This is a genomic window from Nocardioides piscis, from assembly GCF_011300215.1.
GTDB lineage: Bacteria > Actinomycetota > Actinomycetes > Propionibacteriales > Nocardioidaceae > Nocardioides > Nocardioides piscis.
The window spans coordinates 2,488,966-2,545,230 of sequence record NZ_CP049866.1 but is presented as its reverse complement, the minus strand read 5'-3'; the positions used below and the strand labels follow the sequence as shown (position 1 = coordinate 2,545,230).

Genomic DNA, 56,265 nt, shown 5'->3' with positions numbered 1-56,265 from the left:
CACCTACATCGGAGAACTCATCGTGGCCCCTATTCCGTTGGCGGGTGAGGACGTACATTGACAAACTCCGGACAAGGATGTGGAGGTCCACGTGCGCTCAAGGACGAATACACGCGTCGCCGCTGTCGCCCTCGCCGGGCTCGGCCTCGCGACCCTGGTGACCGGTGCAGCGGAGGCCGGCAACGGCAAGCCGCCGTCGGGCTCGAGCACCGGGTCGGGTCAGGTCTTCTACCCCAACCCGGTTGCGTCGCTGCAGGACCAGACCCTCACCGACCAGAACGACGCGGACTACGCGGCCCTCGCACCGGCGTACCGAACCGTCACGCTGACCAACCTCGACGGCAGCGGCTACCTCGTCGGCGACTGGGCCAACGTCGTCAGCGAGACTGGCGACCGGGCCTACTCCCCGACCAACACCTTCATCTACCGGCGCAACGACGACCGGTTCGAGCAGGTGATGGCCTACTACTGGGTCACCGAGACGCAGAAGTACATCCAGAGCCTCGGCTTCGGCACCGGCACCTACGCGCCGGTCAACATGGAGTCACAGGACCTGCGCATCAACCAGTGGGGAGCCGACAACAGCTTCTCGTGGGACAAGAAGGACATGATCAAGCTCGGCAAGGGCGGCGTGGACGACGGCGAGGACGCCGAAGTGATCATCCACGAGTACGGCCACGCCGTGCACGACGCCCAGGTGGCGGGCTTCGGCACGAGCATCGAGGCCGGCGCCATCGGTGAGGCGTTCGGCGACTACCTCGCCGTCACGGTCACCAACGTGCTCGCCCCCACGGCCGACGCCCCGTGCGTCGCCGACTGGGACGCGGTGTCGTACGACCCGTCAGCCCCGCACTGCCTGCGGCGCATCGACACCAACCTGACCTACGCCGACCGGCGCGGCCAGGTGCACTTCGACGGCCAGATCTGGTCACGCGCGCTGTGGGACATCCGCAACAAGCTCGGTGCGACGAAGGCCGACACGCTGATCCTGCAGTCGCAGTTCTCGTTCGCGCCGGACACGACGTTCGCCGCGGCAGCCGATCACACGATCCGCACGGCGGAGCTCTTCCGTGATCAGGGGAAGCTGTCGCAGGCCGAGGTCAACGCGGTCCGCAACGCGTTCATCGACCGTGGCATAGCCGTCACCGAGTAGCGCTCGGTCGGTTCCGTCGAGGTGACACTTCAGGACGAGTGAGCAGGAGCCGTCACGTGAGCAAATCGGCCGGCGGCACCGTCGGCCCGGCTGGCCCCCCGGTCGCGTCCCGACCGGAGTCGATACGCAACGTCCTGGTCGTGGGGGCGGCGGGTGCGGGAAAGACCACCCTCGTCGAGCGGCTGTTGGTCCGTGCGGGGGTGCTCAACCGTGCCGGGAGCACCGAGGACGGCACCACGGTGTGCGACTTCGACGAGATCGAGCATCGTCAGCAGCGCTCCGTCGCCCTCGCGCTCGCCCCGTTGGTCCACGACGGGGTGAAGGTGAACCTGCTGGACGCCCCGGGGTGCGTCGACTTCATCGGCGAGGTGCGCGCAGGCTTGCGCGCAGCGGACTGCGCCCTGTTCGTCATCGCCGCCAACGAGGGGGTCGACGAGCAGACCGTGGCGCTGTGGCGCGAGTGCGCCGACGTAGCCATGCCCCGCGCTGTTGCCGTCACCAAGCTCGACCGCCCCCGCGCCGACTTCGATGACGTGGTGGCGCAGGCCCAAGACGCCTTCGGCGACCGGGTGCTCCCGGTCTACCTGCACGACGGCAGACGTCTCGTCGGTCTGATCACCGGTGATCACGGGCACGCCGAGCAACGAGCGGCGCTCATCGAGGGCATCATCGAGGAGTCCGAGGACGAGACCTTGATGGAGCGTTATCTCGCCGGCAAGGAGATCGACACGGCTCTTCTCGTCCGAGACCTGGAGCTCGCCGTTGCGCGGGGATCGTTGCACCCTGTCGTCCCGGTCGACTCGACCAGTGGTGTGGGGGCCACGGAGCTGCTCGACCTCATGGTGTCCGCATTTCCCTCACCGCTCGAGCACCCGATACCCACCGTGTACACCCCTGCAGGCGGCCCGGGCCCGAAGATCGAGTGCGAGCCGTCCGGTCCGCTGGTGGCCGAGGTGGTCAAGACGACAACCGATCCCTACGTGGGGCGCGTCAGTCTGGTGCGGGTGTTCTCGGGGACCGTACGGCCCGACGCAACCGTGCACGTGTCCGGGCACCGTTCGGCCTGGGCCACCGGCGTCGACCCGGCCTCGAGCCACGAGGACCACGACGAGGTGGAGCGGATCGGGACCCTCTCGGTGCCCTTGGGCAAGACCCAGCGTCCGGCCCCAGCAGTGACTGCCGGCGACATCTGCGCCATCGGGCGGCTCAGGCATGCCGAGACCAGCGACACGCTTGCCTCCGTCGACGCGCCGCTGGTGCTGCAGCCGTGGCGAATGCCGGAGCCCCAGCTGCCGCTGGCCATCCGGGTGCGGTCGAAGATCGACGAGGACAAGCTGGCCCCGGGACTCCAGCGGCTGGCCGCCGAGGACCCGACGCTGCGGGTCGAGCACAACCCGGAGACCCACCAGATCGTGCTGTGGACGATGGGAGAGGCCCACGCGGACGTCGTGCTCGACCGGCTCGCCAACCGGTACGGCGTGCCTGTCGAGGAGGTCGAGCTCCGGGTCCCTCTGCGGGAGACGTTCGCCCGGCCCGCCACCGGACACGGCCGGCACGTGAAGCAGAGCGGAGGGCACGGGCAGTACGCCGTGTGCACCATCGAGGTCGAGCCGCTCCCGGAGGGCAGCGGGTTCGAGTTCGTCGACCGCGTGGTCGGCGGAGCGGTGCCACGCCAGTTCATCCCCTCGGTCGAGAAGGGAGTCCGGTCACAGATGAGCCGCGGGGTCGAGACCGGCTACCCGATGGTCGACATCAGGGTGACCCTGACCGACGGCAAGGCCCACAGCGTCGACTCCTCCGACATGGCGTTCCAGACGGCGGGTGGGCTGGCACTGTGCGACGCCGCGACCCGCGGAGGCGTATGCCTGCTCGAGCCGGTCGACGAGGTCTCGGTGCTCATCTGTGACAACCTGGTCGGGACGGTCATGGGAGACCTTTCGGCGCGACGTGGGAAGGTCCTGGGCAGCGAGACGGCCGATGAGCCAGGCATGGTGGTGGTCAGGGCTCACGTGCCACAGATCGAGCTGAGCCGCTACTCCACCGAGCTGCGCTCCCTCACGCACGGATCGGCGTCCTTCACGCGTACGTTCGCCCACTACGAGCGGGTCCCGTGACCTCTGTCCTGGCCGCTCTGAGGGGACGGGACTTCAACGCACATCACTGTTGCGGGCGTAGTAGCGCGCCATCAGCTCCCAGTACGCCATCAGCAGCCCCATCTCCAATGCCGTGGCAGGAGCGGCCGGCACTGCGCGGCGCTTGTAGGCGGCGAACACCGCGACAAGCCCCGCGGCGGTCGCGGCAGCTACGTCGCCACACCGGCACGAGAATCAGCGGTGCGCTCGCCCACCTCGTCAACGCGCTCCAGGGATTGCTGTGCCGTGCGAACACCGCCCGCTCGACCATCCGCCAGTCCGCCATCGTCGTCTCCTTTGGCCGTGACTCCCAGCAGGTCATCGATCTCGGCGCACGACAGACGTTCCACAGACTCCGTGGCCGCGATCATGAGCGCCGTCGTCAGCTCCACCTCGCCGAGCAGGTCGGTGTCCTCGAGGTCGACGTCGAACTGGTCTCGCATGAGCGCCACGCACCTTCCGTTCCTGAGCGAACGTCCACGGTGTCCCGCCACCTGAGCGCGCATTCCTGATTGCGCCACAAATCCTGCATTTCCGGTACGCCGCGTTGCTTCTCGCACGGACACGGCCAGATGGCCGACCGACGTCGCCGCGCGAACGACGTCTCGGACCGCACCGCTGATGCCTCGCCGGCACTGCCATACGGTGTCGACATGAAGGCTTTGGTCCTGGAGAACATCCACCCGACGGCAGTGGAGGTCCTGAGGTCCCGTGGCTACGAGGTGGACGTGCACTCGGGAGCCCTGCCCGAGTCCGAGCTCATCGAGTCGCTCCATGGTGTGCAGCTGCTGGGGATCCGGTCCAACACGACGGTGAGCAAGCGGGTCCTGGAGGCAGCTCCGGACCTGGAGGCGATTGGCTGCTTCTGCATCGGCACCAACCAGGTCGACCTGGTCGCGGCCGCGGAGCGGGGCGTCGGTGTGTTCAACGCCCCGCACTCGAACACGCGGAGTGTGGTCGAGCTGGTGATCGGCGAGATCATCGCGCTGGCCCGGCGGCTGCCGGAGAAGACTCAACGGATGCACGACGGCGTGTGGGACAAGTCAGCACGAGGCAGCCACGAGGTACGCGGCCGGACGCTGGGGATCGTGGGCTACGGCAACATCGGCACCCAGCTGTCGAACGTCGCTGAGGCGATCGGGATGCGGGTCGTCTTCTACGACAAGGCCGATCGTCCCGCCCACGGGAACGCCCGTCGCATGGCGTCGCTCGCAGAGCTGCTCGAGATCGCCGACGTGGTCAGCCTGCATGTCGACGGCCGGCCCGGGAATGCAGGCCTGTTCGGTCCCGACGAGTTTGCGGCCATGAAGCCACGAGCTCTGTTCATCAACGCCTCCCGCGGCATGGTGGTGGACTACGACTCGTTGCGCAGCCATGTCGTGTCCGGCCACATCGCCGGCGCGGCGGTCGATGTGTTCCCGGTCGAGCCAAAGGCTCAGGGCGAAGAGTTCGAGTCCGTGCTGCGCGGCCTCGACAACGTCATCCTGACCCCCCACGTCGGCGGATCGACCCAGGAGGCGCAGGAGGAGATCGGCTGGTTCGTGGCCGAGAAGCTCGCCGGGTTCGCCCTTCAAGGGAGTACGGCGTTGTCGGTCAACCTTCCGCAGGTCCTCCCGCCCTCGCTGACTCCCGGGCACCGGCTCGGCTTCCTCCACCACAACGTCCCGGGTGTGCTCGCCAACCTCAACGTGGTGTTCGCCGAGGCCGGCGACAACGTGATCGGTCAGCACCTGTCGACCAGGGATCATCTCGGCTACGTGATCACCGACGCGTCAGAGCCTCTGTCCGCCGAGGCCATCGAGGATCTGCGGCGCTCGGAGCACTGCGTGTGGGTGCGCGCCTGGTGACCCCGGTCGCCGTCGCCGATCAGTCGTTGTCCTGAGACCGGCTCCGAGCGACTTCGAGGTGGTGCGCCATCGCCTCACCCACCGAGAAGACGTCGACGGCCACCGTCACGATGGTCGCGCCTTCGGCAGCATGGCGGGCAGCGTCCTCACCCGTGCTGGCGTGGACGCCGACGGGCACCCCGGCAGCGACGGCGCGCGCGATTGTCGAGGACAGGACTCCACCCAGCTCCGCCACCCGATCCGCACCATCGAGACCGAGGGACAACGACAGGTCCCCCGGGCCCACATAGATCCCGTCCAGACCCGGGACGCCCAACAGCGCGTCGAGGTCGTCGAGCGCAGTGGAGGTCTCCACCATGGCGATGACCAGCGGCTCGTCGGCTCCACCGGAGAGGCGGCCGATCGATCGTCCGCCGGCCGGGGCATAGCGGCTGGCGGCGACGACCTCCCGGGCGTGGTCGGCGTCGCGCACGTTGGGGACGATGACACCGCAGGCGCCGAGGTCAAGCGGGCGGCCGACGTCGGCGAACAACGGACTGCGGGTCCGGACCAACGGCACCGAGCCTGCGGACCTGATCGCCGCGGCCACCCCGGGGAGCTCCGCCTCCGACACGGCCCCGTGCTGGAGGTCCACGACGACGTAGTCGGGACCGGTCCGCGCAAGCACCTCCGCGGTCACCACCCCTGGCAGCAGGCTCCACAACCCGTGGCACACCCGCCCCTCGGACCACCACCGACGCAGGTCGACCTCATTGACAGCCATGCCCCCATCCTCGCCCGACCGGCGGCACGGTCGGCGGCACCCCCGCCTGGCGAGGATGAACAGCCTCACGCGGGGTACGGGTCTGGAGAGCGAACGGACGTCCCGGACGGGCAACCATGGAGGAGCTGACATGCGGATCGTGATCACGGGAGCAAGCGGAAACCTCGGCTCGGCCCTGCTGCGCAGGCTCACCCACCAGCGCGAGCACACGATCGTGGGCGTCGTACGACGATCCCCCGACCCCGTCGAGCCCTTCGACGACGTGGAGTGGGCACACGTCGACCTCTCGCGCGAGGACGGTGACCTGGCAGGCGTCCTCGCCGGCGCGGACGCAGTGGTGCACCTGGCGTGGGGCTTCCAGCCCACTCACCGTGAGGACTATCTCGAGAGCCTCGGGGTCGGCGGGACCCGGCGGGTGATCGACGCGACCATGACCGCAGGGGTGCCGCACCTGGTGCACATGTCGTCGGTCGGCGCCTACTCCCCCAAGAGCGACAACGCCCCCGTCGACGAGACGTGGCCGACCAACGGCGTCCCGAGCTCGATGTACAGCCGGCACAAGGCCGCGGCCGAACGCCTGCTCGACCGTCTGGAGGGCGAGGCGCCCGACCTGGTGGTCACGCGACTGCGGCCCGGCATCGTCGGGCAGCGGAAGGCAGGGAGCGCGTTGCTGCGCTACGGACTGCCGGCGGTGGTCCCCGCTTCGGTGCTGCGGCACGTGCCCGTCCTGCCGCTGGACCGTGGCCTCGTGATCCCGATGGTCCACGCCGACGACGTCGCCGACGCCATCGTGCGGGTGCTCGAAGCCAGGGTCCCGGGCGCGTTCAACCTCGCGGCGGAACCGGCGGTGACAGCCGAGCTCGTCGCAGCCGTGCTCGGCGCCCGACTGGTCCACGTCCCCGCTCCAGCGGTCCGCGCAGCAGTGGCGGCCAGCTGGCACGCCCGGCTCCAGCCCATCGATGCCGGTTGGGTCGACATGGCCTACGCGCTGCCCCTGCTCGACACGACCCGGGCGACCTCGGAGCTCGGCTGGAGGCCCTCGCACGACGCCGTCTCGGTGCTGCAGGAGACCGTGCAGGGCATGCGTGAGAGCGAATCGGACCGGTCCCCCGTGCTGCGTCCCCGCTCGGTCAGGGGCGCGCTGCGCGAGTTCGTCTCCCGCGGGCCGGTGAGCAGCCGCCGTACGCCGTGAAAGCGGCCTGCCCTCGACCCGATGCTTCACGGCTCCCGACGGCGGACCGTGCGCCACGCACCAGCAACGACGACCAACGCGACCAACGCGGCACCGACGGCGGTCTCGGCGTCCCGGGTGAGGATGGCAGCAGACGCCGCAGCCACCGGGATCGGGACCGGCCAGAGCCGACTACGACCCACCGCCGCCGGCCGGGCAACCACAGGCTGGCTCCTCAGTCGCCACACGCCGTATGCCAGCACGACCGAAGAGCCGACGACGGTCGAGGAGTGCTGGAACCAGCGGTGCAGCGGGAGCGGGCCGTAGTCCTCGCGCAGGAACGCGAGCTCCCGCACCAGGAACCCCCAGTCGTGGGTGGCGGAGTCCCACACCACGTGCGTCCCCGCACCCACCGCGACGGCAAGCGGAGCCAGCAGCCAGGCCCTCCTCCCGAGCCGGACCTCCGCGGGCGCCCGGCAGCGTAGGCCCGGCGTCAGGTCGACCACGGCGGCACGCAGCAGGAAGAACCACAACCACAGCAGGACCAGGCCGATCACGGTGTCGATGGGGACGCCCCACGCGCTGTGCGTGGTCTCGTAGTCCACCAGCACCGGCAGGTACACCGGTGCGTCCGGCGCCACCGAGCCGACCACCAGGGCGCTCAGCGGTAGGCCGAGCCGCTGCATCGGCAGCACGACTGCGGGGTGCGCAGGTGCCAGAGGCATCTCGCGAGAATAGGCCAACCGTGGCCAGCACGAGCCGCCGAAGGACCGCGACCGAGCTCCGCCAGGACGGCAGCCCCAGTGGACCTCAGCCCCGGAGCGTGACCTCGGCTCCCCCGTCGACATAGAGCACCTGGCCGGTCACGTGCGTGAGCTCCGGCGAGACGAGGAAGCCGATGACGCGGGCCAGGTCCTCGGGCGCGGCATAGCCGTGGAGGGGCATCGGTACGGCGTCGTCCATCACCTTCTTCATCGCGGGGTTCGCCACCAGCGCGGCCGACATCGGGGTGAGCACGACGCCGGGCGCGACGACGTTGAGCGGGATGCCTGCGTCCGCCCAGCCCGGGGCCACGCACGTCCGTCGCGCCCACTGGGCGAGTGCGGACTTCGACGAGGGATAGAGCTGGGCCGGACGCCCCTCGGAGATCGCCTGCTCGGCGATCCACACGGCGAGCGACTCGTCGTCGTCCAGCAGGGCGTCGACCAGCGCCTGGTCGACCGGGTGGGTGCCGGAGATGGACCCGATCACCACCACGCGTGGCGCCTCGGACGCGGCGAGGGCCGGCTGCAGCCCGAGCGCCAACGCCGTCGTCCCGAAGTAGTTCACCCGCACCAACGCAGGCGAGGGCACCGAGAGCCCGGCGCAGGTGACGAGGCCGTCCACCACTCCCCCGGACAGCTCCAGCACCGCAGCGACGGCATCGGCTCGGCCCTCGGGAGTGGAGAGGTCGGCGCAGACCTCCGCGTCCTTCAGGTCCACACCGACCACACGGTCCCCCCGGGAGCGCAGCAGGGAGGCAACGGCCGCGCCGATGCCTGAGGCGGCTCCGGTGACGACGACGAGACGGGACATGGTTCCTCCAGGGTGATTTGCGATCAGGCGGACGACGGGTCGCGCACCAGCGCGGCGGCGATCAGGTCGGGTTCGGGTGGGACGGAGCTGACGCGGATGCCCCAGTCGTCCAGCTCGGCGGCCAGGCTGGCCGAGAAGCCCAGGACCGCGCCCCGGGAGGCGGAGTCCGCCGAAGTGAGGGGGGCGGCGGGTCTCGGCACGACATTCACGATCACCCCACCGCGTGAGAGGTGCGCGACTGCTTCGCGGCAGAGCATCGCCAAGGCGACGACGTTGACCTCGAGCAGCAGGTGGAGGTCGTCGACCGTGAGCTTCTCGATCGAGGTGGCGCGGTGGATGACGGCTGCGTTGACGAGGGTGTCGATCCCGTCGAGCGCGGCGATCGCGTCGCCCACGGTCCGCGCGACGGCGGACTCGGACGTCACGTCGCACACGCCCACCCTGACCCGGCCCGGCCCTTCGCAGGCCCGGGTCGTGCTCGCCAGCCCTTCGGCGTCCACATCGACTGCGAACACCGAGGCGCCTTCGGCGACGAGCCGGCGGGTCATCGTGCGCCCGATCCCCGAAGCCGCCCCCGTGAGCAGCACCCGCCGACCTTCGAGCCGCGGCACCCCGATCACGAGTCCGCCAATGCACGCCCCGCGCGGCGCCCGAAGTAGGAGCCGTCGCCCAGCGACGTACCGCTGATGTAGCCGTCACCGTGCATTCCGGCGGTGGCCCGCCCGGCGGCGAACAGGCCCGGCACCGGCGCCCCGGTCAGGGACAGCACCTCCCCGTCGACGCTGGTGTGGAGCCCGCCGAGCGTGAAGCCGGCGACCCCGGTCGCGGGAGCCGCACTGTCCCGGTCCCCGGGGTGGAAGCCGGCCGCCACGTCGACGGCGGCATAGGGCGGGCGCAGCGGCCGGAGCCAGCGCGCGGCCTTGTGGAACAGCGGGTCCTCCCCCTGTTCGGCACAGCGGTTGTAGGCCGACACCGTCGCCTCCAGCGACCCCGGCGGCATGCCCAGGTCAGCCTCGAGCTCAGCCAGGGTCTCGGCGGCGTGGGTGGGTCGGACGCCCCACAGGTCCGCGGCCGGGACGTCGTCGAAGCCGGCCTCGTCGACCACCACCCACCAGGGGCCGGGCTGGTGCACGACGGCCGCGTGGCTGATCGTGCCGGGATAGGTGTCCTCGTTGATGAAGCGCTGGCCGTGCGCGTTCACCAGGATGCCGCGGGCCGCGAGGGCCGGCAGCACGGTGAGCGCGACCTCGTGCGCATGCATCCGCCGGGTCGCGGCCCCGACCACCTGGGCCATCCGGATCCCGGAGCCGTCGTCGAGACCGTCGCTGACCTTGCCGTGCCCGAGCAGTGCCGGTGCATGGGCGGCCAGCATCTCCTCGTTGTCGACGAAGCCTCCGGTCGCGAGCACGACGCCCTTGCGGGCCCGCAGTTCGCGCTCCTCGCCGTAGTGCCGGACCCGGACACCGACCACCCGACCCGACTCGACCAGGAGCGAGCTCACCCGGGTGTCCACGATCGTGCGTATGCCGACGTCCTCCGCCGCAGCGACCAGCGCATCCATCAGCAGCTTGCCGGCGAAGTGGGGCGCCGGCGGACGGTGGCCACGAGGAGCAGGTCGCGCCACGGTGTCGAAGGGCCAGCTGTTCTCACCCAGCCACATCAGGCCGTCGGTGGTCGGGGGCATCCAGGTAGGCGCGTCATAGAGGCTCGGCCGGAACTCCACCCCGTGGTCGACCAGCCAGCGGAAGTGCTCCGCGCTGTCGTTGCAATAGACGCGCAGCTTCTCCTCGTCGGCGTGCGGACCGAGGGCCGCGTTGAGGAACGCGAACATGTCGTCGGCGGTGTCGTCGAACCCGCAGGCCTGCTGCACAGGCGTGCCACCACCCAGATAGATCTCGCCCCCGGACAGGGCCGACGACCCGCCCGGTGCCCCCGCGCGCTCCACCACGAGCACGGAGGCCCCGGCCTCGGCGGCACTGATCGCCGCACACGCACCCGCGATGCCGAAACCGACGACGACGACGTCGACGTCGACGTCGACCAGCGCGTCCTGGACCTGGTCCCCCGACGCCGCAGGGCTCATGGCGTGGCGAACGCCGCGAGGGGCTCCGAGCCTGACCAGTCGTGACCCCAGTAGGAGTCTGCAGTGATCTCCTCGGCCGTGTAGTAGCTCTCGTCGACGAGCATCCCCTCGGTGCCGAGCTCGAGGTCCCAGCCGCCGGGCGCCCGCACGTAGAACGACACCATCTTGTCGTTGGTGTGACGGCCCAGCGTGGACGACAACGAGAACCCACGACGGTTGACCTCGTCGAGCGCCCGACCGACGGCGTCGAGCGAGTCGACCTCCATCATCAGGTGCACCAGACCGGGCGCCTCGCCGTGCGGGGCGGGGCAGACGGCGAGGCTGTGGTGGCGCTGGTTGACCCCCATGAACCGGACCCGTCGCACGGGGCCGTCCGTGGCCGGACCGCCGAGACGGATCGCGCCGCGGGGCAGGAAGCCGAGCACCTCGGTGTAGAACGCCACGGTCTCGTCCATGGCGGTCGTCGGCAGCACGACGTGGCCCAGGCCCTGGTCGCCGGTGACGAACCGCTGGGTCCAGCGCGTGCGAACCGGGTCGTGGTCGAGGACCGGGCCGAAGAACACCTCCACCGGCGTGCCGGCCGGGTCGTCGAAGTAGATGGCGGCCTCCACCCGGCGCTCGTGGCACTCGCTCGCGCTGAGCTGCTTGACCCCGAAGCCGGCGGCCTCGACGTCACGCCCGACCCGGGACAGGGCGAACTGGTCGCGGACCTCCCAGCCGACGGCGAGCACGCGGTCGGTGTCGCCGGGCAGGACGGCGAGTCGCGACTCGCGCTCGTCCATGCGCAGGTAGAGGCCGTCCTCGACCGGGCCGGTGGTCTCGGCCAGCCCGAGCGCCTCGACCGTCAGCTCGCGCCAGCGGGGGACGTCGGTGGTCTGGACCCGGAGGTAGCCGAGCCCGCGGATGTCGGTCATTGAGTGTTCTCCTTCAGATCATCGAGAGCATGGGGCCGGGCGGCGGGGTGACCCCGATGTCGGTCAGCGCCGACGCGTGGAAGACCGAGCCCGGGACGTGGATCGCATGCGCCAGGCCCATGTGGCCGTCGCGCCAGAACCGCTGGATCGGGTTGTCCATCCGCAGGCCGTTGCCACCCGAGCGGGCGACCACCTCGTCCATGGCGCGCACGGACCGCCAGGCCGCTGCCACCTGCGTACGGCGCGACGCCGCCCGCTCGGCGAAGGTGATCTCGCGCCCCGCCTCCGCGGCGTCGTAGAACCGGCAGACGTTGTCGAGCATGGCCGTGCGCGAGGCCTTGATCTCCTCAGCGGCGGCACCGATCGCATAGAGCACGTAGGGGTCGTCGGTGACGCGGGTGCCGGTGATCTGGACCCGCGTCCGCTGGTAGGCCAGGTGCGCGGCGAGGGCGCCCTCCGCGATGCCGATCACGGCGCTCGTGATGCCCAACGGGAAGGCCGTGGTGAAGGGGATGTGGTAGGTCGGGCTGGTCAGCCCGGCCTCGCGCGGCTGCGAGCCGTCGAGGAACTTCGAGAACGCGACAACCCGGTTCTCGGGGATGAAGGCGTCCTTGACGATGATGTCCTTGGAGCCGGTGCCGCGCAGCCCGACGACGTCCCACGAGTCCTCGACGATCTCGTAGTCCGCACGCGGCAGGATCACGTGGTAGTTCTGCGGCGGCATGACCCGCTCGCCCTCCGCGTCACCGAGGAAGGCCCCGAGGAAGATCCAGTCGCAGTGGTCGGTGCCCGAGGAGAACTGCCAGCGGCCGTTGAAGACATAGCCCCCGTCGACGGGCTTGAGGATGCCCATCGGCGCATAGGGGGACGCGATCCAGGTGTCGTTGTCCTGACCCCAAATCTCCTCCTGCACGTCCTTGTCGCACATCGCCATCTCCCACGGATGGACGCCGACGATGCCGGCCACCCAGCCGGTCGAGCCGTCGATCGAGGCGATCCGCATGACGGTCTCGGCGAAGTCGCGCGGGTGGGCCTCAGCGCCGCCGTACGCCTTGGGCTGGAGCATCCGGATCACACCGGTGTCGCGGAGCAGCTTGGCGGCCGCGTCGTCGAGCCGGCCGAGCTGCTCGTTCGACTCGGCGAGCGCGGCGATCTCCTCGGCTCGTTCTTCGACGGCTGCGAGTGCGGGATTGGTCATGACGCCTCCTGGAAGTCTCGACCGCCACGCTGTCACCGCTGCGCTGGTCGGCGCTGTCCCGTTCCCGGTCACCGGGAGGCCCCTCAGACGTCGTAGGACACCTTGACCACAGCCGAGGTGGGCCGCGCCTGGCAGGACAGGATGAGCCCCTCGGCCAGGTCGGCGGCGTCGAGGACCTCGTTGCGCTCGAGCTCGACGGTCCCCTCCTGCAGCACGCACGCGCAGGCGCTGCAGGCGCCCTCCCTGCAGGAGAAGGGTGCCGGGCGGCCCGCTGCGAGCAGGACGTCGAGCAGCTTGGCGCCTGCGGGCCAGGCGTGGGACGTGACGTCCCCGTCGAGCTCGACCACGACCTCGGCGACCTCCCCACCGGACCCGCCCGCGGCGTCCGTCGGCAGCTCGACCGTGGCGAAGGGGTCGCCCGCAAGCGAGGTGAACACCTCCTGGTGCACCCGCTCGCGCGGCACCCCCAGCCCGGCCAGGGTCTCGGTGGCGAGGTCCATGAAGGGTCCGGGACCGCAGACGAAGGCCTCGCGGTCGTCGTACGGCGCCAGCAGCCCCCGCAACGAGGCCTCGGTCGGTCGTCCCTGCACCGACTCGAGCCAGTGCACCACGACGAGTCGGCCACCGAACTCCGCGGCAAGCGCGACCAGCTCGTCGCGGAAGATGACCGATGCCTCGTCGCGGTTGGCATAGACCAGCGCGACCCGGCCGTGGCCGGCGTGCAGCGCCGACTTGAGGATGGACAGGACCGGGGTGATCCCGCTGCCGCCGGCGAGGAGCAGGAAGTCGCCGTCGAGGTCGCGGGGCACGAAGGTGCCCGCAGGGGGCAGCACCTCGAGCTCGCAGCCGACGACGACGTTGTCGCACAACCAGTTGGAGGCAAAGCCGTCGCGGGTGCGCTTGACGGTCACCTTGAGCGCGTCGTCACGCACCGGCGAGGAGCACAGCGAATAGCACCGCGCCGCTCCCCCGGGCCGCTCCGAGGGCACCCGGACGGTGAGGAACTGTCCGGGTCGGTAGTCGAACCGCTCGCCGCCGAGGTGCTCGAGCACGAGCGAGTGGGCGTCCGCGGTCTCGCGGATGACCTCGACGACGCGGACGGTGGCCATGGCTCAGCCGACCCGCCCGGCAACGCCCGTGGTGACCCCTGCCCGACGGCCGGCGTCGCGCGCGGCGACGTAGCCGAAGACGATGGAGGGTCCGATGGTGGCGCCGGGCCCGGCGTATTCGTTGGCCATGACCGAGGCGCTCGCGTTGCCCGTGGCATAGAGGCCGTCGATGACCGACCCGTCGTCGCGCAGCACCCGGCTGTGCTCGTCGCAGACCAGGCCACCCTTGGTCCCCAGGTCACCGATCTCGATGCGGAACGCATAGAAGGGCGCCTTGTCGATGACGTCCAGGTTGGGGTTCGGCAGGTTGGGGTCACCGTAGTAGCGGTCGTATGCCGACGCCCCGCGACCGAAGTCGGCGTCCACACCGGTCCGGGCGAACCCGTTGAATCGCTCGACCGTGGCCACGAGGTTGTCCTCGTGCACGCCGGTCGAGCGGGCGAGCTCGCGCAGGCTCTCGGCCCGGTGGACCGTGCCGGCGTCATAGAACGCCCGGGGGAACGCCGCCCCCGGCAGGACCTGCGCGAACGGGTAGCGAGACCGGGCCCGCGAGTCCATCACGCACCAGGCCTCGAGGTGCTTGCCCTCGAGCTGGTCGTGGACGAAGTTGACGTAGGGCGAGGCCTCGTTGGTGAACCGCTTGCCGTCGGTCGACACGATCACCTGGCCGGGGATCGCCCGCTCGGAGACCAGGGGGATCATCGGCCCGGCGGGGTGGGCAACGCTCGGTATCCACCAGGCGTCGTCCATGAACTGCACGGCGGCGCCCAGCCCGAGACCGGCCACGATCCCGTCACCGGTGTTCTCCCGGGCACCGAGGCTGCGGTCCGGCCGTGCGCCCTCGGGCAGGTGGGCCTCACGCAGGTCCGGGTCGTGGTCGAAGCCGCCGCAGGCGAGCAGGACCCCGTGGCGACCACGGATCCTCATCGAGGCGCCGTCACGCGTGACCTCGATGCCGACGACACGTCCCTCCTCCACGACGAGGGCGGTCATCGGGGTGCGCAGCCACAGCGGGATGTCGGCGTCCTTGAGCGCCATCCGCAGCCGGGCCACCAGGGCCCGGCCGCCGGTGGCCATGTGGCGACGACGGACCGCGTTGGACGACACGCGCCACGCGGCGACGACCGACTTCCACCGGCCGCGCCAGGTCCGCTTGACCATCGCCAGGTCGCGATAGTCCGCGGCGGTGATCCACAGTCCCAGCGGGCCCTTCAGGCTGTTGGGGCGCTGGAAGGCCTCGTCCTCGCCCAGCCTGCGGGTGTCGAACGGCAGCGGCTCCACTGAGCGGCCGAGCGGTCGCCCGCCCTCCCACTCCGGGTGGTAGTCGGCATATCCCTTGGTCCAGGCGAGCCGCCACCAGCGGCTCCTCCCGAGCAGCTCCATGGCCGCCGGGCCCTGGTCGACGTAGGCGTCGAGCCGGGCCGGCGAGACCTGGCCGTCGGTGAGGAGGTCGAGGTAGCGCCGGATCGACGCGCGGCTGTCGTCGTGCCCGGCCGCACGCAGCGTCGGGTTGTTGGGGATCCAGATCCCGCCACCGGAGATGCCCGTGCTGCCGCCATACATCGTGGCCTTCTCCACCACGAGCGTGGTCAGTCCCGCGTCGTGGGCCGTGAGCGCGGCAGCCATGCCGCCGCCGCCGGAGCCGACGACGAGGAAGTCGACCTCGTGGTCCCACCCGGCCATCAGTCGACCCTCGTCAGGAAGGACAGGACGACCGACTCCCAGGCCGCCTTCTGCTCGATCATCGCCCAGTGCCCGCAGCTGGGCAGCACGTGCAGCTCGGCGTCGGGGATGGTCCGCATCGGCACCAACGCCATGTCCAGCGGGCTGACGCGGTCGTCCCGCCCCCAGGTGATGAGGGTGCGGGCCTTGATCTTGTGCAGCATCGCCCAGTAGGGCGGCTCCGCCGAGCGCTCGGCGGCGGCCGCCATGGCCTGCAGCACGCCGCGGCCATACATCCGCCGCGCGCTCGCCAGGGTGTCGGGCTCGGTCGCCTGCTGCCAGCGTTCCTCGACCAGCTCGTCGGTGACCAGGGACTGGTCGAAGACCATGGAGCGCAACCACGTCACGAGCCGCTCACGGGTCGGGTCCTCGGTGAACTCGACGAGGAGGTTGATCCCCTCGCCCGGCCCCGGACTGAAGATGTTGCGCCCCATCCCGCCGATCGTGACCAGGCGACGGATGCGGTCGGGCTGCGCGAGTGCGAGGCGCGTGGCGACCACACCGCCCATCGAGTTGCCGACCACGTCGACCTGGTCGAGACCGAGGCCGTCGAGGAACCGCTCCACGGCCGGGAGGGCCGCAGCCATCGGGTGCTGCTCGGTCGGGTCGCTCACGCCGAAGCCCGGCAGCTCGAGCACCAGGCAGCGGAAGTGCTGGGCGAACAGGTCCAGGTTGCCGCGGAAGTTGCGCCAGCCCGTCACGCCCGGGCCAGAGCCGTGCAGCAGGACGAGTGGTCGACCGTTCGCCGGCCCTGCCTCGTGGTAGCGCAGCACTCCGTCGTCGGTCGCCAGCTCGCGCAGGCTCTCCTCATGGGTCACAGTCACGGGCTCACCGTAGGAACCGGGCCCCGCCCACACCCCCCGCACGTCCCGATCACCGGGAGCCGTGCGACCGCTGACCGGGACCGCTCGAGCAGCGGCCGGCGCGGGTCGCCGTACGGTCCCGGCATGGAAGACACCATGCAGCTGACACCCCCGACGCCAGGCGAGATGCGCGCCGCGATGGGGTCCTTCGCCTCGGGCGTGACCGTCGTGACGGGGTATGCCGACGAGCCGGTGGGCTTCGCCTGCCAGTCGTTCGCGTCGGTGTCGCTCGAACCGCCCCTGGTCCTCTTCTGCGCCGACCACCGCGGGCGTGCCTGGCCTCGCATCCGCGAAGCCGGTCGGTTCACCGTCAACGTGCTCGGCGAGGACCAGCGCGACCTCTGCGACCGCTTCGGCTCCAGCCGCGGGGAGAAGTACGACGGCCTCGACTGGACCATGTCCGCGTGGGGCACCCCGTCACTGCCCGGGGTGCTGATGCGGGTGCACGCGGAGGTCCACACCGTCCACGTGGAGGGAGACCACGACGTGGTCGTCGGGCGCGTGCTCGAGCTGGAGACCGCTGAGGGAGACGACCGACCGATGCTGTTCTTCCGCGGCCGCTTCGGTGTGGAGGAGCTGCACGCCGAGGTCGCCCCGACCCTGTGGGGATGGGGCGACCACTGGGGCTGAGTCGCCTCAGATGATCCCGACGACCTGGGGTCGCGAGCGCCGCATGCGCCGGGACTCGAGGTCGGGGAAGAGGGTCAGCGAGACCCTGCGCGCGGTGTCGAGCACGAGCGGGGCGACCCGCTCGAGGCAGGCACCTGCCTCCCCCACGAGGGAGATGGCCCCGATGGGGCCTTCCGGCGCCTGGATCGCAGCGGCGACGCAGCCGAGGTGCTGGAAGCTCTCACCTCGCTCGAAGGCCAGGCCTCGGCGGCTCCGGACCTGGTGCAGCTCCCGGTGGAAGGCGTTGAGGTCGAGAGCGGTGCGCCCACCGGTGCCCGACATGCCGGCCTCCACCCGCTGCTCGACGTCCTCGGGGGCCAACCAGGCGAGCATCGCCTTGCCCAGCGCCGTCGAGTAGGCCGGCGCGTGCCCGCCCACCTTCGAGGGCACGGTGCTGGCGAAGCGTCCACCGATCTTGTCGAGGTAGTGCACGTGGCCCTCGTCGAGGGTCGCCAGGTGCACGGTGAGTCCCGTGCGCAGCATCAGGGCGTGGATGAGCGGCGAGGCTGCGGAGCGGAGCTCGCTGGCCTCGTCCCCGCCGCCGCCCAGCTGCAGGGAACGGCGCCCCAGGCTGTAGCCGAAGGAGGTGTGCTCGAGCCACTGCAGCTTGACCAGCTGGTCGAGGATGCGGTGCGCCGTCGACCTCGGCAGGTGGGTCGCCCGCGCGACGTCCTCCAGGGTCAGGCGACTCGTCCGGTGCGGGAAGGCATCCAGGATGAGAGTCATCCGTTCGACCATCGACGGGGGCAGCTGGCGCGTCGTCGGGGCTTCGGCGGTGGCGATGGACACGGTGGCCTCCAGAAGAGAAAACTGAAATGAATTCTAGGTGCTGACCAAGCAGACGTTAGCAGTGCTCGAGGCGGCTGTGAACCCAAAACTGAAATTCATTCTTCCCAGTCACCGGGAGGTCGCCGGTGAGCCGGCGCAAAGACCGCTTGACTGGCTGATCATGAGTCGAAGAAGAGTGGTCGCATGAAGGTCGGCCTCATCAGCCCGGTCGTCACCGCTGTCCCCGGGCTTGTCGCCGCGTGGGAGCAGGACGCCGGGATCACCGGTCTCGCCACCATCGCCGAGACGGCCGACCGGCTGGGGTTCCACCACCTCACCTGCAGCGAGCACGTCGTCGTCCCGAGCGACGTCGCGGTGCAGCGCGGCGCGACGTACTGGGACCCGCTGGCCACCCTCGGCTATCTCGCGGCCCGGACGACGAGGATCCGACTGGCCACCCAGGTGCTCGTGCTGGGCTATCACCACCCCCTGGAGATCGTCAAGCGCTACGGGACCCTCGATCGCGTCAGCAACGGTCGCCTCGTCCTCGGCCTCGGTGTCGGGAGCCTCCAGGAGGAGTTCGAGCTGCTGGGCGCACCCTTCGCCGGCCGCGGTGGCCGTGCCGACGACGCGCTGCGCGCCCTGAGGGCGAGCCTCGGCGTCGAGGAGCCGACCTACTCAGGCAGCCACTACCAGTTCGCGGACGTGGTCGTCCGGCCCACCGCAGTGCAGCGTCACGTTCCCCTGTGGATCGGTGGCAGCTCCCTGAGGTCGCTGCAACGCGCGGCCACGCTGGCCGACGGGTGGGTCCCCTTCGGCCTCCCCCTCGACGGCTACCGGGCGCTGCTCGACCAGGTCGACCAGCCTGACGGCTTCGAGGTCGTGCTGCCGGCGGGTCACCTCGACCCGATCGGCGCCCCGGAACGCACCGTCGCCAAGCTCGAGGCCGCCCAGTCGGCCGGCGCGACCGTCCTCAACACCACGATCCGCGCCGAGTCGGTCGCTCACTACGTGGAACAGCTCGAGGCCCTCGCTGAGCTGGGCGGGCTGTAGGTCTCATGCTCCGGTTCGGCTACAAGGCATCCTCAGAACAGTTCGCCCCCCAACACCTCGTCGACCTCGCCGTCCTCGCCGAGGACTCCGGCTTCGACTCAGTCTTCGTCAGCGACCACCTCCAACCCTGGCGCCACGACGGCGGCCACGCCCCCGCCGCACTCCCCTGGCTCGGCGCCGTCGCCGCCCGCACCACCCGCGTCAACCTCGGCACCAGCGTCCTGACCCCCACCTTCCGCTACCACCCCGGCGTCATCGCCCAAGCCTTCGCCACCCTCGGCTGCCTGGCCCCCGGACGCATCATCCTCGGCGTCGGCTCCGGCGAATCCATGAACGAAGCCCCCCTCGGCCTCCACTGGCCCGACGGAAAAGAACGCTTCGCCCGCCTCAAGGAAGCACTCCAGGTCATCACCGCCCTGTGGGAAGGCGAACGCGTCACCTACACCGGCGACTACTACAACCTCGACAAAGCCACCATCTACGACCTCCCCCAGACCCGGGTCCCCCTCTACGTCGCCGCCTCCGGCCCCGCCGCCACCCGCCTCGCCGGCCGCATGGGCGACGGCTTCATCTGCACCAGCGGCAAAGGACCCGAGCTCTACACCGACACCCTGCTCCCCGCCCTGGCCGACGGCGCCGCCAAGGCCGACAAGACCCTCGACGACCTCGACCTCATGATCGAGGTCAAGGTCTCCTTCGACCCCGACCACGACCGCGCCATGCACGACACCCGGTTCTGGGGCGCGCTGGCCCTCTCCAGCGACGAGAAGACCGGCGTCGAGGACCCCGTCGAGATGCAACGCCTCGCCGACGCCCTCCCCGTCGAACGCACCGCCTCACGCTTCATCGTCTCCAACGACCCCGACGAACACGTCCAACGCATCTGGGACTACGTCGACATGGGCTTCCGCCACCTCGTCTTCCACGCCCCCGGACCCGACCAGGAACGCTTCCTCACCAGCTACGAACACGACATCCTGCCCCGCCTACGAGCACGAGCCACAGCCGAAGGCATCGACCTCGCGCCCTGAGGCGACCAGCAGTCCGCTGTGCCACGATGCTGACGTGAGCGCCATCGAGCTTCGCGACATCGTCAAGACCTTCGGCCGCGTGCGGGCGCTGGACGGCCTGGACCTCACGGTCGAGCCCGGGGAGGTCCACGGCTTCCTCGGACCCAACGGCGCCGGCAAGTCCACCGCCATCAGGGTGCTGCTCGGCCTGCTCAAGGCCGACAGCGGGAGCGCGACGATGCTGGGGGGCGACCCGTGGCGCGAGGGCACCGAGCTGCATCGGCGGATCGCCTATGTTCCCGGCGACGTCGCCCTGTGGCCCAACCTGACCGGCGGCGAGGTCATCGACATGATCGGCCGCATGCGCGGCGGCCTGGACGAGCAGCGCCGCGCCGAGATGCTCGACCGGTTCGAGCTGGATCCGCGCAAGAAGACCCGGACCTATTCCAAGGGCAACCGGCAGAAGGTCGCGCTGGTGGCCGCCCTGGCGTCCCGCGCCGACCTCTACCTGCTCGACGAGCCCACGTCCGGCCTCGACCCGCTCATGGAGGCGGAGTTCCAGCGGGCCGTGCTGGAGATGAAGTCCGACGGGGCGACGGTGCTGCTCAGCTCCCACATCCTCGCCGAGGCCGAGGCTCTGGCCGACCGGGTCAGCATCATCCGGGCCGGCCGGGTGGTCCAGAGCGGCACGCTGGCCGAGCTGCGGCACCTGACCCGCACGACTGTCATCGCCGAGACGGAGCGACCGGCCACCGACATCGGCGGGGTCGAGGGGGTGCACAACCCTCAGTTCCTCGACGGCCGGGTGACCTTCGACGTCGACTCCGACCACCTCGACACGGCGGTCCGGATGCTCGCGACGTTGGGCGTGCGTTCGCTGGCGGCCCATCCGCCGACGCTGGAGGAGCTCTTCCTGCGCCAGTACGGCGAGGAGGTCGCCCCGTGAGCTCGCCGTTCACGGGCACGGGTCAGCTCGTCCGCCTCGTGCTGCGCCGGGACCGGCTGCGACTGCCGGTCTGGGTCGCCGGCCTCGGCGGGATGATCGCGGCCAGCGCGCTCGCCGTACCCCGATCTATGACACGCCCGAGAAGATCGCCGGCTATGCCAGTGCTGTGGGCTCCAGCCCGGTGAGCTATCTGATGTCCGGGCGGCAGGCAGCGATCGACACCATCGGCGGGATCGTCGCCAACGAGATCTCGCAGGTCGCCCAGCTGGGGATCTGCTTGATGGTGATGTTCCTCGTGGTCCGCCACACGCGGGCGGAGGAGGAGAGCGGCCGCGCCGAGCTGGTCCGCTCGGTCGTCGTCGGTCGCCACGCCGCCACCCTCGCCGGACTCCTCTATGGCGTGGGGGCAGCACTGCTCATCGCCGTGGTCACGAGCGTCTCGATGCTGGCGGCCGGCCTGGATCGCGTCGGCAGCGTGACGTATGGCGCTGGGCTCGCGCTGCTGGGCCTGTGCTTCGTCGGGGTGAGCCTGGTCGCTGCGCAGCTCTCCACGTCCGCGCGCGGTGCGCTCGGCATCACCGGCGCCGTGGTCGCCCTGAGCTATGTCGTGCGCGGTCTCGGAGCCATGCAGGACAATGCACTGGTGTGGGCCTCGCCCTTCGGGTGGGCGCAGGAGATGGACGCCTTCGGGGTGGAGAGGTGGTGGCCGGCGCTGCTGCTGGTGGTCACCACGGCAGCTCTGCTCGCGCTCGCCGCCTGGCTCACCGTCCAACGCGACTTCGGCAGCGGGGTGCTGCACGCGCGGCCGGGCCCACCGCGGTCCACGGCCCTCCTCGGCACCCCGGTGGGCCTGGTCCTGCGCCTCCAGCGCAACCTGATCGTGGGTTGGGCCGTCGGCCTGACCGCCCTCGGGATGCTCTACGGAGCAGTCATCCCGACCATCCCCGAGCTGGTTGCCTCCAACCCCGACATCGCCGCAGCCATCGGCGCCTCGCCGGACGCCGAGCAGACGCTCATCGACGCGTTCCTCCGCTACGTCTTCCTGTTCATGGCCGTGATCTCGAGCTGCTTCGTGGTGGCGTCCGTCCTGCGGCTCCGCGCCGAGGAGGAGTCCGGCCGCGCAGACGCCATCCTGGCCACCCGCGTCACCAGGACGGCGTGGGCGGGCGCGACCATCCTGGTGACCGGTCTCGGTGCACTGCTGCTGACCGTCCTGATGGGCCTCGGCCTTGCCATCGGCTATGGGCTCGGCATGGGCGAGTGGGACCAGGTCGCCGAGCACGTGGGTGGCCAGCTCAGCTATCTGCCCGGCAGCCTGGTCCTGGCCGCCCTGGCGCTCGCGCTGGTCGGGTTGTGGCCGCGCCACTGTGGCGCAGCCTGGGCCGCGGTCGCGTTCGTGTTCTTCCAGGCCATGCTCGGGGAGACCCTGCGACTGCCAGCCTGGGTCGACGGGATCTCCCCGTTCTGGCACCTGTCGCAGGTCCCGCTCGAGACCCTCGACGCCGTTCCGACGCTCGTGGAGCTCACCCTCGCCACCGCGCTGGTGCTGCTCGGCGTCTGGGGCTACCGCCGCCGAGACGTCGCCGCGAGCTGACTGCAGGCGACCGGCGCGGACGTCACTGCGGCACGGCGTCGATCAGCTGCGGCAGGAGCCAGGGAGCTATCCAGCCCTGGACGCCGGACGGGGTCAGGTGCAGCCCGTCAGACCGGACCTGGTAGCCGCCGGCCGTCCAGGTGAAGCGGCCCCCCGGGGAGACTCGTTCGCCGAAGTCGATCACTCGCACGTGCGGATGGCTGCGTGCGACGGCGCGCAGCAACCGGTTCCAGGCGGTCACCCGTGGCGGCTCGTCCTCCGAGAAGAGACTCCCGTCGAGCTGTTCCCAGCGCCGGTTGTAGGGCTCGGTCGCGAGCAGCACGTGCGCGCCGCGCGCGCCGGCCACGCGGATCGCCAGCTCCAGCTCGGATCGCAGGTGCGCGTCGAACTCCGGTTCGCCGACGTGCGTCCATCGCCCGTCCAGGACCCGGTCCATCGTCTCCCACCGACCGACCAGGATGAGGGCGACGTCCGGGTCGTCGTTGGTGATGGCGGCCCGCCAGATCTTGGGCCAGTCCCGGCACGTCGGCATCAGTCCGGCGTGGACACGGCCGGCGTAGCGGAAGGGGGCAGTCCTGCTCACCCCACAGCCCATGAGGGTGCGGTCGCGCACGTCGAGGTCAGGATGGCTCGGCAGGTAGTGCACCAGCGTCCAGGCAACCGAGTCGCCGAACACGTCGACCACGACCGGCTGTCCGGGCCGTCGGTGATGCAGGTGGGGCGTCGGCCGGGGCGTGGGCGGCCTTGCCGTCCCTGCTGACGGGTCCTTGCTCCGGCCAAGAGCGGCGACGGTCTCGCCGCCGTCGAGGAAACGGTCCACCGCGGCGGCGACCGACGCCTCCGCCGGCCGCGGTGGCAGTGGCGGCATCGCGGTCGTGACCACCAGCACCACGGCCCCGACCGCAACTGCGAGCCCTGCCCCGGTCGCGGCGAGCGCTGGTCGCCTCGGCCGCACCCGGAGCTGGATCGGGCGTTCGACCAGCACATAGGAGAGGGAGGCGATGCCTACGGTCACCAGGCACCGCACCGTGAACAGGGGCAGCCCGTTCAGTCCGGTCCGATCGGCGTTGGCGGCGATGAACACCGGCCAGTGCCACAGGTAGACGCCGTAGGAGATCCGACCCAGCGCCGGGAGCGGCGGCACCGACAGCAGCCGGGCGGAGAACCCCGATGGGACCAGGACCACGTGCGCGATCACCACGGCCACGGCGAGCGCCACGCAGGCCATCCCTCCTTCGTAGAGCGCCTCGTCGGTGCCCGACAGGTGGGTGAAGGACCACAACACGATCGCGGCTGCCGCCACTGCCGACCCACTCAGGCTCGCCCGGACCCACCCCGCAGGGACCTGCCGTGACGCTGGTGTCGCCAGCTCACCGGGCAGACCTGTGAGCCGCTCGCTGCGCAGCGCCAGGAAGGCGGCGAGTCCAGCCCCGATCAGGATGGCTGCACCTCGCGTGTCGGTGCCGTAGTAGGCCCGCCCGGGGTCCTGCGCGGAATACGTCGTGGCGAGCGCCGCCGTCGAGGCCACGGCCCCCACGAGGCACACCACCACCAGCCACCCCAGGTGGATCCGCAGCCGACCTCTCTCGGTGGCCCTCCTCGCCGTGTGATCCGTCCGCCGGACAAAGAGGACCGCACACAGCACCAACGGCCACAACAGGTAGAACTGCTCCTCGATGCCGAGCGACCAGGTGTGCTCCAGCGGCGACGGCGCGGCCGTCTGCGCGAAGTAGTCACTGCCCCGGAAGGTCATCCGCCAGTTGGCGACGTAGAACAGGGCTGCCATGCCGTCACCGCGCAACAGCCGGACTTCCTCGGGAGGCAGCAGCGCCCGCGCACCGATCGCGACGGCCGTGACCACCAGGAGCAGCGCCGGGAGCAGCCGCCGTACGCGACGGCCCCAGAACGCAGCCAGGTCGATCCGTCCTCCGCTTCGGCTCCACTCGGCCAGCAAGAGCGCCGTGATCAAGTAGCCGGAGAGCACGAAGAACGCATCCACACCGAGGAAGCCGCCGGTCGCCCAGGACAGCCCGCCGTGAAACGCGAGCACCGCCGCGACCGCCACGCCCCGGATCCCGTCCAGGGCCGGCACGTGGCCCGACGCCGTGATGGGTGCATGGGCCATCTGGTCCTCCACCCAGTGGCTAGACGAGTTGCTTCAAGAGTCCGCGCCTCCGCGTGAGTTGTCCATCGCCGATTTGAAGGACGCTCCAGACCTGCATCAGCCGGGAAGGAGCAACCGCACGACCGCACCCTCGTGCTCCTGTCCGCCGCGGACGTCGCGGCCGCAATCGACACGCGCCGCGGCGGAGCGAATGATGAGCCCGGTGACGCAGAGCCCAGACGAACACCCGAGCGCCTTGGCGGACGATGCTCTCGGCCCGGGACAGCTGTCGGCCCAGAGCTGGCGCGACCTGGTGCGGCGCGCCGCGAGACATGTGGTGGACGCGCGGCTGCTCTTCCTCAGCGCCGGGGTCGCGTTCTTCGCAGTCCTGTCCATCGCGCCGGTGCTGGTGACCGCGCTCTCGGTGTACGGCGCCCTCAACACCCCTGCGCAGGCGCGCGGCCAGCTCGCCCGGATCGCGGAGGTGCTGCCGCCGCAGGTCGAGGTGATGGTCACCGACCAGCTGACGAGCATCACCACCGCCTCGACGGAGGTGCTGACGACGCGCGGCCTCATCGGGCTCGCGCTCGCGTTGTGGACCGCCACGACCGCCATGGTGGCTCTGATCGACGCGATGAACGTGGCCTACCACGAGACGGAGACCAGGGGTTTCTTCCGGCGGACCCTGCTGGGCCTCCTGTTCGTCCTGGGCGGTGCGCTGCTGCTGGGCGCGGCAATCGCCCTGGCCGGCATTCTCTCCCGGGCCATCGCCGACTCGCCGGGCTTCGTGGGTGCCTGGGTGGCGATGGCTGTGTGGCCGGCACTGGCAGTCCTGATGAGCATCATGCTCGCCGTCCTCTATCGGTTCGCCCCGGACCGGAAGAACCCGCAGTGGCGATGGACGACCTGGGGAGCCGCAGGCGCCACGGTGCTCTGGGCTGCCACCTCCGCTGCGCTGTTCACCTATGTGCAGAACCTCGGCACCTACGGCACCACCTACGGCTCGCTCGCCGGTGTGGCGATCAGCATGCTGTGGCTCTGGCTCACCGTCCTGCTCGTCGTGTTCGGAGCAGCGGTCAACGGCGAGTCGGAACGGCAGACCCTGCACGACTCCACGACAGGTCCCGATCGCCCGATGGGCCAGCGGGGCGCCGTCGTCGCGGACAGCACGCCGTCGCGCCTCGATCGCCCCTGACCTCGCCGAGCCAGACGCCGTCGACGGCGACGGTGGACGCGGCCGGCGGCGGCGCCCTCAGGGACCGGCGTCGACGACCCGTCGGACCTCGTCGAGGTCGATGTCGAACGGGCCGATCCGGGTCAGCACCCACGAGGCACCTCGGTCGAGCCAGTCACTCAGGTCCTGGTCGGGCTGGAGGTCGACCACCACCTCGAAGCCGGGCGCCGGGTCGTGCTCGGCGAGACGTGTGATCACGTCCTCGAGGTCATCGGGTCCGTCCAGGCCGATGACGAAGAAGCCGTCGTGCCGTGCAGCCCGGCGGAGCGGCGCCTTGTTGCCGAACCGCCCGGCCAGCCAGATCGGCATGTGTGGCGCCGGAAGGTATCGGACGTCTCGGGCGGCGTAGTGGGGTCCACCGTGGTCAACCTGTTCGCCGGACAGCAGGGCGGTGAGCACGTCCAGCCCTTCGTCGAGCATCCGGCCACGGACCTTGGGGTCCGGCTCGTCGCCGAAGTCGCTGAACTCCCCCACCCCGTCGTCGCCCAGCCCCAGTCCCAGCACGAACCGGTCCCCCGACAGCACCGCCAGACTGGCTGCCTGCCGTGCCAGGACCTGGGGTCGGCGCCGCGGCAGCGGGGTCACCATCGGCCCGAACAGCAAGCGCTCGGTCCGCATCGCGACGGCGGCACAACACGTCCACACGTCGGCGATCGCGGCCACCCGCTCGCCATACTGCAGGTGGTCCCAGAGGAAGAACCCGTCCCAGCCGGCTGCCTCGGCTGCCGCTGCCAGGTCGCCGATCACCCGAGGGTCGGCCAGCGGGCCGAAGGGGGCGACGAACAGGCCGCGGCGAGTGGTCATGGCGCCATCATGTTCGAGAGCAGGGCGCGGAACCGCTCGGCGTCGCCGGTGCGGGGCAGGTTGTTGAACATGACGTAGGGCGAGGGCCGCCCCACGACCAGGTCGCGCAAGCGACGCAGCTCGTCATCGGTGTGCACGTGCCGCGACCCGGTGGTGCCGTGCAGCCGGTAGTAGGTCTGCTCCGGCGTCACTGTCTCGGTCTGCATCGGGTCGACGACATGGACCAGGTCCAGCTCTGAGCAGAGCTCGGTGAGCAGCTGCGTGGGCCACTCACCGCGGGGCTCCCACAGCAGGCGACCGGCGGGCCGCTCGACCTGTGACACGAACGTGCGCAGTCGGTCGACGTTGTCGGCCGTGGGCCGGAAGCTCTTCGGGCACTGAAGCAGCACAGCCGTGGCCTGCAGGATGCGGGCGCACTCGAGGGTCCGCTGCCAGCCCGCAAGGACCGGAGGCGTCGTACGGAACGCGCCGACCTGTCCCCGGGCGCTGTCCGGCAGCGGTCGCTTCAGGCGCCGGTAGGTGGGGCTGTTGGACTCATGGGTGACGACCTGCCACGCCTTGATCGTGAACTCGAAGCCGACGGGCACCTGCGTCCGCCACCGCGCCAGCATCGCGTCGGGCGGCGGTTCGTAGAACGTGTGCTGCACCTCGACCAGCGGAAAGCGCCGTACGTAGCTCGCCTGCGAGATGGTCCAGCCGCACAGCCCGACGCGAACGCTCACGTGCGCAACCTTCTCCTGCCGTCCGCGCGCGCGTCCAGCATGACCAATGGCTCACCACGCCACGCGACGGCCCCAATACTGAGCAGATTCCCCGCACCGACGCCGAAGGAGTGGTGCTTGGGCGCAACGTGCATGCATGACAGCGGTGTCGATCGAGTCACGGACCGTTGCGTTGAGCGAGCTGATCGAGGCGGCGGACTGGTTCGCCGAACGGGCCCGGCTGCAGGAGCTGCGCCGCGACGAAGCCCGGCCGGGAACCGGCCCACACCATCTGCACGCCCACTCGGCCACCATCTGGCGTCAGGCCGAACGGCAGATCCGCGACCGGATCCTCGCGTTGGCCGGACCCGGGCCCTCGGACGACGTCGGCGCCTGAGCACTGTCAGTCGTCCCTGCCGCGCGGGCCTTCCGACAGTCCGTCCAACGCTTGGCCTGGCACGCTGAGGCGCTCCATCTCCTCGCCGCCGTCACAGCTGAACAGACCAACGACGACGTCTGTCCCAGACTGGGACAACACTCGCCAGTGCCCACCGGCGGCCTCCCACCGGCGCAGCGCCTCCGCAGCATTCTCCACTCGTCCGTCCTGACTGGAACGACTAGCGAGCAGCGTCGCGCGTGAGATCGTCGAGCTCGCGCGCCGCCACACCAATGTCTGGTGCGAGCGTATGGCAACCCGTGGCTAGGTCGGCACCAGAAGTCCCGCCGGCGCACACGACCGGACGCGGGTCGGCTGCGAGCAGGCGCTCGACGACTGCTGTCGCTGTCGCGCGGTCCTCGGGCGTCACCACCGACAACACCGCAGCCCGGGCCGAGCTGCCCCGCACCGCCGCCTCCCAGCTGGACTCGGGGACGTCTGCTCCGAGGTAGAGCACGTTCAGGCCCCGTCTGCGGATCGCGGTGGCGAAGGCGAGCGCGCCGAGGTCGTGCTGGCTGCCCGGGGGCAGGCCGACGACGACCGTCGCACCCCGTGAGCTGCGGCCGGCGGCCTCGAAGGCAGCGGCAAGTCGGCGTTGGACTGCGTGGCTCGCGGCATGCTCCCCCGCCACGTCGATCTCGCCGAGCGCCCACCCTTCACCCAGCGCCTCGAGCGCCGGGAAGAGCCACGAGTCGACGACGTGCTCGAAGGACCCGAGGGAGAAACCCTTGTCGAGGCTCTCCTCGATGCCGGCCGTGTCCATCCGCGCGGCCGAGGACAAGAACAGCTGCATGTGCGTGGCGGCGTTGGCCTGGTCCGCCTGGTCGGAGACCTCGCGGCGGTCGGGGACCGACATCGCGGGCGCCGTGCCACTCCGGACCGCCCGGGCGGCTTCCGCCGGCGACCAGCCGTCGTCGACGAGCCGACGCATGGTGGAGATCGCCGCCAGGGTCGCGTCGTCGTAGACGCGATAGCCCGACTCGTTGCGCGCCGGGACGACGACCTCGTAGCGCCGCTCCCAGGCACGCAGGAGCGACTCGGAGACGCCGGTGAGCCGTGAGGCCTGCTTGATCGTGTACATGGTCTGTACAGAGTAGCGCTTGCGGCCGTGTGCAGGCTCTCCCACGCAGAGACGATCTCAACCTTGTACAAAGGCTAGACAAATGCCGGGATCCGGCGTACGTTCGGCTTCCCGGACACACACAGGCCGTAGGCACCAGACTCAAGGGGTACGTCGTGATCGAATCGGCAGCACAGCACGAGAACGGTGGTCGCGACCGAGCCTCCGGCGGCCGTCACCTGCGCTGCGTGACTGACGGGTCATCGCGCGGCCCGTCGACGGTCGAAGAGGTGTGGGACCACCACGGGACGTCCCTCTACACGCTGGCCTGCGCTCTCCTCGGCGACGAAGCGGCCGCCACGCAGGCCGTGACGCTGGCCATGGCCGACCTCGCCCGGTCTGCTGATGGCTGGTCGACCACCGACGTGCGAGCGACTCTGGTCCGGGGCGTCTACGAGCACAGCCAGGCGATCGTGGACCTGACGCCGAGGACCCTCGACCTTCCCCCCGCCATGGCGTGGCTCGAGCGCGTGGCCCCGCTCCAGCGCGCATGCCTGGCGCTGTGCCTGTTCGGCGGACTCACCCATCGCCAGGCCGCCGACCTGATCGACGTCCCGTCCGCCACCGTGGCCGAGCTGCTGACCGCGGGGCTCAAGGAGCTGGGCGGCGTGGCCGTCGACCGCACCGTCACCGCACTGCCGACGCACAGGCTCGGGCACTGACTCCTGCCTCGCCGACCACTCAGCCCGAGAGGTCGACCTGGCGCCGCAGGACCCGCAGGGTGCGAGCGAGCAGCGCCGAGTCGTCATCGGCACGAGTAGCCGCCACGAGCTCGACCCGCGCCGGGTTCGCGAGCGGCCGGTAGATCATCCCCCCTACCACCAGGGCGCTGACGGGCTCGGGGACGATCGCGACCCCGAGAGCGGCCGCGACGAACGTCACCAGGGTCGACGTCTCCGCCACCTCGTGCCGGACCACCGGCTCGAAGCCCGCACCGCGGCACAGTGCCGTCACGGCGTCATACATGGCCGAACGTCCGTGCCCGGAGTGCACGATCAGGTCTTCGTCTTGCAGGTCAGCCATGCGCACCCGCTTGCGACTCGCGAGCCGGTGCCCCTCGGGCAGGGCGACGACATACTTCTCCTCCCGCAGCGTGAGCATGGCGAGGTCCGACTGGTCGCCCGCATCGCTCGCATCGCCCAAGGGCCTCAGCAGCGCGAGGTCGATCGACCCGTCCCTCAGGGCAGCGACCTGGCTGGGACTGAGCATCTCCCCCTGGAACGCGAAGTCCACCCCGGGCAGCTGCTCGCGAAGCGCGCGTGCGAGCGACGGGAGCAGGGAGTACGTCGCCGAGCCGACGCAGCCGAGCACCAGCCGTCCCTCCAGACCGCTGCCGATGCGCTGGGCCTCGTTCCCGGCCGCGTCGACGGACTGGAGGATGGCCCGGACCCGCGCCAGATAGGTCTCGCCGGCAGGGGTCAGGTCGACACGGCGCGACGTCCGGGTCAACAGCCTCACCCCCAGCTCGTCCTCGAGCTGCTTGATCTGCTGGGACAGCGGCGGCTGGGCCATGTGCAGCCGGACGGCCGCGCGGCCGAAGTGCTTCTCCTCGGCGACCGCCTGGAAGTAGCGCAAATGACGGAGCTCCATGGATTGAGACTTCCACAGTCTTGATCACTGCGAAATGGATACTTCTCAATATTGGTGATCTTGCTTACGGTCGATCCATGCCCGACATCGTGATCTGTGAACCCATCCGCACCCCCGTGGGGCGGTATGGCGGAGCACTGGCCTCGCTCACCGCTGTCGACCTCGCTTCGCAGACCCTGGCTGAGCTGGTACGACGTACCGGCCTGACCGAGGGTGACGTCGACGACGTGGTGCTGGGCAACTGCTACCCCAGCGGCGAGAACCCGGCCATCGGTCGGATCGCGGCGCTCGACGCCGGCCTCGGGACCGGTGTCCCGGGCCTCCAGCTCGACCGCCGGTGCGGGTCCGGGCTCCAGGCAGTGCTCTATGCCGCCGCGCAGATCGCCAGCGGCGCCGGCAGCGTCATCGTGGCCGGCGGTGTCGAGTCGATGTCGAACGTCGAGCACTACGCCCTCGGGCTCCGGACCGGAGTCCGCAGCGGCGGCGTCGAGCTGATGGACCGTCTGGTCCGTGCTCGCGAGACGGCCGGCGGCAAGGGCCACCCCGTCCCGGGCGGAATGCTCGAGACGGCTGAGAACCTCCGCCGCGACTACTCGATCTCCCGCGAGGAGCAGGACGAGTTCTCGCTCCGCTCCCAGCAGCGCGCCGGCGCCGCCCACGACGCCGGCAAGTTCGCCGACGAGCTGGTTGCCGTCAGCGTGCCCGGCCGTCGCGGCAGGCCCGACGTCGTGGTGGATCGCGACGAGCACCCCCGTCCCGACACCACCCTCGAGCAGCTCGCCGCGCTGCGTCCGGTCCGCCAGGGCATCGATCCCGGGTCGACCGTCACCGCCGGCAACGCCAGTGGCCAGAACGACGGGGCCGCCATGTGCGTGGTGACCACCCGCGAGGAGGCCGAGCGTCGCGGACTACGACCGCTCCTCTCCCTCAAGTCCTGGGCGGTCGCCGGTGTCGGCCCCGAGGTGATGGGCATCGGCCCGGTGCCCGCGACGGCGGCGGCCCTCGAGCGTGCCGGACTCACCCTCGACGACATCGACGTGATCGAGCTCAACGAGGCCTTCGCCGCCCAGGTGCTCGCCTGCCTGGAGGAGTGGAAGATCGACGCCACCGACGAGCGCCTCAACCCCAACGGGTCGGGCATCTCGCTCGGCCACCCCGTCGGCGCGACCGGGGGTCGGATCCTCGCCACGCTCGCCCACGAGATGCGGCGCCGCGAGGCCCGCTATGGCCTCGAGACCATGTGCATCGGCGGCGGACAGGGCCTGGCCGCCGTCTTCGAGAGGGTCGCCTCATGACCGCCGTCCCCGTCCACCACGTCGTCACCGGGCCCGACGACGCACCCGTCGTCGTCCTGTCCAACTCGCTCGGCTCCACGATGAGCATGTGGGACGCCCAGGCCGAGGCGCTCGCCGAGCACTTCCGGGTCGTGCGCTACGACACCCGCGGGCATGGCGGCTCCCCCGTCCCCGACGGCCCCTACGCCATCGACGACCTCGCCGACGACGTCGTCGCGCTGCTCGACACGCTGGCCGTCGACCGGGCGCACTTCGTCGGTCTGTCGCTCGGCGGCATGACCGGCATGCGCCTCGCCGCGCGCAACCCCGGGCGGGTCGAGCGGCTCGTGGTGCTGTGCACCGGGGCCCACCTCGAGCCCGCCAGCGCCTGGCACGACCGCGCCGCCACGGTGCGCGGGCAGGGCACCGGCGCGGTGGCCGAGGCCGTGGTGCAGCGCTGGTTCACGCCCGCCTTCCTTGACGCCAATCCCGACATGAAGGCGAGCAGCGAGGGCCTCGTTGCCGCGACCCCTGCGGAGGGCTACGCCTCCTGCTGCGAGGTCATCGCGACCATGGACCTGCGCCCCGACCTGCCGACGATCTCGGCGCCGACGCTGGCGATCGCGGGTGCCGACGACCCGGCCACCCCTCCGCCCAACCTCGCGGAGATCGCCGACGCGGTCCAGGACGGCCGGCTCCTCGTCGTGCCCGAGGCCGCCCACCTGGCCAACGCCGAGCAGCCCGCCACCATCACGCCGGCGATCATCGCCCACCTCGCAGGAGATCCCGCATGAGCCTGGACAAGGTCGCCGCCTCCGCTGCTGACGCCGTCGCCGACATCAGGAGCGGATCCAGCCTTGCCGTCGGTGGCTTCGGCCTCGTCGGCATCCCGTGGTTCCTGATCGCAGCGCTGCTCGAGCAGGGCGCCGACGACCTCACCGTGGTGTCCAACAACTGCGGCGTCGACGGTGCGGGCCTCGGCCTGCTGCTCGAGCAGCGCCGGATCAGCCGGGTCATCGCGTCCTACGTCGGCGAGAACAAGGAGTTCGCCCGGCAGTACCTCTCCGGCGAGCTGACGGTCGAGCTCACGCCGCAGGGCACCCTCGCCGAGCGGATGCGCGCCGGCGGTGCCGGGATCGGTGCCTTCTTCACCCCCACGGGGGTCGGCACGATGGTCGCCGAGGGCGGCCTGCCCTGGCGCTACGACGCCGACGGCGCCGTCGCGCTCGCCTCCGAGCCCAAGGAGGTCCGCACCTTCCACGGCAAGGAGATGGTGCTCGAGGAGTCGATCGTCGCCGACGTCGCGCTGGTGCGAGCCGCGGTCGCGGACCGCGCCGGCAACTGCGTCTTCAACGCCTCTGCCCGCAACTTCAACGTGCCCGCGGCCATGTCCGGCCGGCTGACGATCGTCGAGGCCGAGAAGGTCGTCGAGGTCGGCGAGCTCGGGCCCGACGAGGTCCACCTCCCCGGCGTCTTCGTGCAGCGCGTCGTCGAGCTCACCCCCGAGCAGGCCGCGACCAAGGACATCGAGAAGCGCACGACCCGCCCCCGTGAGGAGATCACCGCATGAGCTGGACACGCGACGAGATGGCCGCCCGAGCGGCGCTCGAGCTCCACGACGGCGAATACGTCAACCTCGGCATCGGCCTGCCCACGCTGATCCCGACCCACCTGCCGGCCTCGTCCACGGTCACCCTGCACGCCGAGAACGGCATCCTCGGCGTCGGTCCGTTCCCCTACGACGACGAGGTCGACCCCGACCTGATCAACGCCGGCAAGCAGACCGTCACCGTGCTGCCGGGCGCGACCTACTTCGACTCCGCGCTGAGCTTCGCGATGATCCGCGGTGGCCACATCGACACCGCCGTCCTCGGCGGGATGCAGGTCGCGATGAACGGCGACCTGGCCAACTGGATGGTGCCCGGCTCGATGGTGAAGGGGATGGGCGGCGCCATGGACCTGGTCAGCGGCGCACGGCGCGTCATCGTGCTGATGGAGCACGTCACCAAGACCGGTGCTCCCAAGCTGCTCGAGTCGTGCGACCTGCCCCTGACCGGCCGCGGCGTCGTCTCCCGCGTCATCACCGACCTGGGGGTCCTGGACGTCGCCGGCGACTCCTTCGAGCTCGTCGAGCTCGCGCCGAGCGTCACGGCCGACGAGGTCGCCGCCAGGATCAGCGCCCCGCTGCGGCTCCCGGTCGGGGTCTGAGCCATGACCGCTCCCCTGTCCGGTCCAGGCTCGGACGTCGACCTCGCTGCCCGTGTCGTGCGGCTCGAGGACCTGCACGCGATCGGGCAGCTGCGCGCCCACTACTGCCAGGCACTCGACGACGGCCGCTGGGACGACCTCGTCGACCTCTTCACCCCCGACGGCGCCTTCGTCGGCCTCTCGACGGCGCGCGGCCACGACGAGCTGCGCACCTTCTTCGCCGACCTCCAGACCGGACCGCTGTCGGCGTGGTGGCACTTCTCCTCCAACGAGACCATCGACCTCGTGGGCCAACCAGCCCACGCTGCGACCGGACAGACGTGGCTCGACCAGCCGTGCGTCGTCGACGGTCGTGCCCACGTCGCCGCCGGCCGCTACTCCGACCAGATGGTCCGGTGTGACGACGGCCGGTGGCGCTTCGCGGAGCGTCGCGTGACGTTCTTCTACTGGGTGCCCTCGGACGAGGACTGGGCACCCGGGCGCTTCGGGTGGGCCCCTGCCCGCGCCGCGGCCGACCAACGCACGCTCGAGCGCACCACCCCCCAGGGCGGCTGATCCCGCCCGTTCCGACCGACGGCACGCGTGCGTGCCGTCGTGCTGCTCCCTGCCCGCACCACCCGTTCGCCACACCCACCTCCGGAGGCTCCCCATGACCCAGACCATCCAGACCTCGGCACCCCCGCCGGGCAACGACCAGGCACCCGTCGCGGACCGCGGCACCCTCAGGCGCGTCTGCAGTGCCGTCCTCCTCGGCTCCGCCCTGGAGTGGTACGACTACTTCTTGTACGGCGCCGCGGCCGCCCTGGTCTTCGGTCAGGTGTTCTTCCCCCACGCCTCCGAGTCGACCTCGCTGCTGCTGTCGCTTGCCACCTTCGGCGTCGGCTTCGTCGCCCGGCCGATCGGTGCCATGGTCTTCGGCCACATCGGTGACAAGCACGGCCGTCGGCCAGCCCTCATCGCCACGCTGATGCTGATGGGCCTCTCGACCACCGCGATGGCACTGATCCCGTCATACGCGACGATCGGCATCGCGGCCCCGATCCTGCTGGTCGTGCTGCGACTGCTCCAGGGCATGGGCTCGGGCGCGGAATACAGCGGCGCCTCGGTCTATGCCGTGGAATACGCACCGCCAGGACGACGCGGGCTGTTCGGCTCGTTCTCGGCCGCCGGGGTCTACCTGGGTCTCGTGCTGTCATCGGGTGCCCTGTTGCTCACCACCTCGGTGACGACCGACGCGCAGTTCGCCTCGTGGGGCTGGCGGCTGCCGTTCCTGGCCAGCATGCTGCTGATCTTCCTGGGCCTCTGGATCCGGCTGCGCCTCGAGGAGACCCCCGCCTTCGAGCAGGTCACCGAAGAGGCCGCCCCGGCGAAGGCCCCGCTCCTGACCCTGGTCCGCACCCAGTGGCGCAGCATGCTGCTGGTGATGGGCCTGGTCGCGGCGCCGCTCTCGTTCAGCCACCTCTACCAGGTCTTCGCCCTCTCCTACATGGCCGATGCGGGCTACGACCGCGTCACCGGCACGACCGGCCTGCTGATCGCCGGCGTCGTCGTGATGATCACCGCCCCGCTCGCCGGCATCGCCTCCGACCGCTTCGGTCGGCGCCCGGTGCTCCTGGTCGGTGCGGTGTATGCCGCAGCGTTCGCCTTCCCGTTCTTCTGGCTCGTCGACTCCGGGCAGCCGTTGCTGGCGATGCTCGCCCTCGCGCTCGCCCAGGGCGGCAGCGTCGGCATCATGTTCGGGGTCCAGGGAGTGGTCCTCTCCGAGCTCTTCAGCACCGCAAGCCGCTACAGCGGTGCGGCCGTCAGCCGCGAGTTCGCCGCGATCCTCTTCGGCGGCTTCGCTCCGCTCATCGCGGTCAGCCTTGCCGCTGCCAGCGGCGGCGCGTCCTGGCCGGTCGGCATCTATGTCGTGGTGCTGGCGAGCATCACCTTCGTGTCCGCGTTCTTCGCGCCGGAGACCTACCGGACCGGGCTCACGGACTCCCACCGGGAGTGAGCCCACCTGGACGGCCATTGATCGATGCGATCGATCAATGGCCGTCGAACAGGTCTTTGTGCCGACCCAATACCCGGACGTACCGTGAACCGATCGCCGCGGACGTGAGCGGCGTCACCATCTGGAAGAAGAGGAAGATCCGTGGAGCTCAGGCACCTGCGCTACTTCGCCGAAGTGGCGGACACCCGCCACTTCGGCCGTGCTGCAGAGCGCCTGCACATGGCCCAGCCCGCCCTCTCGCAGTCGATCCGCCAGCTCGAGGCCGAGCTCGGCACCCCGCTGTTCGTGCGCACGACCCGCCACGTGCGGCTGACCACGGCCGGGGAGTTCCTGCAGGTCGAGGTCGCGCGCATCCTTGCCGCCGTGGAGGACAGCGTGCGCGGCGTGCGCCGCATTGCCGAGGGTCGCCAGGGGCTGGTCCGGATCGCCTTCACCGGCAGCGCCGCCCACACCCAGCTCCCCCGGATGGCTCGCATCGTCAAGCGGGAGCTGCCCGGGATGGCCCTCGAGATCCATGCCGACCTGCTCACGCCCGCCCAGGTCGACGGCTTGCACGACGGGCGTCTCGACGTGGGCGTGCTGCGGCCCCCGATGACCGGCGAGGGCCTGGAGCTGCGCGTCATCGAGTCCGAGCCCCTGGTGCTGGCGGTCGCGGCCGACCACGAGCTCGCCACCCAGCCGGTCATCACGATGGCCGACCTGCGCTCGGAGCCGTTCGTGCTGTTCGCGGGCACCCACTCAGCCGTCAACGACGCGGTCCAGCGCAGCTGCCGTGCCGCCGGCTTCGTGCCCCACCGCGAGCACGAGGCGGCCGGTGTCTCCGTGCTGCTGCCCCTCGTCGCCGCCGACCTCGGGGTCGCGCTCGTCCCGGCCTCGGTGCGGGCCGCCCCGCTCGTGGGCGTCGTCTTCCGCGACGTCGCCGACGCCGCGACCGTCGAGCTCGCCATCGCCTGGCGCACCGGGGAGACCAACCCGGCCGTCCTCGCCGTCGTCGACGCCCTGGTGCCCACCCCCGTCGAAGGGATCAGCCGATGAAGATCACCCAGGTCGAGGCGATCCCCTTCGCCATCCCCTATGCCAAGCCGCTGAAGTTCGCGAGCGGCGAGGTGCACGTGGCCGAGCACGTGCTGGTGCGCGTCACCACCGACGACGGCGTCGTCGGGGTCGCCGAGGCGCCCCCGCGTCCCTTCACCTATGGCGAGACACAGGTCGGCATCGTGGCCGTCATCGACGGCATCTTCGCCCCCCAGCTGATCGGGCTGGACCTGATGGAGCGGGAGCAGATCCACGGGCGACTCGGCCGGACCGTGGGCAACCCGACCGCCAAGTCCGCCCTCGACATGGCGATCTGGGACGCGCTCGGCCAGTCCCTGGGCTATGGCGTCACCGAGCTGCTCGGCGGCTACACCGACCGGATGCGCGTCTCCCACATGCTCGGCTTCGACGAGCCCGCAGCGATGGTCGCCGAGGCCGAGCGGATGCGCGACCTCCACGGCATCACCACGTTCAAGGTGAAGGTCGGTCGGCGCCCCTTCACCCTCGACACGGCCGTCGTGCGTGCGCTGCGGGAGCGTTTCGGTGACGAGGTCGAGCTCTATGTCGACGGCAACCGTGGCTGGTCCCCCTCGGAGTCCGCGCGGGCCATGCGCGAGATGGCCGACCTCGACCTCACGCTCGCCGAGGAGCTGTGCCCGGCCGACGACCTGATCGGCCGCCGGTGGCTCGTGCAACAGGTCGACGTCCCGTTCGTCGCCGACGAGTCGGCAGTCACGCCGGCCGAGGTGACCCGGGAGGTGCTCGGCGGATCGGCCAACGCGATCAGCATCAAGACCGCCCGCACCGGTTTCACCACGAGCCGCCGGGTGCACCACCTCGCCGAGGGGCTGGGCGTCGAGGTCGTGATGGGCAACCAGATCGACGGCCAGCTCGGCTCCTTGTGCTCGGTCGCCTTCGGCTCCGCCTTCGAGCTGACCTCGCGACGTGCCGGAGAGCTCTCCAACTTCCTCGACATGACCGACGACCTGCTCGCCGAGCCGCTGGAGATCCGTGGCGGCGAGCTCGTGGTGAGGTCCGGCCCCGGTCTGGGCGCCGTCATCGACCCCGACAAGCTCGCCCGCTTCCGCCAGGACTGAGTCACCCCACCAGAACCTCACACCACCTCACCGCTAGGAGCACCGCCATGAGCACCACCGCCCACGAGGCAGCCACCGCCGCAGCCTCAGGAGCCAGCGCCACCGAGCGCTTCCACACCGACAAGTCGCCCTACGACGCGGTCAGGGACGTCCCCGCCGAGCGGGTCGACACCCTCGCCCGCGAGGTCCTGGACGCCGTCCACGCAGTCGTCCGCAAGCACAAGGTCACCTATGACGAGTTCAACGCGCTCAAGGCCTGGATGATCGACGTCGGCGAGGACGGCGAGTGGCCGCTGTTCCTCGACGTCTGGCTCGAGCACGTCGTCGAGGAGGTCAACACCGAGCACCGCGAGGGCAACAAGGGCTCGATCGAAGGCCCCTACTACGTCCCCGACGCACCCGAGCAGGGCGCCACCGGGACCATCCCGATGCGCGAGGGCGAGGGCGGCACCCCGTTGACCTGGACCGGTCGGGTCACCTCGACCGACGGCTCCGCCCTGGGCGGCGCGAAGGTCGAGCTGTGGCACGCCGACTCCGACGGCTTCTACTCCCAGTTCGCGCCCGGCATCCCTGAGTGGAACCTGCGCGGCACCTTCACCACCGGCGACGACGGCGCGTTCGAGATCCACACCGTGCAGCCCGCGCCCTACCAGATCCCCACCAACGGCTCCTGCGGCAAGCTGATCGCCGCAGCGGGCTGGCACGCCTGGCGCCCGGCCCACCTGCACGTCAAGGTCTCCGCGCCCGGCCACGAGCTGCTCACCGCCCAGCTCTACTTCCCCGGCGACGAGCACAACGACGACGACATCGCCTCGGCCGTCAAGCCCGAGCTGATCCTCGACCCGCAGACGCAGGCCCACGGCACAGCGAGCGTCGCCTATGACTTCGTGCTCGACCCCATGAAAGGCTGACCCGGTGCTCTACCACGTGCGGATGGACGTCCGGATCCCCCAGGACATGGACGCGGGGGTCAAGGCCGACCTGGTCGCCCGCGAGAAGGCCTTTGCCCAGGAGGTGCAGCGATCCGGTCGCTGGCCGCACCTGTGGCGGGTCGTGGGTGAGTATGCCAACGTGTCGATCTTCGACGTGGAGTCGAACGACGCGCTTCACGAGCTCCTGTCCGGGCTGCCACTGTTCCCCTACATGGAAATCTCGGTCACTCCGCTGGCCAAGCACCCCAGCGCCATCGAGGGCTGAGCAGCTCATGGACGACCTGGTGCCGGTTGCGCTGCGCGACGGCACCGAGGCCGTGGTCGTCCCCCTGCTGCCGGCCAACCGCGAGGCCCTCCAGAACGAGTACGAGCACCTGTCGGCCCGGACCCGGTTCGACCGGTTCCTGGCCGGAGTCCCGGCACTCACCGAGACGATGCTCGACCACCTCGTCGACGACGTCGACGGACTCGACCACGTGGCGCTGGTGATGCTGGCGACCACCGAGGACGGCACCGAGCTGCCGTTGGGCCTCGCCCGGATCATCCGCTATCCCGACGATCCGACCGCCGCGGACGTGGCGGTGACCGTCGTGGACGCCTGGCAGGGGCGAGGCGTGGCCACGGCCCTGCTCTCCGTCCTCGTCGAGCACCGCCCTCCGGGCGTGGAGCGGATCGTCACGGTAGTCAGGGCCGACAACCACGCCTCGCTCGCGATGCTGCGTCGCCTCGGTGAGGTGAAGGTCGGCGCCGCCGAGTCAGGGACCACGCAGGTGGTGGTCAGGCTGCCGGCGGTCGACGCTCGGCACCCACACGGGGTCGACCTCCCCACGTGACGCCAAGAGCCGATCCGGACTGCGTCAGTCGCAGTCCGGACCGGCCCATGCTCGGCCCAGGTTTGGGAAGCAGCGAGGTGCCGCCGCTACACCGGGTCGTGGGACCTAGTTCTGCACCTTCAGCACCGCGCAGGCGGCGGGGTCGGTGGCCTCGGCCGGCAGGCTCGGGTCGAGCTCGCTCTTGCCAGCACCCTCGAAGTCGTACTTCCCGTTGCCGTTGTAGTCGACACCGTGCACGACGTAGACGCCCTCACCGCGGGCGATCGCCCGGGCCACTGCCTTCGACGTCTTGACCTGACGGTTGTAGGTGATCTTGCCGTTGTCCGCAGTCGGGAACCGGGTGACGGCCAGGCCGCTCTTGGCGCTGGTGTCTCCCTTCGTGGTCAGCGAGATGCGGATGGGCCCGTAGGCAGGCGCCCCGTCGGTGGTGGTGAGGCGGAAGTCGTTGTTCTTGTCGTCCGACGCCGAGGGGCACTCGTTGCGGGCCGTGGCCCCGAAGTGGATGTGCTGCGCGTGCGGCATGCCCTTGAGCACCTTGCGAGCGTCGATGTCGAGGGTCACCCGACGGCCGTTCACGACCGCTTCGCTGGAGCCTGCGATGTTCGAGTTGTTGAGAGCGGTCATGCGACCCTTGGTCTCGACAGCGTCAGCGGCGCTGACAGAGCTGCCAGCACTCACCGCCGAGCCGGTGGCCATCGTGCCGGCCACAGCCGCAGTGGCGAGCAGGAGCGCTCCGCCGACAGCCGTCTTGGTCCTGTTGAGCTTCATCGTCGATCCCTTCGTGGATGTCACGAGTCGCTGCTCGTCTTGCAGGGGTTCGTGGCCGGAGGGCGGGACGGATGGGTCGATCGGTGACATTTCTCAACTTTGTCCCGATCGACTAGACAGTCCAGATGACGATTGAACAGCGCGACGGGTTCGTCCAGGTCCGCGGCGCGCGGGAGCACAACCTGCGTGACGTCGACGTCGACCTCCCCCGCGACGCCATCGTCGCCTTCACCGGGGTCTCCGGCTCGGGGAAGTCGTCGCTGGCCTTCGGCACCCTGTATGCCGAGGCGCAGCGTCGCTACTTCGAGTCCGTGGCGCCATACGCCCGTCGCCTGCTGCACCAGGTCGGCGCCCCGCACGTGCAGGAGATCTCGGGCCTGCCGCCGGCGGTGGCCCTCCAGCAGCGCCGGGGGGCGGCGAGCTCGCGGTCCACGGTCGGGACCATCACCACGCTGTCCAACCTGCTGAGGATCCTCTATTCGCGGGCCGGCACATATCCCGCCGGTGCCGACCACCTCGCCGCCGAGGCGTTCTCGCCCAACACCGCCGCGGGCGCCTGCCCGGAATGTCACGGCCTCGGCGTCGTGCACGACGTGGCCGAGGACCTGCTCGTCCCCGACGTCTCGCTCAGCATCCGTGACGGCGCGATCGCCGCCTGGCCCGGCGCCTGGCAGGCGCACAACCTGCGACGCATCGTGAAGAACCTCGGCATCGACGTCGACCGCCCGTGGCGCGAGCTCGATCGCTCGGACCAGCAGTGGCTGCTCTTCACCGACGAGCAGCCCTCGGTGCTGATCCGGCCGCAGGACAAGGACGGAGGCGGTGGCCGGGACTACCACGGCACCTTCACCAGCGCCCGCCGCCACGTCCGCAAGGTGCTCGCCGGCTCACCGAGCGAGAAGATGCGCGACAAGATGCTCCAGTTCGTGCGTAGCACCTCCTGCCAGGCCTGCGCGGGCAGCGGCATCAGGGCCCAGGCCCTCGCGGTCACCTTCGCCGGGGTCTCGATCGCCGACGCCAACGCACTGCCGTTCACCGAGCTGGCCGACCTCCTGCGGCCGTCCGTCACTGATGACAGCGACGACGTCGCCGGGCGCATCACCGGCGACCTCGTGTCCCGGATCGAGGTGCTGCTCGGCCTCGGTCTCGGCTACCTGGCACTGGGCCGCAGCTCCACGACCCTCTCGCCGGGCGAGGCGCAACGCCTGCGGATCGCCACCCAGCTGCGCTCGGGTCTCTTCGGCGTCGTCTACGTCCTCGACGAGCCGTCCGCGGGGCTGCACCCGGCCGACGCCGAGCCGCTCCTCGACGTCCTCGACCGTCTCAAGGCGGCCGGCAACTCGCTCTTCGTCGTCGAGCACGACATGGACGTCGTACGCCGGGCCGACTGGGTCGTCGACATCGGACCCGCCGCAGGCGAGGGCGGCGGACGGGTGCTCTATTCCGGCCCGATCGCCGGCCTGGAGGAGGTCTCGGAATCGGCCACCAGCGCCCATCTCTTCGGACGGGTCGCGAAGTTCGAGCACGCACCCCGCACCCCTTCCCACTGGCTGCACCTCGGCGGCGTCTCGCGCCACAACCTCCAGAAGGTCACCCTCGACGTGCCGCTCGGCGCACTGACCGCCGTGACCGGCGTCTCCGGCTCCGGCAAGTCGACCCTCGTGGTGCAGGTGCTCGCCGAGGTCGTCCGCCGCCACCTGGGCCAGCCCCCGGTCGAGGCCGACGAGGAGCACGAGCACGACCCCGTGACCGGGGACGTTGAGGTGCTCGACGTCTCGGGCATCGACTCCTTCGACCGCCTCGTCGTGGTCGACCAACGCCCCATCGGCCGGACACCGAGGTCCAACCTGGCGACCTACACCGGCCTGTTCGATGCAGTTCGACGGCTCTATGCCGCCACCCCGCTCGCCAGGGAGCGCGGGTACGGCGCCGGCCGGTTCTCCTTCAACGTGGCCCAGGGACGGTGCGAGACCTGCCAGGGAGAGGGCTTCGTGTCGGTCGAGCTGGTGTTCCTCCCCAGCACCTATGCGCCGTGCCCGAGCTGTCACGGCGCCCGCTACAACGCCGAGACGCTGGAGGTGACCCACCGCGACCGCACGGTCGCCGACGTGCTCGCGATGTCGGTCGACGACGCGGCCGAGTTCCTGGGCGACACACCCGCGGCGGCACGTGGCCTGACGACGCTGCAGGAGGTCGGGCTGGGCTACCTCCGGCTGGGACAGCCTGCGACCGAGCTCAGCGGCGGTGAGGCGCAGCGGATCAAGCTCGCCACCGAGCTGCAGCGCGCCAACCGGGGCCACAGCCTGTATCTCCTCGACGAGCCGACCTCGGGCCTGCACCCGTCCGACACAGACCTCCTGCTGCGTCAGCTGCACCGGCTGGTGGACGCCGGCAACACCGTGGTCCTCGTCGAGCACGACCTCGACACCATCGCCACGGCCGACTGGGTCGTCGATCTCGGTCCGGGGGGCGGCGACGCCGGCGGCCGGGTGATCGCCTCCGGCACCCCGAGCGACGTCGCGCAGGCGGGCGTGGGCGTCACCGCGAAATACCTGGCGCGATACCTGGCGCGCCGCCTGGGCGGGTCGTGACGCTGCGCTGGCGCTCAGGCGTTCGCGTCGTCAAGACACATGATGTTGCCCTCGCTGTCCTTGAACCACGCGGCGCGCCCCATCCCCTCCATCGTCGCGACGTCGCCGTCCCACGTCACGCCCGGCATGTCGTAGTGCTCGAAGGAGACGCCCTTGGCCTTCAGGTCCTCCACCTCGGCATCGACGTCCTTGACGTGCCACTGTGCGATCGTGTGCCCCGCCTGACCGGCGTACTCGGTCTGGTAGAGGAAGAAGGTGGTGCCGCCACTGGTGGTGTAGACGAGGCCACCCGGGTTCTCCTCGGCGGGGGTGAGGCCGAGCACGTCGGCGTAGAAGCCGCGGGCCCGCTCCAGGTCGGCGGCTGGGACGTTGGCAGTGACCAGGCTGTCGGTGAGCATTGCTTCTCCTTGGGTCGTGGGGTCCCCGTCGCTCCCTGATACACCTGCTCGGGGCTCCGGTGTCGATCCGACGGACATTTCCCCAATAGACGTCAGGGCGGAGTCCTCTCCCTCAGCAGCAGCGTGCGCCGGGGGCGTGCTCACGCTCGTGGTCGCGGTGACGCTCGAACTCCCGGCGCGACATCGGCTCCTCCCCGCGCCGCGCGCACTCCTCGGCGTATTCGTCCCACTTGGCCTCGCCGGTGAGCTGCCGGACATACCAGCGCAGCGTGCGGGCAGCCTGCAGCACCCCGCTCATCGTCCACCCCCGCTCGGGATGCGGCCGTGGCCTGCGGCCTCCCACTCCCGCACGGCCTCCTTCTCCTCGGGCGTGGCGAAGAAGTCGGAGGGCGCGACGAGGTGCGACTCCTGCCACGGCACCTCGGTGGTGGGCAGGCCTCCCGCGCGCACGGCCTTGAACCAGATGAGGGCGGCATTGGCCACCACCACGATCACCAGGAGGGCGAAGGACGCCTGCAGGATCCCGTTCAGGGTGGAGTTGAAGACCACCTGCTCCATCTGCTCGACGCTGGTCGCCGGCGCCAGGACCTCGCCCGCGTCCAGCGCGTCGGCATAGCGCTCGCGCTGGGTGAAGTAGCCGATGGCCGGGTTGTCGGAGAACACCTTCTGATAGCTCGCGGTCATGGTCGTGACCAGGTCCCAGGCCAGGCCGATGCCCGGCACCCACGCCCACCTGACCTTGCCGTGCTTGATCAGCAGGGTCACGCACAGGGTCAGGGCGATCGCGGCGAGCAGCTGGTTGGCGATGCCGAAGAGCGGGAACAGCTGGTTGATCCCGCCCAGCGGGTCGGTGACACCGACGTACAGCATGTAGCCCCACAGGCCCACGACCACCGCGCTGGCCGACCACGAGGCCGGCTTCCAGGACAGGTCGGCGTACTTCGGCCACACGTTGCCGACCGTGTCCTGCAGCATGAACCGTCCGACCCGGGTCCCGGCGTCGACGGCAGTCAGGATGAACAGCGCCTCGAACATGATCGCGAAGTGATACCAGAAGGCGGCCAGCCCACCGCCGAAGGCCTCGGTGAAGACCTGGGACATGCCGTATGCCAACGTCGGAGCCCCACCCGTGCGGGAGATCAGCGTCTCCTCCTCGACCGCCGCAGCCGCTGCCGTGAGCTGGTCGGGGGTGATCGTGAAGCCCAGGCCGTTGACGAACTCCGCCGCGGTCGCCGGATCCGCCCCGGTGGCCCCTGCTGGGCTGTTGATCGCGAAGTAGAGGCCCGGGTCGATCACCGAGGCCGCGATCAGGGCGCTGATGGCCACGAACGACTCCATCAGCATCCCGCCATAGCCGATCATCCGGACCTGGCTCTCCTTCGCGACCATCTTGGGCGTGGTGCCCGACGCGATGAGCGCGTGGAAGCCCGACAGGGCGCCGCACGCGATCGTGATGAACACGAACGGGAAGAGCTTGCCGGCGAACACCGGGCCAGTGCCCTCGAGCGCGAAGTCGGAGACCGCGTCCTGCTGCAGGATCGGGTTGGCGAGCACGAGGCCGGCGGCCAGGAGCACGATCACGCCGATCTTCATGAACGTCGAGAGATAGTCGCGCGGGGTGAGGAGCATCCACACCGGCAGGATCGAGGCGACGAAGCCATAGACGACCAGCCCCAGCGTCAGCTGCTCCTTCGACAGGGTCAGCGCGTCCTCGAGCCCCATCTGCTCGACATAGCCACCACCGATGATCGCCAGCAACAGCAGCCCGACGCCGATCGCAGTGACCTCCGAGACGCGCCCCGGGCGCAGGGTCCGCAGGTAGAAGCCCATGAACAGCGCGATCGGGATCGTCAGGCTGATCGAGAAGACGCCCCAGGGCGACTCGGCGAGGGCGTTGACGACGACCAGCGCGAGCACGGCCAAGATGATGATCATGATCGCGAACACCGCGATCAGGGCTGCGATCCCGCCGACGACGCCGATCTCCTCGCGCACCATCTGGCCCAGGCTCTTGCCGTCGCGTCGCATCGAGAAGAACAGCACCACCATGTCCTGCACCGCACCGGCCAGGATGACTCCCACGATGATCCAGATCGTGCCGGGCAGATAGCCCATCTGCGCGGCCAGCACCGGGCCGACCAACGGCCCGGCCCCCGCGATCGCCGCGAAGTGGTGACCGAAGAGCACGTGCCGGTGCGTGACGTCGAAGTCGCGGCCGTTGTCGTGACGCTCCGCCGGCGTTGCGCGGGTGTCGTCGACACCCAGGACGCGGTAGGCGATGAACCGGGCATAGAAGCGATAGGCGATGGCATAGGACGACAGGGCAGCGAAGAGGATCCACAGCGCCGAGACCTCCTCCCCCGCGAGAGGGCGAGGACTGCCCAGCAGATCGCCCCGACGATCGCGACTGCCGACCAGACGGCTATCGACTTCGGTGTCATCCGCGAGCTGCTCGTCGGGCCCGGGGGCGGGGGTCGTACGTCGACTGGCTGGCCATGGCGCGTCCTCCTCCTGCGCGGGCGCGCCCCGGCGGGCCGCGATCCCTAGCCTGTTCTCTACTCCTCCGGCGCCCGTCAGGACAAGGGGCTGCGCTCCACGGGTTGGCGCAGGATGGTCCGCAGCTTCGACGGCTCGACCCTGCGGGCGTCACTGAGATAGATCTCGTGGTGCTTGCCGGTCATCCGCAGGCCGGCGCCCGGGATGAACTCGTCGTGCAGCTCGGCGAGCACGTCCGCCTCGTCGTCGTAGGAGCCGATGTGGAGCGTCTGCACGCAGGTGTTCTCCTCGAGGGTCTCGAGCCTGACCCCGCCGAGGCTGGCGGGAGGATCCTTCTTCGCGAGCATGGCGACGGCGTCGCCGTACATCTCGTCAGTGACCCAGTCCGGGACCATGAGCATCGCCGTCCAGCTCCACTTCGACTTGTCCCGGGCCGAGGTGAAGACCTTCATGTCGGGTGCCCACCACAACGCCTCCAGCGGCGGCACGACGTAGTCGCGGTCCAGCTCCTGCTTGCTCGCGAACTTGAGCTTGTAGGCCAACGGATAGAGCGCCTCCAGCGCGTCGGCATACTCCCCGCCACTGTTCGGGTCGCCTCGGCCGTCGACCATGAGGTAGCGCATCGGCGCGACGTCGAGGACCAGGAACTCCCCGTGCCGTGCCTGATAGCTCTCGAGCGTCTTCTTGAAGTCCGTCTTGTCCATCGTCCCCGTCCTCGCGCCCTGCCCCGACCGCCACAATGGCCCGATGCAGTCCACCAGCAAACCTATGGCAGCACGAGCAGCACGTGCAGCACTCCTCTGCACAGTGCTCGGCCTCACTCCGCTGTCCGCCACGGCTGCCGTCGAGCGCGAGCCCCGCACCTGGCGGGTCGGCCCGGACAGGTCGCTCGCGACCCCCAGCGCCGCCGCTGCGGTCGCCGGCGACGGTGACACGGTCCTGATCGACGCCGGCAGCTACGTCGGTGACGTGGCGACCTGGACCCAGGACGACCTGACCCTTCGCGGTGAAGGCGGCCGTGCCCACCTGCGCGCTGACGGGCAGAGCGCCCAGGACAAGGCGATCTGGGTGATCGCCGGCGACCGAACCACGGTGGACCGCATCGAGTTCAGTGGGGCGACCGTGCCCGACCAGAACGGCGCGGGCATCCGCCAGGAGGGCGCCGGGCTCACCGTCACCCGCAGCTGGTTCCACGACAACCAGAACGGCATCCTGTCCGGCGCCAACCCCGAGAGCGACATCGTGATCCGTCGCTCCCGGTTCTTCCGCAGCGGCGCCGGTGACGGCTACACCCACAACCTCTACATCGGCGCCGTGCGCTCGTTGACGGTGACGGGCAGCTTCCTGTGGGGTGCCGACGTCGGCCACGAGCTGAAGTCGCGCGCGGCCACCAACACCATCGTCGGCAACCGGATCACCGACGCCGACGCGACCGCGAGCTATTCGATCGACCTGCCCAACGGCGGCCGCTCGCTGGTCGCGGGCAACACCATCATCCAGGGGCCCAGCTCGGAAAACTCAACCCTGATCTCGTATGGCGCTGAGGGACTCACCAACGCCTCGAGCCGGTTGTGGGTCGTGAACAACACCCTGGTCAACCGTCGTTCGACCGGCACCTACGTCGGCCTCGCCGCGGGCAGCAGGGCCGACCTTCGCACCAACCTCCTCGTCGGGCCGGGAGCCCTCACCGACCTCACCGGGGTCTCGTCCCGCGCCAACCACCGGGTGGGGCTGCGCGGCTTCGTCGATCCCGCCGACGACGACTTCAGGCTGCGGCCCGGCTCACCCGCGGTCGACCGAGGTGCGAGGCTGCCGAGGCGCTGGCGCGCCCGCTGGGAATACGTCCACCCGACCCGGCAGGTGCCTCGCCCCCAGATCGGTCGGATCGACCTCGGGGCCTTCGAGCGGCAATGACCCCCCGGTCTGGCGAGGACCGGCCCGGCCGTCAGAGCAGGCCGGACTTCTTCCTCCCCGGATAGGAGGTCGCGTCGTAGGGGTCGGTGCCCTGCGCCTTCTCCTTCGCGTTGGAGTGCCCGTCGCCGTCGATGTCGGAGTCGCAGGCGTCCCCTGCCCCGTCCTCGTCCCGGTCCGACTGGTCAGCGTTCGGTTGACGGACGCAGTTGTCCGAGCTGTCGGCGACCCCGTCGGAGTCGCGGTCGACACCGGGTGCCGTGTGCACGACAGTGCGGACGTCGGTGGCGAGCACCTCGTCGTCCTGGGTCCAGACGGTCGTGACCTCGTGCGATCCGTGGGGCACCGTCACGTCCAGGGCGAAGTCGTCCGGGCCGTTGCTGGACTCCACGTCCTGGCTGCCTGCGGCTGCGCCGTCGACATAGACCGTCACCTTCTCGTCGGACGGCAGCGGGCAGCCCGCGCTCCCCGGACCGGAGACGTCCGGGCAGGCGTCCGAGTCGTCCGGGACGCCGTCACTGTCGGTGTCGGGACGCTCGCCGCCACCTCCGCTGTCGGTCGCCACGACGGTCGCGAGGAGGGTGTAGCTCGTCGACGGGACCCCGAGGACCAGGTAGGGGTCGACCCGGATGTCGAGCGTGCCCTCGACGTCCTCGAGCACGACCCGCTCGGGCTGCCCGGCCGACGCCGCCTGGCCCTGGACGGCCCCGGTGACATACATGTCGAGGTCGCTCGCGTCCGGCCAGCTGAGCAGGAGCTCGACCGTGCTCTTCTCGGGGACGTCGAGGCTGAAGGTGTGCCCTGCCCCGCCGGTGACGCCGAGGGTGCTGTCGGCCACGGTGAACGTGTTGCCGTCCGGCTGCTCGAGGACGGTCGAGTCGAGCACGCCCGAGGCGGCCGGTCCGTCGCTCGAGGACGAGAGACCGGTGGTCGTGCCGTCGGGCTCACCCTGCGGTGCGGCCACCCCCACCGCGCCCTGGTCCGGCGCCCGGTCGTCGGCGACGACGGTCCACATGTTCGACGGCGAGCGATAGCTGGTGAGGGCGAAGACGTCGTACGGCGCGTCGATCCTGGCCTGTGACAGGTAGCTGCGCGGGATGCGGAAGGTCACGGTGTTGGCCGAGGGGTCCCACTGCGACCACTCGCTCGGCAGGTTGGTCTCCATCGAGTGGTCGTAGGTGACCACTCCGGCGGGGTCTCGCGGGTCGGGGATCGTCGACTCGATCTCCCGACCACCGATGCTCACGCCATACTTCGCCGGACTGACGGCGTCCTCGGGCCAGAGCTGGCTCACCTTGACGGTGGCGACGACGTCGAGGTCGCTCACCTCGACCTGCAGGTTCAGCAGGTCGGTCACGGGGGTGAGGGAGTCGCTGTCGGGGTCGTCGTGGGAGACGGTCGATGACGTGGGCGGCGCGTCCAACGGCCGGCGCTCGACCGTGCCCGCGACGTGCACGTGTCCGTCGGCGGTCTCGGCACCATGAGCAGGGGTGGCGACCGTCAGGACGGGATCGGTCGTCGCGACCGGATCCGGCGTCCAGTCCGTGCGTGCGCCCGGGACGAGCCCGACGTCGGGCTGGGGACAGTCGAACACGGATCCGGTCGAGGAGGCATAGAGGTGGTCGTCGGGGTGCTGCACCTGGAAGGAGTTGGAGCCGTCGCCGGCCACGTCGTTGGCCTCCTGGTGGTCGCTCTCGCTGACTGCGCCGTCACCGTCGACGTCGAGGTAGCGGCTCATCCGCGTGGCGAACGCCTCCACGTTGAGGGTCGAGACGCACTTGCTCTGTCCGGGCGGGTCGGCGCTGTAGGCCATGATGTCGTTGGTGGGAACGGGCCCCCACTCCCCCTCGGCCCCGTCCCCGACGTGTCCGAGCGTCAGGCAGTGACCGGTCTCGTGCAGGACGAGGTCGAACAGCGAGAACGTGTCGGTCTTGCCCGGCACCGGGTCGATCGCACCGTTGACCGAGAAGCAGACGTTGCCGCCGGCGCCGCCGCAGTCCTCGACGTAGTAGCCGCCGCCCTCGCCGTGGTGCCCGTCATAGCCGGGCATCCCCTCCCAGGTGTCGAGGGAGAACGGGTTGGGGATGTTGTGGCAGGGAGCCCCGTTCTCGTCGAAGACGCCGAGCTCGTCGGTCAGGTAGGTCGGGTCGACCCCGATGCCGATGCCACCGACCGGGTTGGTGGCCAGGATGACGATCTCCGGGTCGTAGAGCGGGTAGGTGCTCGGCTCCTCGCCCTCGCTGAGGCTGACGACGTCGGGCGAGATGTGGAAGTCCACCCCGTCCCGCAGCCAGTCGAGCCCCATCTCGCCGGAGAGGTAGTCGATGCCGCCCTCCCACGCCTCGGCGGCCTGTCGCATGATCCGCAGGTCGCGCTCGGCGGTGGGCGAGGCGGGGACGAGGACCGCGACGTCGATCTTCGGGGAGTCCAGCGTGTTCAGACCGACCTTGCCGTGGAAGCAGTCGTTGTCGGGGTTGTCCCTGCTCATGTCCTTGATGCAGCCGGGCGGCAGGTTCTTGTCCCCGAAGTAGGGACCGACGTAGTCGGCCCCCGGACCGGCCGTTGCGGTGGCCGTGAGCCCCGCGGCTGCGACGAGGACTGAGGCGGCGAGGAGTGCTGGACCCTGATGCATGTGAGGTGAAACTCATCATGCCCCGATTGGTTACGGGCCCGGACTCAGCGCCAGCCCAGACCCGGGGCGACGTCCTCGAGGACAGACCTGAGCAGGTGGGCGTTGTAGTCCACGCCCAGCTGGTTGGGCACGGTCAGCAGCACGGTGTCAGCGGCAGCGACCGCCTCGTCCGCGAGCAGCTCCTCGACGAGACGGTCGGGCTCGGCGGCAAAGCTGCGACCGAACACTGCGCGCATCGTGGGCTCGATCTGCCCGAACTGGTCCTGGCTGCGGCCCTCGTGACCGAAGTAGGCACGGTCGAGGTCGGTGGTGATCGGCATGATCGAACGGCTCACCGACACGCGCGGCTCGTGGACGTGCCCGGCCTCACGCCAGGCGTCGCGGAACGTCTCGATCTGCTTGCGCTGCTGGATGTGGAACGGTTCGCCGCTCTCGTCGGCCTTGAGGGTCGAGCTCATGAGGTGCATGCCCTGCTCCCCCGCCCAGCGGGCGGTGGAGTCCGAGGCCGCCCCCACCAGATCCGCTCCCTCAGACCCTCCGAGTGCGGCTCCAGGCGCAGCAGCCCGGGCGGGTTGGGGAACATCGGGCGCGGGTTGGGCTCGGCGAACCCCTGGCCCCTGAGCACCTCGAGGAAGACGGCGGTGTGCCTGCGGGCCATGTCGGCGGGCTCCTCGCCTTCCGCAGGGGCATAGCCGAAGTAGCGGAACCCGTCGATCACCTGCTCCGGTGACCCCCGGCTGATCCCGAGCTGCAGTCGACCGCCGGCGATCAGGTCGGCGGCGCCCGCGTCCTCGGCCATGTAGAGCGGGTTCTCGTAACGCATGTCGATGACGCCGGTGCCGATCTCGATCCGTGTGGTGCGCGCGCCGATCGCGGCGAGCAGCGGGAAGGGCGAGGCCAGCTGACGGGCGAAGTGGTGCACCCGGAAGTACGCCCCGTCCGCTCCCAGCTCCTCCGCGGCGACCGCCAGCTCGATCGACTGCAGCAGCGCGTCCGACGCCGTCCGGACCTGGGAGTGCGGCGAGTCGGTCCAGTGGCCGAAGTTGAGGAATCCGATCTTCTTCACGAAGGCTGCAACGCGGGCAGGGCGCGGATGTTCCCGCGCGTGACTGCCGCGAGGGCACGCTCAGGAGCGGATCCTGTCCTGGTAGTCGCCCAGGGCCTGCGCGACCCGGACCCTCTCCTCGCTCAGTGCGTCGAGGATCGTGGCGATGTGGTCGGGGTCCGAGTCCTCGGCGGCACCCTCGAGGTCCGCGGCCAGGCCGCTGAGCCGGTGGGCGCCGAAGTTCGCCGCCGTTCCCTTCATGCCGTGGGCCAGCGCCTTGAGCTGCTTGCAGTCGCCCGTCGCATGGACACGCCGCATCTCCTCGGTGCGGGTCGCGGCGTTGGCGACGTATCTGTCGATGACCTCGTTGAAGAAGTAGTCGTCGTCGAGGTCGGCACGCAGAGCGTCCACCACTGCCCCGTCGAGCGCCGAGCCGGGCTGCACCTCTGGCACGGCCTCTCGGACCGCGTCGCGGGCGGCCGGCCGGCAGCTGGCGAGTGCGGCGACGAGCTGGGTGGCACGCAGCGGCTTGCTGAGGTAGTCGTCCATGCCGGCCGCGAGGCAGACGTCGCGATCCTCGGCGAGCGCGTTTGCCGTCAGGGCCACGATGTGGGGCTGGCTGCCGGACGGCAGCTGGCCACGGATCTGTCGGGTGGCCTCCAGGCCGTCCATCTCCGGCATCTGGACGTCCATCAGCACGACGTCGTAGTGCTGGCGGTGGATCGCGTCGAGGACCTCCAGGCCGTTGGCGGCGACGTCCGGCCGATAGCCGAGGCGCTGCAGCATGCCCAGAGCGACCTTCTGGTTGATCACGTTGTCCTCCGCCACGAGGATCTTCAGCTTGCCCGAGCCGTTGCGGACCGCCAGCCCGTCGACCTCCGCCACCGCAGGCGGCGGCGTGCCGTCGATCGCCTCCACGAGCGCGTTCGCCAACACCGAGGGCTTGACCGGCTTGGTGATGTGGACCGCGCGTCCGAGGTCGCCCGTGCGCCGGGCACTGCTGCTCACCGAGGCCAGCAGGATGAGCGGCAGGTCCCGACCGTGGGGGGTCTCCCGCAACGACCGCGCCAGGTCGGCACCGCCCATCCCCGGCATGTGCAGGTCCACGACAGCCACCGCGTAGTGCCGGCCCTCACCGACCCACTGCAACGCCGTCAACGGGTCGCCCGTGTCCTCGAGCTCCACCCCCCACGGGTCCAGCTGGTGTCGGAGGATCCGGCGGTTGGTGTCGCTGTCGTCGACCACCAGGATCCGCATCCCGGACAGCAGCTCGGCCCTCCTGTGGAGACCGTCCAGTCCCGTGGGGCCCTCGGCCGCCTCGAGCTGGATGGTGAAGTAGAAGGTCGACCCCTCGCCGGTCCGGCTCTCCACCCACATCCGGCCGCCCATCGCCTCCACCAGGCGACGGCTGATGGTCAGGCCCAGGCCTGTTCCGCCGACGGCCCTGGTCGTCGAGGCGTCTGCCTGGGTGAAGGACTCGAAGATCGTGTCCACGTTGTCCGCCGAGATGCCGATCCCTGTGTCACACACCTCGAAGCGGAGGCTTCCGGGCTCGTCGTCGCACGACACCGACAACAAGACCTCTCCGCGACTGGTGAACTTCACCGCGTTCGTGAGCAGGTTGACCAGGACCTGCCGGAGTCGGGTGAGGTCACCCAGGACGACGGCCGGGCAGTCGTGGTCGTTGACGTAGAGGAGCTCCAGGCCCTTCGCAGAAGCCTGCGGAGCGACCAGGTCGACAGCTGACTCGATGCACTCGAGGAGCTCGAACGGGCTCGTCTCGAGCTCGATCTTGCCGGCGTCGACCTTGGAGAAGTCGAGGATGTCGTTCACGAGCGCGAGCAGGTTCTCACCCGCGCCACGAACGATCTCCAGCTGCTCGGTCTGCTGGGGTGTCAGGTCGGAGTCGAGGACGATGCCTGACATCCCGATGATCGCGTTCATCGGGGTCCGGATCTCGTGGCTCATCGTGGCCAGGAACTCCGAGCGCGCTTCACCGACACGTCGGAGGTCCAGGTTGGCCTGACGCAGCTGCGCCCCGGTGTGCTCGAGCTGCGCGGCGAGCCGCCTCTGCTCGCGAAGGTCGCCCGCGAGGAGCGCCAGCCGCAGGATGACGAGCGCGAAACCGCCTGCTGCCATGAACAACAAGATCGCCGAGCTGTGGTCGCTGAAGCCCTCCATGACCAGGGGCACCACAGCCGACAGGTAGAGGACGAAGAGTCGCCCTCGCCGGGCCAGGCCCTGGTCCCCCGGCGCCGCCGGCAGACGTGGACCTCCGTCCGCACCGCGCCCGTCCAGCAGCCGCGGCAGCGACGGGTGGGCGACCATCGCCGCCAGGCTGGTGTTGGCAACCATCCACGTCACGAAGAGGGGCGTGCCGTAGTCGAACGTGCCCGCGGCGCTCTGGACGCCATAGGCGACGTCGCCCGCGATCTGTGGTGCCAGCCAGCCGAGCAGGAGCAACCCGGCGAGGCCCGAGCGCGCCATCCGGTCGATGACGACCCGGGCTGCGAGGCCGCACATCACCAGGTTGATGGCCGGATAGAGCAGGGCGACGGCGGTCGCGGGACCGGGTGCCCGCGCCTCCAGGCTCGGCACCACGACGAACACCCACAGGACGGCCGACAGCGCCGTGGTCACGATGAGCGCATCGATCACCGCCACCCGCGCCTCGACGTCCCTGCCGACCGTACCGGCATGGAGGACGCTCACCAGGAAGACCACGAACACGCCGTAGTCGAGGAAGAACCCCAGGTCGATCAGCGAGGGGAAGTCCAGCTCCCAGCCGAGGACGACCGGTCCCAGGTACCACGCTGCCAGCAGGACCAGATAGCTCGTCTGTGCCACCAGGAGGAGGAGAAGCGGGATCCGTGCCTGCCCCGAGGACCGGCGCCAGCGGACGGCAGTCACGACGACGGCCAGGGTGCAGGGGAGGAACCAGGCACCCAGCTGCGCGGGGCTGTCCTGGGGGGATGTCAGGAAGACCAGGACCGCCGCCGCGCCCACGGCGAGGCACAGGAACGACCAACGCCTACTCTCCAGCCGGTCCATGGCTCAACTTCCCGGTCAACAGGACATGTCGCACGAGGGTAGGCCACCGGAGCCCGTCGCGCAGCGGTCCAGCGAGGAACGCGCCATCAACGTCATACGATGACCGCGATCCCCATGGTCCAGCCCCTCACCGAGTCCCCGCGCAGACTGCTGCTGGTCGTCGACGCTCCCTCGCTGCTGCACCGCAACCACCATGCGCGGGCGCACACCCAGCTGCGCGATCGCGCCGGTCGTCCGGCGTGGGCGCTCCACGGGATGCTGCGCCAGATCCTGGAGTCGATCGACGGCTTCGCCCCGGACGCGGTGATCTTCGGGCTCGACGACCGGACCTCGTCGATGCGTCGCGAGCGCTACCCCGACTACAAGGCCGGGCGGGCCGAGAAGCACCCCCAGCTGGTCGACCAGCTCGAGCGTGCGGGTGCGCTCCTCGATGCACTCGGCCTGGCCACCCTCACTCCGCCCGGTCTCGAGGCCGACGACGTCAACGCATCGGGTGCCGCGTGGGCGGTCCGCCACGGCTGGAACTGCGTCATCATCACCTCCGACCGCGATGCCTTCGCCCACATCAGCGACCACACGCAGGTGCTGCGGCTGATCGACGGCGGCATCAACGGGTCTCCGCTGCTCAACCCCAAGCGCCTACGCGCGTTGTATGGCGTCGCGGCGCACAACTACCTGGCCTACGCCGCGCTTCGTGGTGACTCCAGCGACAACCTGCCCGGCGTCACCGGGATCGGCGAGAAGTCGGCCGCCGTGCTGCTCGAGGTGGCCGGCACCATGGAGGCCGCGTGGGCCGACATCGAGCACAACCAGGGACGCTCGCTGGCCGGGGCGCTCGACTCATGGGCCCAGGAGACCGGCGCCCGCAGGCTGGGCGCAGCCGTGGTGCGCCGGCTCTCGACGCCGGAGGCCCGCGAGCGCTGGGACTTCAACGTCGAGATGATGTCGGGGCGCGACGACCTGGAGCTCGGGCTGACCCCCGACGTCCCCGGCACCCCCGGGCTGCTCCCGCTCGACATCGACCGGGTGAACCGCGTCGTGGGGTTCCTCGACGTGCAGGCGACCACCGACGCCGCCATACGCATCCTCACCGGCGATCCGGCGTCCCTCTCGGGTCGCTGACGCTGTCGGGTCGCTGGTGGACATCGAGGCGGAGCAGGCGGGCGAACAGGTCGACGCACGGGCCGAGGAGCAGGATCACGGCCAGGGTGCCGGCGCCGACGGTGGCCCCCAGCAACCAGCCGACGAGTGCGCCCCCGCCCTGCACCGCGCTGTAGCTCCAGCGGAAGGGCAGGGGCGGGTCCCAGGCCAGCGCGGCCGCCTCGGCGGGCCCGGCGCCGGTGTGGCTGCCGAGATAGACCGCGATCCCGATGGCCAGGACCGGGAACGCCGCCACGAGGAGTGCAATCCGTGCCGGCCAGCTGTCGGGGGTCTCGAGG

At 70.5% G+C, this 56,265-nt stretch carries 55 protein-coding genes (1 of these 55 only partly in view); 27 read left to right on the top strand and 28 right to left on the bottom strand.

Going from position 1 to position 56,265, the window contains the following annotated elements:
* Positions 1-91: 91 nt before the first annotated feature.
* Positions 92-1,153, top strand: coding sequence for a M36 family metallopeptidase (locus G7071_RS12520; RefSeq protein WP_206062789.1), 1,062 nt, complete (start codon positions 92-94; stop codon positions 1,151-1,153).
* 56 nt (positions 1,154-1,209) lie between these two features.
* Positions 1,210-3,267, top strand: coding sequence for an elongation factor G-like protein EF-G2 (locus G7071_RS12515; protein WP_166319279.1), 2,058 nt, complete (start codon positions 1,210-1,212; stop codon positions 3,265-3,267).
* A 33-nt stretch (positions 3,268-3,300) separates the two neighbouring features.
* Here G7071_RS12515 and G7071_RS19685 read toward each other — a convergent pair whose 3' ends face one another.
* Both G7071_RS19685 and G7071_RS18725 read right to left on the bottom strand, forming a co-directional pair.
* Complete coding sequence (locus tag G7071_RS19685; protein WP_281351666.1) at positions 3,301-3,426, bottom strand: hypothetical protein; 126 nt, start codon at positions 3,424-3,426, stop codon at positions 3,301-3,303.
* Positions 3,427-3,455: 29 nt separating this feature from the next.
* Entirely contained in the window at positions 3,456-3,728 is a 273-nt protein-coding gene (locus G7071_RS18725) for a hypothetical protein (protein ID WP_206063065.1), read from the bottom strand.
* Between the two features lie 210 nt (positions 3,729-3,938).
* Here G7071_RS18725 and serA point away from each other — a divergent pair, with 210 nt between their 5' ends.
* A complete protein-coding gene (serA, locus tag G7071_RS12505; RefSeq protein ID WP_166319277.1) occupies positions 3,939-5,132 on the top strand; it encodes a phosphoglycerate dehydrogenase in 1,194 nt (397 codons plus the stop codon).
* A 19-nt stretch (positions 5,133-5,151) separates the two neighbouring features.
* Here serA and G7071_RS12500 read toward each other — a convergent pair whose 3' ends face one another.
* Positions 5,152-5,895 carry an HpcH/HpaI aldolase family protein gene (locus G7071_RS12500; protein WP_166319275.1) on the bottom strand — a complete coding sequence of 248 codons (744 nt, stop codon included), beginning with the start codon at positions 5,893-5,895 and terminating at the stop codon, positions 5,152-5,154.
* Positions 5,896-6,025: 130 nt separating this feature from the next.
* Between G7071_RS12500 and G7071_RS12495 the strand changes: the two genes are divergently transcribed.
* Complete coding sequence (locus tag G7071_RS12495) at positions 6,026-7,087, top strand: NAD-dependent epimerase/dehydratase family protein (RefSeq protein ID WP_166319273.1); 1,062 nt, start codon at positions 6,026-6,028, stop codon at positions 7,085-7,087.
* Positions 7,088-7,113: 26 nt separating this feature from the next.
* On the opposite strand, the gene G7071_RS12490 is transcribed toward G7071_RS12495, so the two are convergent.
* The 9 genes from G7071_RS12490 to G7071_RS12450 form a co-directional block, all read right to left on the bottom strand.
* The gene (locus tag G7071_RS12490; RefSeq protein WP_166319271.1) at positions 7,114-7,791 is read right to left on the bottom strand and encodes a DUF4184 family protein; all 678 of its coding nucleotides are present in this window, start codon (positions 7,789-7,791) and stop codon (positions 7,114-7,116) included.
* A gap of 85 nt (positions 7,792-7,876) precedes the next feature.
* Positions 7,877-8,641: an SDR family oxidoreductase gene (locus tag G7071_RS12485; protein ID WP_166319269.1), complete on the bottom strand. Its 765-nt coding sequence runs from the start codon at positions 8,639-8,641 to the stop codon at positions 7,877-7,879.
* Between the two features lie 23 nt (positions 8,642-8,664).
* Entirely contained in the window at positions 8,665-9,261 is a 597-nt protein-coding gene (locus G7071_RS12480; RefSeq protein WP_166319267.1) for an SDR family NAD(P)-dependent oxidoreductase, read from the bottom strand.
* Positions 9,258-10,724 (bottom strand): FAD-dependent oxidoreductase, encoded by a 1,467-nt coding sequence (locus G7071_RS12475; protein ID WP_166319265.1) that lies wholly within the window; start codon positions 10,722-10,724, stop codon positions 9,258-9,260. Before G7071_RS12475 ends, G7071_RS12480 begins: the two co-directional genes overlap by 4 nt.
* Positions 10,721-11,638: a VOC family protein gene (locus G7071_RS12470; protein ID WP_166319263.1), complete on the bottom strand. Its 918-nt coding sequence runs from the start codon at positions 11,636-11,638 to the stop codon at positions 10,721-10,723. Before G7071_RS12470 ends, G7071_RS12475 begins: the two co-directional genes overlap by 4 nt.
* 13 nt (positions 11,639-11,651) lie before the next feature.
* Positions 11,652-12,836, bottom strand: a complete 1,185-nt coding sequence (locus G7071_RS12465) for an acyl-CoA dehydrogenase family protein (protein ID WP_166319261.1) — start codon at positions 12,834-12,836, stop codon at positions 11,652-11,654.
* An 83-nt stretch (positions 12,837-12,919) separates the two neighbouring features.
* On the bottom strand, positions 12,920-13,945 hold the full coding sequence (locus tag G7071_RS12460; RefSeq protein WP_166319259.1) for a 2Fe-2S iron-sulfur cluster-binding protein: 1,026 nt from the start codon (positions 13,943-13,945) through the stop codon (positions 12,920-12,922).
* Between the two features lie 3 nt (positions 13,946-13,948).
* Complete coding sequence (locus G7071_RS12455; protein ID WP_166319257.1) at positions 13,949-15,628, bottom strand: FAD-binding protein; 1,680 nt, start codon at positions 15,626-15,628, stop codon at positions 13,949-13,951.
* The gene (locus G7071_RS12450) at positions 15,628-16,491 is read right to left on the bottom strand and encodes an alpha/beta fold hydrolase (RefSeq protein WP_166319255.1); all 864 of its coding nucleotides are present in this window, start codon (positions 16,489-16,491) and stop codon (positions 15,628-15,630) included. Before G7071_RS12450 ends, G7071_RS12455 begins: the two co-directional genes overlap by 1 nt.
* A 123-nt stretch (positions 16,492-16,614) precedes the next feature.
* Between G7071_RS12450 and G7071_RS12445 the strand changes: the two genes are divergently transcribed.
* Entirely contained in the window at positions 16,615-17,160 is a 546-nt protein-coding gene (locus tag G7071_RS12445; protein WP_215727622.1) for a flavin reductase family protein, read from the top strand.
* 6 nt (positions 17,161-17,166) lie between these two features.
* Here the strand turns inward: G7071_RS12445 and G7071_RS12440 are convergent, their stop codons facing one another.
* Positions 17,167-17,988 carry an IclR family transcriptional regulator gene (locus G7071_RS12440; protein ID WP_206062788.1) on the bottom strand — a complete coding sequence of 274 codons (822 nt, stop codon included), beginning with the start codon at positions 17,986-17,988 and terminating at the stop codon, positions 17,167-17,169.
* A 183-nt stretch (positions 17,989-18,171) separates the two neighbouring features.
* On the opposite strand from G7071_RS12440, the gene G7071_RS12435 reads away from it, so the two are divergent.
* From G7071_RS12435 to G7071_RS12420, 4 genes are all read left to right on the top strand, one after another.
* Positions 18,172-19,020: an LLM class F420-dependent oxidoreductase gene (locus G7071_RS12435; protein WP_166319253.1), complete on the top strand. Its 849-nt coding sequence runs from the start codon at positions 18,172-18,174 to the stop codon at positions 19,018-19,020.
* 5 nt (positions 19,021-19,025) lie between these two features.
* A complete protein-coding gene (gene fgd, locus G7071_RS12430; protein ID WP_166319251.1) occupies positions 19,026-20,051 on the top strand; it encodes a glucose-6-phosphate dehydrogenase (coenzyme-F420) in 1,026 nt (341 codons plus the stop codon).
* A gap of 34 nt (positions 20,052-20,085) precedes the next feature.
* Positions 20,086-20,976, top strand: coding sequence for an ABC transporter ATP-binding protein (locus tag G7071_RS12425; protein ID WP_166319249.1), 891 nt, complete (start codon positions 20,086-20,088; stop codon positions 20,974-20,976).
* 181 nt (positions 20,977-21,157) lie between these two features.
* Complete coding sequence (locus G7071_RS12420; RefSeq protein WP_166319247.1) at positions 21,158-22,570, top strand: ABC transporter permease; 1,413 nt, start codon at positions 21,158-21,160, stop codon at positions 22,568-22,570.
* 22 nt (positions 22,571-22,592) lie between these two features.
* Here G7071_RS12420 and G7071_RS12415 read toward each other — a convergent pair whose 3' ends face one another.
* On the bottom strand, positions 22,593-24,695 hold the full coding sequence (locus G7071_RS12415) for an acyltransferase family protein (protein WP_166319245.1): 2,103 nt from the start codon (positions 24,693-24,695) through the stop codon (positions 22,593-22,595).
* A gap of 202 nt (positions 24,696-24,897) precedes the next feature.
* On the opposite strand from G7071_RS12415, the gene G7071_RS12410 reads away from it, so the two are divergent.
* Entirely contained in the window at positions 24,898-25,869 is a 972-nt protein-coding gene (locus G7071_RS12410) for a YihY/virulence factor BrkB family protein (protein WP_206062787.1), read from the top strand.
* A gap of 57 nt (positions 25,870-25,926) precedes the next feature.
* Here G7071_RS12410 and G7071_RS12405 read toward each other — a convergent pair whose 3' ends face one another.
* Both G7071_RS12405 and G7071_RS12400 read right to left on the bottom strand, forming a co-directional pair.
* Positions 25,927-26,712, bottom strand: a complete 786-nt coding sequence (locus G7071_RS12405) for an LLM class flavin-dependent oxidoreductase (RefSeq protein ID WP_166319241.1) — start codon at positions 26,710-26,712, stop codon at positions 25,927-25,929.
* Positions 26,709-27,434, bottom strand: coding sequence for a DUF72 domain-containing protein (locus tag G7071_RS12400; RefSeq protein ID WP_206062786.1), 726 nt, complete (start codon positions 27,432-27,434; stop codon positions 26,709-26,711). Before G7071_RS12400 ends, G7071_RS12405 begins: the two co-directional genes overlap by 4 nt.
* Before the next feature lie 136 nt (positions 27,435-27,570).
* Between G7071_RS12400 and G7071_RS12395 the strand changes: the two genes are divergently transcribed.
* Positions 27,571-27,810 carry a hypothetical protein gene (locus G7071_RS12395; protein ID WP_166319239.1) on the top strand — a complete coding sequence of 80 codons (240 nt, stop codon included), beginning with the start codon at positions 27,571-27,573 and terminating at the stop codon, positions 27,808-27,810.
* 220 nt (positions 27,811-28,030) lie between these two features.
* On the opposite strand, the gene G7071_RS12390 is transcribed toward G7071_RS12395, so the two are convergent.
* On the bottom strand, positions 28,031-28,930 hold the full coding sequence (locus tag G7071_RS12390) for a MerR family transcriptional regulator (protein WP_166319237.1): 900 nt from the start codon (positions 28,928-28,930) through the stop codon (positions 28,031-28,033).
* Between the two features lie 155 nt (positions 28,931-29,085).
* Here G7071_RS12390 and G7071_RS12385 point away from each other — a divergent pair, with 155 nt between their 5' ends.
* Entirely contained in the window at positions 29,086-29,631 is a 546-nt protein-coding gene (locus tag G7071_RS12385) for an RNA polymerase sigma factor (RefSeq protein WP_166319235.1), read from the top strand.
* Positions 29,632-29,650: 19 nt separating this feature from the next.
* Here the strand turns inward: G7071_RS12385 and G7071_RS12380 are convergent, their stop codons facing one another.
* The gene (locus G7071_RS12380; protein ID WP_166319233.1) at positions 29,651-30,559 is read right to left on the bottom strand and encodes a LysR substrate-binding domain-containing protein; all 909 of its coding nucleotides are present in this window, start codon (positions 30,557-30,559) and stop codon (positions 29,651-29,653) included.
* A gap of 77 nt (positions 30,560-30,636) precedes the next feature.
* Between G7071_RS12380 and G7071_RS12375 the strand changes: the two genes are divergently transcribed.
* The 11 genes from G7071_RS12375 to G7071_RS12325 all read left to right on the top strand — a co-directional run bounded on the left by G7071_RS12375 (position 30,637) and on the right by G7071_RS12325 (position 39,934).
* Positions 30,637-31,854, top strand: coding sequence for an acetyl-CoA C-acetyltransferase (locus tag G7071_RS12375; RefSeq protein ID WP_166319231.1), 1,218 nt, complete (start codon positions 30,637-30,639; stop codon positions 31,852-31,854).
* Positions 31,851-32,627: a 3-oxoadipate enol-lactonase gene (gene pcaD, locus G7071_RS12370; RefSeq protein ID WP_166319229.1), complete on the top strand. Its 777-nt coding sequence runs from the start codon at positions 31,851-31,853 to the stop codon at positions 32,625-32,627. Before G7071_RS12375 ends, pcaD begins: the two co-directional genes overlap by 4 nt.
* The gene (locus G7071_RS12365) at positions 32,624-33,403 is read left to right on the top strand and encodes a CoA transferase subunit A (RefSeq protein WP_166319227.1); all 780 of its coding nucleotides are present in this window, start codon (positions 32,624-32,626) and stop codon (positions 33,401-33,403) included. Before pcaD ends, G7071_RS12365 begins: the two co-directional genes overlap by 4 nt.
* Positions 33,400-34,041, top strand: a complete 642-nt coding sequence (locus tag G7071_RS12360) for a 3-oxoacid CoA-transferase subunit B (RefSeq protein WP_166319225.1) — start codon at positions 33,400-33,402, stop codon at positions 34,039-34,041. Before G7071_RS12365 ends, G7071_RS12360 begins: the two co-directional genes overlap by 4 nt.
* Before the next feature lie 3 nt (positions 34,042-34,044).
* Positions 34,045-34,596, top strand: coding sequence for a nuclear transport factor 2 family protein (locus G7071_RS12355; RefSeq protein WP_166319223.1), 552 nt, complete (start codon positions 34,045-34,047; stop codon positions 34,594-34,596).
* Positions 34,597-34,690: 94 nt separating this feature from the next.
* Positions 34,691-36,037: an MFS transporter gene (locus tag G7071_RS12350; RefSeq protein ID WP_166319220.1), complete on the top strand. Its 1,347-nt coding sequence runs from the start codon at positions 34,691-34,693 to the stop codon at positions 36,035-36,037.
* Positions 36,038-36,178: 141 nt separating this feature from the next.
* Entirely contained in the window at positions 36,179-37,072 is an 894-nt protein-coding gene (locus G7071_RS12345) for a LysR substrate-binding domain-containing protein (protein WP_166319217.1), read from the top strand.
* Positions 37,069-38,169, top strand: coding sequence for a mandelate racemase/muconate lactonizing enzyme family protein (locus G7071_RS12340; protein WP_166319214.1), 1,101 nt, complete (start codon positions 37,069-37,071; stop codon positions 38,167-38,169). Before G7071_RS12345 ends, G7071_RS12340 begins: the two co-directional genes overlap by 4 nt.
* Positions 38,170-38,216: 47 nt before the next feature.
* Positions 38,217-39,080, top strand: a complete 864-nt coding sequence (gene catA, locus G7071_RS12335) for a catechol 1,2-dioxygenase (protein WP_166319211.1) — start codon at positions 38,217-38,219, stop codon at positions 39,078-39,080.
* Between the two features lie 4 nt (positions 39,081-39,084).
* Positions 39,085-39,366 carry a muconolactone Delta-isomerase gene (gene catC / locus G7071_RS12330; protein ID WP_166319208.1) on the top strand — a complete coding sequence of 94 codons (282 nt, stop codon included), beginning with the start codon at positions 39,085-39,087 and terminating at the stop codon, positions 39,364-39,366.
* Positions 39,367-39,373: 7 nt separating this feature from the next.
* The gene (locus G7071_RS12325; protein WP_166319205.1) at positions 39,374-39,934 is read left to right on the top strand and encodes a GNAT family N-acetyltransferase; all 561 of its coding nucleotides are present in this window, start codon (positions 39,374-39,376) and stop codon (positions 39,932-39,934) included.
* Positions 39,935-40,039: 105 nt separating this feature from the next.
* Here the strand turns inward: G7071_RS12325 and G7071_RS12320 are convergent, their stop codons facing one another.
* Positions 40,040-40,702, bottom strand: coding sequence for a hypothetical protein (locus G7071_RS12320; protein ID WP_166319202.1), 663 nt, complete (start codon positions 40,700-40,702; stop codon positions 40,040-40,042).
* A gap of 125 nt (positions 40,703-40,827) precedes the next feature.
* Here G7071_RS12320 and G7071_RS12315 point away from each other — a divergent pair, with 125 nt between their 5' ends.
* Positions 40,828-43,293 carry an excinuclease ABC subunit UvrA gene (locus G7071_RS12315; protein ID WP_166319199.1) on the top strand — a complete coding sequence of 822 codons (2,466 nt, stop codon included), beginning with the start codon at positions 40,828-40,830 and terminating at the stop codon, positions 43,291-43,293.
* Positions 43,294-43,307: 14 nt separating this feature from the next.
* Here the strand turns inward: G7071_RS12315 and G7071_RS12310 are convergent, their stop codons facing one another.
* The 3 genes from G7071_RS12310 to G7071_RS12300 form a co-directional block, all read right to left on the bottom strand.
* Complete coding sequence (locus G7071_RS12310; protein ID WP_166319196.1) at positions 43,308-43,691, bottom strand: VOC family protein; 384 nt, start codon at positions 43,689-43,691, stop codon at positions 43,308-43,310.
* 112 nt (positions 43,692-43,803) lie between these two features.
* A complete protein-coding gene (locus tag G7071_RS12305) occupies positions 43,804-43,989 on the bottom strand; it encodes a YbdD/YjiX family protein (RefSeq protein ID WP_166319193.1) in 186 nt (61 codons plus the stop codon).
* On the bottom strand, positions 43,986-45,998 hold the full coding sequence (locus G7071_RS12300) for a carbon starvation CstA family protein (RefSeq protein WP_246210642.1): 2,013 nt from the start codon (positions 45,996-45,998) through the stop codon (positions 43,986-43,988). Before G7071_RS12300 ends, G7071_RS12305 begins: the two co-directional genes overlap by 4 nt.
* Here G7071_RS12300 and G7071_RS19320 point away from each other — a divergent pair.
* Positions 45,885-46,238, top strand: coding sequence for a hypothetical protein (locus G7071_RS19320; RefSeq protein WP_246209989.1), 354 nt, complete (start codon positions 45,885-45,887; stop codon positions 46,236-46,238). The genes G7071_RS12300 and G7071_RS19320 overlap by 114 nt on opposite strands.
* Positions 46,239-46,264: 26 nt before the next feature.
* Here G7071_RS19320 and G7071_RS12295 read toward each other — a convergent pair whose 3' ends face one another.
* On the bottom strand, positions 46,265-46,891 hold the full coding sequence (locus G7071_RS12295) for a GyrI-like domain-containing protein (RefSeq protein ID WP_166319190.1): 627 nt from the start codon (positions 46,889-46,891) through the stop codon (positions 46,265-46,267).
* A 43-nt stretch (positions 46,892-46,934) separates the two neighbouring features.
* Between G7071_RS12295 and G7071_RS12290 the strand changes: the two genes are divergently transcribed.
* Positions 46,935-48,101: a choice-of-anchor Q domain-containing protein gene (locus G7071_RS12290; RefSeq protein WP_166319187.1), complete on the top strand. Its 1,167-nt coding sequence runs from the start codon at positions 46,935-46,937 to the stop codon at positions 48,099-48,101.
* Between the two features lie 31 nt (positions 48,102-48,132).
* On the opposite strand, the gene G7071_RS18720 is transcribed toward G7071_RS12290, so the two are convergent.
* From G7071_RS18720 to G7071_RS12275, 4 genes are read right to left on the bottom strand one after another with little or no spacing between them, the layout of a single operon-like run.
* Complete coding sequence (locus G7071_RS18720; protein ID WP_206062785.1) at positions 48,133-50,730, bottom strand: thrombospondin type 3 repeat-containing protein; 2,598 nt, start codon at positions 50,728-50,730, stop codon at positions 48,133-48,135.
* Positions 50,731-50,774: 44 nt separating this feature from the next.
* On the bottom strand, positions 50,775-51,188 hold the full coding sequence (locus tag G7071_RS19315; RefSeq protein ID WP_246209987.1) for a hypothetical protein: 414 nt from the start codon (positions 51,186-51,188) through the stop codon (positions 50,775-50,777).
* Complete coding sequence (locus G7071_RS19310; protein ID WP_246209986.1) at positions 51,185-51,796, bottom strand: LLM class flavin-dependent oxidoreductase; 612 nt, start codon at positions 51,794-51,796, stop codon at positions 51,185-51,187. Before G7071_RS19310 ends, G7071_RS19315 begins: the two co-directional genes overlap by 4 nt.
* Positions 51,797-51,856: 60 nt before the next feature.
* Positions 51,857-54,826 (bottom strand): hybrid sensor histidine kinase/response regulator, encoded by a 2,970-nt coding sequence (locus tag G7071_RS12275; RefSeq protein ID WP_166319185.1) that lies wholly within the window; start codon positions 54,824-54,826, stop codon positions 51,857-51,859.
* Between the two features lie 99 nt (positions 54,827-54,925).
* On the opposite strand from G7071_RS12275, the gene G7071_RS12270 reads away from it, so the two are divergent.
* Entirely contained in the window at positions 54,926-55,948 is a 1,023-nt protein-coding gene (locus tag G7071_RS12270; RefSeq protein ID WP_246209985.1) for a 5'-3' exonuclease, read from the top strand.
* Here the strand turns inward: G7071_RS12270 and G7071_RS12265 are convergent.
* Positions 55,914-56,265, bottom strand: the 3' portion of a protein-coding gene (locus G7071_RS12265) for a DUF6198 family protein (RefSeq protein WP_166319182.1). It continues 278 nt past the right edge of the window; 352 of the gene's 630 nt are visible here — the last part of the coding sequence; the start codon falls outside the window, past its right edge; its stop codon occupies positions 55,914-55,916. The genes G7071_RS12270 and G7071_RS12265 overlap by 35 nt on opposite strands.

What these genes read in the sequence shown, in the direction of transcription:
- G7071_RS12435 (WP_166319253.1), top strand. Translation starts at nt 18,172, where the DNA reads ATGAAGGTCGGCCTCATCAGCCCGGTCGTCACCGCTGTCCCCGGGCTT.
- G7071_RS12445 (WP_215727622.1), top strand. Translation starts at nt 16,615, where the DNA reads ATGGAAGACACCATGCAGCTGACACCCCCGACGCCAGGCGAGATGCGC.
- serA (WP_166319277.1), top strand. Translation starts at nt 3,939, where the DNA reads ATGAAGGCTTTGGTCCTGGAGAACATCCACCCGACGGCAGTGGAGGTC.
- G7071_RS12490 (WP_166319271.1), bottom strand. Translation starts at nt 7,791, where the DNA reads ATGCCTCTGGCACCTGCGCACCCCGCAGTCGTGCTGCCGATGCAGCGG.
- G7071_RS12485 (WP_166319269.1), bottom strand. Translation starts at nt 8,641, where the DNA reads ATGTCCCGTCTCGTCGTCGTCACCGGAGCCGCCTCAGGCATCGGCGCG.
- G7071_RS12375 (WP_166319231.1), top strand. Translation starts at nt 30,637, where the DNA reads ATGCCCGACATCGTGATCTGTGAACCCATCCGCACCCCCGTGGGGCGG.
- G7071_RS12465 (WP_166319261.1), bottom strand. Translation starts at nt 12,836, where the DNA reads ATGACCAATCCCGCACTCGCAGCCGTCGAAGAACGAGCCGAGGAGATC.
- G7071_RS12290 (WP_166319187.1), top strand. Translation starts at nt 46,935, where the DNA reads ATGCAGTCCACCAGCAAACCTATGGCAGCACGAGCAGCACGTGCAGCA.
- catA (WP_166319211.1), top strand. Translation starts at nt 38,217, where the DNA reads ATGAGCACCACCGCCCACGAGGCAGCCACCGCCGCAGCCTCAGGAGCC.
- G7071_RS12460 (WP_166319259.1), bottom strand. Translation starts at nt 13,945, where the DNA reads ATGGCCACCGTCCGCGTCGTCGAGGTCATCCGCGAGACCGCGGACGCC.
- G7071_RS12340 (WP_166319214.1), top strand. Translation starts at nt 37,069, where the DNA reads ATGAAGATCACCCAGGTCGAGGCGATCCCCTTCGCCATCCCCTATGCC.
- G7071_RS12295 (WP_166319190.1), bottom strand. Translation starts at nt 46,891, where the DNA reads ATGGACAAGACGGACTTCAAGAAGACGCTCGAGAGCTATCAGGCACGG.
- G7071_RS12500 (WP_166319275.1), bottom strand. Translation starts at nt 5,895, where the DNA reads ATGGCTGTCAATGAGGTCGACCTGCGTCGGTGGTGGTCCGAGGGGCGG.
- G7071_RS12350 (WP_166319220.1), top strand. Translation starts at nt 34,691, where the DNA reads ATGACCCAGACCATCCAGACCTCGGCACCCCCGCCGGGCAACGACCAG.
- G7071_RS12405 (WP_166319241.1), bottom strand. Translation starts at nt 26,712, where the DNA reads ATGACCACTCGCCGCGGCCTGTTCGTCGCCCCCTTCGGCCCGCTGGCC.
- fgd (WP_166319251.1), top strand. Translation starts at nt 19,026, where the DNA reads ATGCTCCGGTTCGGCTACAAGGCATCCTCAGAACAGTTCGCCCCCCAA.
- pcaD (WP_166319229.1), top strand. Translation starts at nt 31,851, where the DNA reads ATGACCGCCGTCCCCGTCCACCACGTCGTCACCGGGCCCGACGACGCA.
- G7071_RS12325 (WP_166319205.1), top strand. Translation starts at nt 39,374, where the DNA reads ATGGACGACCTGGTGCCGGTTGCGCTGCGCGACGGCACCGAGGCCGTG.
- G7071_RS12310 (WP_166319196.1), bottom strand. Translation starts at nt 43,691, where the DNA reads ATGCTCACCGACAGCCTGGTCACTGCCAACGTCCCAGCCGCCGACCTG.
- G7071_RS12305 (WP_166319193.1), bottom strand. Translation starts at nt 43,989, where the DNA reads ATGAGCGGGGTGCTGCAGGCTGCCCGCACGCTGCGCTGGTATGTCCGG.
- G7071_RS12355 (WP_166319223.1), top strand. Translation starts at nt 34,045, where the DNA reads ATGACCGCTCCCCTGTCCGGTCCAGGCTCGGACGTCGACCTCGCTGCC.
- G7071_RS12395 (WP_166319239.1), top strand. Translation starts at nt 27,571, where the DNA reads ATGACAGCGGTGTCGATCGAGTCACGGACCGTTGCGTTGAGCGAGCTG.
- G7071_RS12415 (WP_166319245.1), bottom strand. Translation starts at nt 24,695, where the DNA reads ATGGCCCATGCACCCATCACGGCGTCGGGCCACGTGCCGGCCCTGGAC.
- G7071_RS12455 (WP_166319257.1), bottom strand. Translation starts at nt 15,628, where the DNA reads ATGGCCGGGTGGGACCACGAGGTCGACTTCCTCGTCGTCGGCTCCGGC.
- G7071_RS12380 (WP_166319233.1), bottom strand. Translation starts at nt 30,559, where the DNA reads ATGGAGCTCCGTCATTTGCGCTACTTCCAGGCGGTCGCCGAGGAGAAG.
- G7071_RS12315 (WP_166319199.1), top strand. Translation starts at nt 40,828, where the DNA reads ATGACGATTGAACAGCGCGACGGGTTCGTCCAGGTCCGCGGCGCGCGG.
- G7071_RS12495 (WP_166319273.1), top strand. Translation starts at nt 6,026, where the DNA reads ATGCGGATCGTGATCACGGGAGCAAGCGGAAACCTCGGCTCGGCCCTG.
- G7071_RS12320 (WP_166319202.1), bottom strand. Translation starts at nt 40,702, where the DNA reads ATGAAGCTCAACAGGACCAAGACGGCTGTCGGCGGAGCGCTCCTGCTC.
- G7071_RS12270 (WP_246209985.1), top strand. Translation starts at nt 54,926, where the DNA reads ATGACCGCGATCCCCATGGTCCAGCCCCTCACCGAGTCCCCGCGCAGA.
- G7071_RS12275 (WP_166319185.1), bottom strand. Translation starts at nt 54,826, where the DNA reads ATGGACCGGCTGGAGAGTAGGCGTTGGTCGTTCCTGTGCCTCGCCGTG.
- G7071_RS12365 (WP_166319227.1), top strand. Translation starts at nt 32,624, where the DNA reads ATGAGCCTGGACAAGGTCGCCGCCTCCGCTGCTGACGCCGTCGCCGAC.
- G7071_RS18720 (WP_206062785.1), bottom strand. Translation starts at nt 50,730, where the DNA reads ATGCATCAGGGTCCAGCACTCCTCGCCGCCTCAGTCCTCGTCGCAGCC.
- G7071_RS12390 (WP_166319237.1), bottom strand. Translation starts at nt 28,930, where the DNA reads ATGTACACGATCAAGCAGGCCTCACGGCTCACCGGCGTCTCCGAGTCG.
- G7071_RS12470 (WP_166319263.1), bottom strand. Translation starts at nt 11,638, where the DNA reads ATGACCGACATCCGCGGGCTCGGCTACCTCCGGGTCCAGACCACCGAC.
- G7071_RS12360 (WP_166319225.1), top strand. Translation starts at nt 33,400, where the DNA reads ATGAGCTGGACACGCGACGAGATGGCCGCCCGAGCGGCGCTCGAGCTC.
- G7071_RS12475 (WP_166319265.1), bottom strand. Translation starts at nt 10,724, where the DNA reads ATGAGCCCTGCGGCGTCGGGGGACCAGGTCCAGGACGCGCTGGTCGAC.
- G7071_RS19315 (WP_246209987.1), bottom strand. Translation starts at nt 51,188, where the DNA reads ATGAGCTCGACCCTCAAGGCCGACGAGAGCGGCGAACCGTTCCACATC.
- G7071_RS18725 (WP_206063065.1), bottom strand. Translation starts at nt 3,728, where the DNA reads ATGCGAGACCAGTTCGACGTCGACCTCGAGGACACCGACCTGCTCGGC.